This is a genomic window from Lutibacter agarilyticus (assembly GCF_900188235.1).
GTDB lineage: Bacteria > Bacteroidota > Bacteroidia > Flavobacteriales > Flavobacteriaceae > Lutibacter > Lutibacter agarilyticus.
Genome location: NZ_FZNT01000003.1, coordinates 57,672 through 115,342 on the forward strand (window position 1 = coordinate 57,672; position 57,671 = coordinate 115,342).

44 protein-coding genes (2 of these 44 cut by a window edge) are annotated in these 57,671 nt (G+C 31.7%); 12 read left to right on the plus strand and 32 right to left on the minus strand.

Annotation, left to right across the window (positions count from 1 at the left end; translation table 11 throughout):
- The 8 genes from CHB67_RS05320 to CHB67_RS05355 form a co-directional block, all read right to left on the minus strand.
- Window positions 1-420 carry the 5' portion of a 30S ribosomal protein S16 gene (locus CHB67_RS05320; RefSeq protein WP_089380730.1) on the minus strand. The gene continues 159 nt to the left of window position 1, outside the view, so only the first 420 of its 579 coding nucleotides appear in the window; the start codon lies at window positions 418-420; its stop codon lies off the left edge, out of view.
- A gap of 178 nt (window positions 421-598) precedes the next feature.
- A complete protein-coding gene (locus tag CHB67_RS05325; protein ID WP_089380731.1) occupies window positions 599-1,174 on the minus strand; it encodes an electron transport complex protein RnfA in 576 nt (191 codons plus the stop codon).
- A 2-nt stretch (window positions 1,175-1,176) separates the two neighbouring features.
- Window positions 1,177-1,782, minus strand: a complete 606-nt coding sequence (locus CHB67_RS05330) for an RnfABCDGE type electron transport complex subunit E (protein WP_089380732.1) — start codon at window positions 1,780-1,782, stop codon at window positions 1,177-1,179.
- 5 nt (window positions 1,783-1,787) lie between these two features.
- Entirely contained in the window at window positions 1,788-2,384 is a 597-nt protein-coding gene (locus CHB67_RS05335; RefSeq protein WP_089380733.1) for an RnfABCDGE type electron transport complex subunit G, read from the minus strand.
- Window positions 2,385-2,386: 2 nt separating this feature from the next.
- Complete coding sequence (locus CHB67_RS05340) at window positions 2,387-3,400, minus strand: RnfABCDGE type electron transport complex subunit D (protein ID WP_089380734.1); 1,014 nt, start codon at window positions 3,398-3,400, stop codon at window positions 2,387-2,389.
- 1 nt (window position 3,401) lies between these two features.
- Window positions 3,402-4,730 carry an electron transport complex subunit RsxC gene (gene rsxC, locus CHB67_RS05345; protein ID WP_089380735.1) on the minus strand — a complete coding sequence of 443 codons (1,329 nt, stop codon included), beginning with the start codon at window positions 4,728-4,730 and terminating at the stop codon, window positions 3,402-3,404.
- Entirely contained in the window at window positions 4,723-5,730 is a 1,008-nt protein-coding gene (locus CHB67_RS05350; protein ID WP_089380736.1) for a Fe-S cluster domain-containing protein, read from the minus strand. Before CHB67_RS05350 ends, rsxC begins: the two co-directional genes overlap by 8 nt.
- 2 nt (window positions 5,731-5,732) lie before the next feature.
- Window positions 5,733-6,179 (minus strand): SoxR reducing system RseC family protein, encoded by a 447-nt coding sequence (locus tag CHB67_RS05355; protein ID WP_089380737.1) that lies wholly within the window; start codon window positions 6,177-6,179, stop codon window positions 5,733-5,735.
- Window positions 6,180-6,441: 262 nt separating this feature from the next.
- Here CHB67_RS05355 and dnaE point away from each other — a divergent pair, with 262 nt between their 5' ends.
- From dnaE to CHB67_RS05370, 3 genes are read left to right on the plus strand one after another with little or no spacing between them, the layout of a single operon-like run.
- Window positions 6,442-10,800 carry a DNA polymerase III subunit alpha gene (dnaE, locus tag CHB67_RS05360; RefSeq protein WP_089380738.1) on the plus strand — a complete coding sequence of 1,453 codons (4,359 nt, stop codon included), beginning with the start codon at window positions 6,442-6,444 and terminating at the stop codon, window positions 10,798-10,800.
- 12 nt (window positions 10,801-10,812) lie between these two features.
- Entirely contained in the window at window positions 10,813-11,913 is a 1,101-nt protein-coding gene (locus CHB67_RS05365) for an acyloxyacyl hydrolase (RefSeq protein ID WP_089380739.1), read from the plus strand.
- Between the two features lie 9 nt (window positions 11,914-11,922).
- Window positions 11,923-12,669, plus strand: a complete 747-nt coding sequence (locus CHB67_RS05370) for a head GIN domain-containing protein (protein WP_089380740.1) — start codon at window positions 11,923-11,925, stop codon at window positions 12,667-12,669.
- Here the strand turns inward: CHB67_RS05370 and gldA are convergent.
- On the minus strand, window positions 12,662-13,555 hold the full coding sequence (gldA, locus tag CHB67_RS05375) for a gliding motility-associated ABC transporter ATP-binding subunit GldA (protein WP_089380741.1): 894 nt from the start codon (window positions 13,553-13,555) through the stop codon (window positions 12,662-12,664). The genes CHB67_RS05370 and gldA overlap by 8 nt on opposite strands.
- Window positions 13,556-13,643: 88 nt before the next feature.
- Here gldA and CHB67_RS05380 point away from each other — a divergent pair, with 88 nt between their 5' ends.
- Entirely contained in the window at window positions 13,644-13,802 is a 159-nt protein-coding gene (locus CHB67_RS05380) for a YqaE/Pmp3 family membrane protein (RefSeq protein WP_089380742.1), read from the plus strand.
- A complete protein-coding gene (gene lipB / locus CHB67_RS05385; protein WP_089380743.1) occupies window positions 13,802-14,500 on the plus strand; it encodes a lipoyl(octanoyl) transferase LipB in 699 nt (232 codons plus the stop codon). Before CHB67_RS05380 ends, lipB begins: the two co-directional genes overlap by 1 nt.
- A 138-nt stretch (window positions 14,501-14,638) precedes the next feature.
- Here lipB and CHB67_RS05390 read toward each other — a convergent pair whose 3' ends face one another.
- A complete protein-coding gene (locus CHB67_RS05390) occupies window positions 14,639-15,691 on the minus strand; it encodes a nucleoid-associated protein (protein WP_089380744.1) in 1,053 nt (350 codons plus the stop codon).
- Window positions 15,692-15,743: 52 nt separating this feature from the next.
- Window positions 15,744-16,346, minus strand: a complete 603-nt coding sequence (locus CHB67_RS05395) for a ribonuclease HII (RefSeq protein ID WP_089380745.1) — start codon at window positions 16,344-16,346, stop codon at window positions 15,744-15,746.
- Between the two features lie 154 nt (window positions 16,347-16,500).
- Between CHB67_RS05395 and CHB67_RS05400 the strand changes: the two genes are divergently transcribed.
- Entirely contained in the window at window positions 16,501-18,651 is a 2,151-nt protein-coding gene (locus CHB67_RS05400) for a putative porin (RefSeq protein ID WP_089380746.1), read from the plus strand.
- Here the strand turns inward: CHB67_RS05400 and nhaC are convergent.
- Window positions 18,648-20,120: a Na+/H+ antiporter NhaC gene (nhaC, locus tag CHB67_RS05405; RefSeq protein WP_089381104.1), complete on the minus strand. Its 1,473-nt coding sequence runs from the start codon at window positions 20,118-20,120 to the stop codon at window positions 18,648-18,650. The genes CHB67_RS05400 and nhaC overlap by 4 nt on opposite strands.
- Before the next feature lie 106 nt (window positions 20,121-20,226).
- Window positions 20,227-21,426, minus strand: a complete 1,200-nt coding sequence (locus CHB67_RS05410; RefSeq protein ID WP_089380747.1) for an aminotransferase class I/II-fold pyridoxal phosphate-dependent enzyme — start codon at window positions 21,424-21,426, stop codon at window positions 20,227-20,229.
- Window positions 21,427-21,581: 155 nt separating this feature from the next.
- On the opposite strand from CHB67_RS05410, the gene CHB67_RS05415 reads away from it, so the two are divergent.
- A complete protein-coding gene (locus CHB67_RS05415) occupies window positions 21,582-22,046 on the plus strand; it encodes an Lrp/AsnC family transcriptional regulator (RefSeq protein ID WP_089380748.1) in 465 nt (154 codons plus the stop codon).
- A gap of 48 nt (window positions 22,047-22,094) precedes the next feature.
- Here the strand turns inward: CHB67_RS05415 and CHB67_RS05420 are convergent, their stop codons facing one another.
- From CHB67_RS05420 to CHB67_RS05450, 7 genes are all read right to left on the minus strand, one after another.
- Complete coding sequence (locus CHB67_RS05420; RefSeq protein WP_089380749.1) at window positions 22,095-22,733, minus strand: YceI family protein; 639 nt, start codon at window positions 22,731-22,733, stop codon at window positions 22,095-22,097.
- A 99-nt stretch (window positions 22,734-22,832) separates the two neighbouring features.
- The gene (locus tag CHB67_RS05425) at window positions 22,833-24,851 is read right to left on the minus strand and encodes a DUF3857 domain-containing protein (protein WP_089380750.1); all 2,019 of its coding nucleotides are present in this window, start codon (window positions 24,849-24,851) and stop codon (window positions 22,833-22,835) included.
- Between the two features lie 2 nt (window positions 24,852-24,853).
- Entirely contained in the window at window positions 24,854-26,764 is a 1,911-nt protein-coding gene (locus CHB67_RS05430; RefSeq protein ID WP_089380751.1) for a transglutaminase-like domain-containing protein, read from the minus strand.
- Window positions 26,765-26,815: 51 nt separating this feature from the next.
- Window positions 26,816-27,268 (minus strand): D-aminoacyl-tRNA deacylase, encoded by a 453-nt coding sequence (gene dtd / locus CHB67_RS05435; protein ID WP_089380752.1) that lies wholly within the window; start codon window positions 27,266-27,268, stop codon window positions 26,816-26,818.
- 3 nt (window positions 27,269-27,271) lie between these two features.
- Window positions 27,272-28,210: a ribosome small subunit-dependent GTPase A gene (gene rsgA, locus CHB67_RS05440; RefSeq protein WP_089380753.1), complete on the minus strand. Its 939-nt coding sequence runs from the start codon at window positions 28,208-28,210 to the stop codon at window positions 27,272-27,274.
- A gap of 137 nt (window positions 28,211-28,347) precedes the next feature.
- Entirely contained in the window at window positions 28,348-29,166 is an 819-nt protein-coding gene (locus CHB67_RS05445) for a DUF4249 domain-containing protein (RefSeq protein WP_089381105.1), read from the minus strand.
- 4 nt (window positions 29,167-29,170) lie between these two features.
- Entirely contained in the window at window positions 29,171-31,543 is a 2,373-nt protein-coding gene (locus CHB67_RS05450; protein WP_089380754.1) for a TonB-dependent receptor, read from the minus strand.
- A 222-nt stretch (window positions 31,544-31,765) separates the two neighbouring features.
- Between CHB67_RS05450 and CHB67_RS05455 the strand changes: the two genes are divergently transcribed.
- Complete coding sequence (locus CHB67_RS05455; protein WP_089380755.1) at window positions 31,766-32,218, plus strand: hypothetical protein; 453 nt, start codon at window positions 31,766-31,768, stop codon at window positions 32,216-32,218.
- A gap of 73 nt (window positions 32,219-32,291) precedes the next feature.
- Here CHB67_RS05455 and fsa read toward each other — a convergent pair whose 3' ends face one another.
- The 12 genes from fsa to CHB67_RS05515 form a co-directional block, all read right to left on the minus strand.
- Entirely contained in the window at window positions 32,292-32,945 is a 654-nt protein-coding gene (fsa, locus tag CHB67_RS05460) for a fructose-6-phosphate aldolase (RefSeq protein WP_089380756.1), read from the minus strand.
- A gap of 16 nt (window positions 32,946-32,961) precedes the next feature.
- Window positions 32,962-34,986, minus strand: a complete 2,025-nt coding sequence (locus CHB67_RS05465) for a transketolase family protein (RefSeq protein ID WP_089380757.1) — start codon at window positions 34,984-34,986, stop codon at window positions 32,962-32,964.
- 83 nt (window positions 34,987-35,069) lie between these two features.
- Window positions 35,070-36,488, minus strand: a complete 1,419-nt coding sequence (xylE, locus tag CHB67_RS05470; protein ID WP_089380758.1) for a D-xylose transporter XylE — start codon at window positions 36,486-36,488, stop codon at window positions 35,070-35,072.
- A gap of 69 nt (window positions 36,489-36,557) precedes the next feature.
- Complete coding sequence (gene xylA, locus CHB67_RS05475) at window positions 36,558-37,883, minus strand: xylose isomerase (RefSeq protein WP_089380759.1); 1,326 nt, start codon at window positions 37,881-37,883, stop codon at window positions 36,558-36,560.
- 18 nt (window positions 37,884-37,901) lie between these two features.
- Window positions 37,902-39,389 carry a xylulokinase gene (locus CHB67_RS05480; RefSeq protein WP_089380760.1) on the minus strand — a complete coding sequence of 496 codons (1,488 nt, stop codon included), beginning with the start codon at window positions 39,387-39,389 and terminating at the stop codon, window positions 37,902-37,904.
- Between the two features lie 5 nt (window positions 39,390-39,394).
- A complete protein-coding gene (locus CHB67_RS05485; RefSeq protein ID WP_089380761.1) occupies window positions 39,395-40,396 on the minus strand; it encodes a GntR family transcriptional regulator in 1,002 nt (333 codons plus the stop codon).
- A 161-nt stretch (window positions 40,397-40,557) separates the two neighbouring features.
- On the minus strand, window positions 40,558-43,857 hold the full coding sequence (locus tag CHB67_RS05490) for a VCBS repeat-containing protein (RefSeq protein ID WP_245813432.1): 3,300 nt from the start codon (window positions 43,855-43,857) through the stop codon (window positions 40,558-40,560).
- Window positions 43,858-43,892: 35 nt separating this feature from the next.
- The gene (locus CHB67_RS05495; protein WP_089380762.1) at window positions 43,893-44,753 is read right to left on the minus strand and encodes an N-acetylglucosamine kinase; all 861 of its coding nucleotides are present in this window, start codon (window positions 44,751-44,753) and stop codon (window positions 43,893-43,895) included.
- Window positions 44,754-44,921: 168 nt separating this feature from the next.
- Entirely contained in the window at window positions 44,922-46,532 is a 1,611-nt protein-coding gene (locus tag CHB67_RS05500; RefSeq protein ID WP_089380763.1) for a family 20 glycosylhydrolase, read from the minus strand.
- Between the two features lie 11 nt (window positions 46,533-46,543).
- On the minus strand, window positions 46,544-48,457 hold the full coding sequence (gene nagB / locus CHB67_RS05505) for a glucosamine-6-phosphate deaminase (protein ID WP_089381107.1): 1,914 nt from the start codon (window positions 48,455-48,457) through the stop codon (window positions 46,544-46,546).
- A 169-nt stretch (window positions 48,458-48,626) separates the two neighbouring features.
- Window positions 48,627-50,204 carry a RagB/SusD family nutrient uptake outer membrane protein gene (locus CHB67_RS05510; protein WP_089380764.1) on the minus strand — a complete coding sequence of 526 codons (1,578 nt, stop codon included), beginning with the start codon at window positions 50,202-50,204 and terminating at the stop codon, window positions 48,627-48,629.
- Window positions 50,205-50,208: 4 nt separating this feature from the next.
- On the minus strand, window positions 50,209-53,301 hold the full coding sequence (locus CHB67_RS05515) for a SusC/RagA family TonB-linked outer membrane protein (protein ID WP_089380765.1): 3,093 nt from the start codon (window positions 53,299-53,301) through the stop codon (window positions 50,209-50,211).
- A 232-nt stretch (window positions 53,302-53,533) separates the two neighbouring features.
- Between CHB67_RS05515 and CHB67_RS05520 the strand changes: the two genes are divergently transcribed.
- The 4 genes from CHB67_RS05520 to CHB67_RS05535 all read left to right on the plus strand — a co-directional run.
- Entirely contained in the window at window positions 53,534-54,592 is a 1,059-nt protein-coding gene (locus CHB67_RS05520; protein WP_089380766.1) for a sensor histidine kinase, read from the plus strand.
- Complete coding sequence (locus CHB67_RS05525) at window positions 54,589-55,311, plus strand: LytR/AlgR family response regulator transcription factor (protein ID WP_089380767.1); 723 nt, start codon at window positions 54,589-54,591, stop codon at window positions 55,309-55,311. Before CHB67_RS05520 ends, CHB67_RS05525 begins: the two co-directional genes overlap by 4 nt.
- Before the next feature lie 161 nt (window positions 55,312-55,472).
- Entirely contained in the window at window positions 55,473-56,783 is a 1,311-nt protein-coding gene (locus tag CHB67_RS05530; protein ID WP_089380768.1) for a sugar MFS transporter, read from the plus strand.
- A 24-nt stretch (window positions 56,784-56,807) separates the two neighbouring features.
- Window positions 56,808-57,671, plus strand: partial view of an acyltransferase family protein gene (locus CHB67_RS05535; RefSeq protein WP_089380769.1) — the 5' portion only. It continues 240 nt past the right edge of the window; only the first 864 of its 1,104 coding nucleotides appear in the window; it begins with the start codon at window positions 56,808-56,810; its stop codon lies off the right edge, out of view.

The following is a 57,671-nucleotide window of genomic DNA, read 5'->3' on the forward strand; positions in this document are numbered from 1 at the left end:
GTTAACTTTTACTTCAGCTTCAAAAGCTTTCGCTTTAGCATCTGCTTTCGCTTTCTCTAATCCATCAACTTTAGCAGTAATTTTCCCTGCTTTTTCATCAACCCAAGCTTGGAATTTTTCTTCAGCTTGCTCTTCAGTTAAAGCTCCTTTTCTAACACCACCTACTAAGTGATTTTTTAGCATTGCTCCTTTATAAGATAAAATTGCTTTTGCAGTATCAGTTGGTTGTGCACCATTTTGTAACCACGTTACAGCTCCATCAATATCTAAATCAACTTGTGCTGGATTCGTATTAGGGTTATAAGTTCCTAATTTCTCTAAGTATTTACCATCTCTTTTTGAACGTGCATCAGCTGCAACGATCCAATAAAATGGTTTTCCTTTTTTTCCGTGTCTTTGTAATCTAATTTTTACTGGCATTCTTTTTTAATTTTTAAGGTTCTCGACCTTGGTTATAAATTTTAAGTTTGCAAATATACTGAGATATTTTAATATATACAGTTAAAAAGTATAAAAGTTTGAGAGTCAAAAGTTTTAGAAACAAACTTTAAACTTTCAAACTTTTAATTATTTAACTTCTTGTAAATACGTTTTTTAACTAAACTAGCCCTGTAAATCCTAAAAAGGCAAGTGATAATAAACCTGCAACCAATAAATTAATTGGCACTCCTTTCATTCCTTCAGGGATATTCGCTAATTCTAAATGCTCACGGATGCTTGCAAAAACAATTAATGCTAATCCAAAACCAATAGAGTTTGAAACTGCAAAAAATACCGCTTTTAATAAACTTCCTCCATCTAAACCTAAGGCTAAAATAGCTACACCTAATACGGCACAGTTGGTAGTAATTAATGGTAAGAAAACTCCTAATGCTTGATATAACGGCGGACTTACTTTTTTCAAAATAATTTCGACCATTTGCACCAAAGCGGCAATTACTAAAATAAAAGTAATGGTTCTTAAATAGTCTAAACCTGCTGGTACTAACACAAATTCGTGTAATAAATAAGTTACCATGGTAGCCAATGTCATTACAAATAACACAGCTCCAGACATACCAACCGAAGTAGATACTTTACTAGAAACACCTAAGAAAGGACAAATTCCTAAAAACTGAGATAATACAATGTTGTTTACAAAAACAGCAGCAATAAGTATAATTATATAATCCATTTTTAAGTTGTTTTAATTGAAATTTTGTTGAATAAAACGGTTAAATAAGCCAATGCAATAAATGCGCCTGGAGGTAAAATAAATAAGATAAATGTGTTTGCATCTTCAGCAACAAACTTAAATTCGAAAATACTTCCGCTTCCTAATATTTCACGTGTTGCACCTAAAACAGTTAAAGCCACAACAAATCCTAACCCCATTCCTAAAGCATCAACAATAGAAGATAAAATATTGTTTTTTGAAGCAAACGCTTCAGCTCTTCCTAAAATTAAACAGTTTACCACAATTAACGGAATAAAGATTCCTAATTGCTCGTATAAAAATGGTACAAATGCTTCTAATACCATTTCAACAATGGTTACAAACGATGCTATAATGATTATAAATGCAGGAATACGCACTTTACTTGGTATTTGAGATTTCACTAAAGAAACCACAATATTACTCATTAACAATACAAACATTGTTGCAACTCCCATTCCTAATCCGTTAAATGCAGATGATGTTACACCTAATGTTGGACACATACCCAACAGCATTACAAATACGGGATTATCTTTAACGATTCCTTTTAAGAAATTTTGGGTTTGATTAACTTTTTCAGCCATAATTCTTAATTTTTAAGTGCTATTAATGAATCATTATTTTTCATAAACTCGTTGTATGCCATTTGAACAGCTTCACCAAAAGCACGTGAAGTAATAGTTGCACCCGTTAAAGCATCAACTTCTCCTCCATCTTTGTTTACTTTTAAATTATATGTTGAAGGATTTTTAGTTCTAAACTGTGCTAAAAACTTTTCATCTTTCATTTTTGTACCTAAACCTGGTGTTTCTTTTTGCTCTAACACCACTATGTTTTCAATAGTTCCTTCAGGAGTAAAACCTACCATAATTTTTATCAATCCGCTAAAACCTTTTTCAGTTGAACCAATAATAGCAGCACCTACAAATTTATTGTTCTCAAATGCAGGAAAAACCTCAACACTATCTTTAACATTTTCAGCCTTAATTAATACCACATCTTCAACAGGGTTGTTATCAAACGTTGGTAAAACTAATTTTAAAGCGTTTACTTTTTTCTCTAATTTGGCTTTTGCCTTTGGTCCTACAGTTAGATCGTTTACATAACCTAAAGAGAAACCAGATATAATAGTAATCACAAATAGTGATACTAGCATATTTATAAATGTATCTTTCTTCTTACTCATAATTACACAATTTTAGCTTTGATTTTTGAACCAAATCTTCTTGGTTTAAAATAAGTATTGATTAGTGGTACAAATGCATTCATAATAATAATACCAAATGAAACCCCTTCTGGATATGCACCAAACAATCTAATAACTACAGTAATTACTGCAATACCAATAGCAAATATGATCATCCCTTTTTTGGTCATTGGACTGGTTACCATATCTGTTGCCATAAAAAAGGCTCCTAACAATGCTCCTCCTGATAAAATATGAATTAACGGACTTGCGTAACTTTCTGGATCAATTACCCAAAAAATTCCAGTCATAACCGCCATTGTAGCCAATATTGTAATAGGAATATGCCAAGTAATAACTTTTCTAACTAGTAAATAAATTCCACCTAATAATAATGCAAGTGCAGACATTTCACCAATAGAACCTCCTGACAAGCCTAAAAACATATTAGTATATGATGGGAAATCAACATTTGCACTAATACTAGTCATAGTATCACCAAACATTAACCCTTCTTTAATCATTCCTAAAGGAGTGGCGCCTGTTACGGCATCAGCTAATGTTGTATTGTTTTCAACAGCTGTTGGCCACATTGTCATTTGAACTGGAAATGAAACCAATAAAAATACACGTCCAACCAAAGCCGGATTAAATATGTTAAAACCTAGACCACCAAACGATAATTTTGCAATACCAATTGCTACTAAACTACCTACAATAATCATCCAAATTGGTAAGCCAGCTGGCAAGTTAAATGCTAATAAAATTCCTGTAAGTAATGCTGAACCATCTCCAATAGTAGTTGGAGTTTTCATTAAATACTTTTGAATTACATACTCAAATAACAAACAGGATACTACTGCTACAGCAGTAACAATAAATGCGCTAAATCCAAATACATATAGTGAAACTAGGAATGCTGGAATTAAAGCGATAACCACATCATACATCACTTTTTTTGATGTTCTATCTGAATGTACGTGCGGTGAGGCCGATATAATAATTGGTTGACTCATTTTAATTTTTAGTGGTTTCTAATTTTTTTACAATATTTTTTCCGAAGCGGATATAATCTAATAAAGGACGGTGTGAAGGACAAACATAACTGCATGAGCCACATTCAATACAAGTCATTATATCTTCTTGTGAAGCTTTTTCGTAAAATCCTTTTTCTGATAAATTCATTAATAAATGCGGCTCTAATCCCATTGGGCATACATACACACACTCACCACAACGAATACAATTTTCAGCCTTTCCTCTACTTGCTTCTTCTTCTGAAATTACCAAAATACCCGAAGTACCTTTGGTTACAGGAACATCTGTATTTTTAATAGCTTTCCCCATCATTGGGCCACCATTTACTAATTTTCGTGTTCCTTCAGGCAAGCCTCCAACTTCAGCAATTAAATCTTTTATTGGAGTTCCTATCTTCACCCAAAAGTTTGAAGGATTTTCTAGTTTTTTTCCAGTAACTGTAACTACACGTTCAATTAATGGTTTATTGTATTGAATGGCTTCGTAAATTGCGAAAATAGTACCTACATTATGAACAATTACACCTACATCAAGTGGCAACCCATTCTTAGGAACTTCGCGCCCTAAAATAGCTCTTACCAATTGTTTTTCACCACCTTGAGGATATTTCACTTGTAATGCCGCAACTTGAATACCGTCTTCCTTTTTGATAATACTTTTGAAAAGACTAATGGCATCTTTTTTATTGTTTTCAATTCCAATAACTGCTTTTTTCAAGTTTAAAGCTTTCATTAAAATTTTAATTCCAACAACAATTTCTTGCGCCTTTTCTAACATTAACCTGTGATCGGCTGTTAAGTAAGGTTCACATTCAACACCATTTATAATAAGGTAGTCTAACTTAGTTCCTTCGCGTACATTTAATTTTACTTGAGAAGGAAACGTTGCGCCCCCTAACCCTACAATTCCACAATCAGTAATTTGTTGTAAAATTGCTGCAGGCTCTAATTCAATGTCTGTTTTTAAAGGAAAATCTACTTCTTCAAAATTTGAAGGATCCTTCGCATCGGTTCTAATAACAATACATTGTTTTTTGTAGCCACTGGTATCAATAACCAAATCTAATTTAGTTACTGTACCGGCAACAGGAGCATGTATATTTGAGGATACAAACCCGCCAGATTTGGCAATTACTTGCCCTTTTTCAACCTTATCTTTTTTATCTACAACAATTTCCGCAGGAATACCTATATGCTGTGCAATAGGTACATTTACCACTTTTGGAACTGTCATTCTTTTAATTTCTTTGGTTGAAGTAATTTTATTTTCAGGAGGGTGAATTCCTCCTTTTGGAAATGTTTTAAGCATCCGTTTTTGTATTTTTTGATTCTACAGTTACATCTTCTTTTACAACTGCAACTTTTTCAACTTCCTTTTTAACTTCTGGTTTTGCTGCTTCGCCTTTTACAACTGCAACTTTCTCAACTTCTTTCTTTTCTACAACCTTTTTAGCTACTGGCTTTTTTTCAACCACTTTTTTTGGTTTTTTAGGCGGAAAGTTAGTTTCTATAATAGAGTGTGTAGGACAAACATCCACACATTTTCTACAAAGTGTGCACAATGCAGGGTCAATATATGCTAAATTATTGTTCATTGAAATGGCATCTTTTTGACACACATCTTCACATTTTGAACATCCTATACAAGCTACAGCACATGATTTTTTAGCAATACCACCTTTATCTTCATTTAAGCAACCTACAAATACTTTTAAATCGCGTTTGTTACGTGGACGCATTTCAATAATATCTCTTGGACACGCTTTTACACAAGCTTCACAAGAAGTACATTTATCAGTATCAATTACCGGTAAACCTGTAGCTTCGTCCATATACATGGCACCAAAATTACAAACGGCTACACAATCTCCATCACCTAAACAACCGTATTGGCAATCGGTTTCACCACTGTAAATCATTGCTGAAATAGCACAAGTTCTTGGCCCTTGATACTCGGTAGTTTTCGGACGAACATCACAACCACCTTGGCAACGTAAAACCGCTACTGTTGGGTCTTTTTCTGTAACTGCTTTGCCCAATTTTTCGGCTACCAATTTCATTACATCATTCCCTCCTACCGGACAAAATAATTCTGAAATATCTTCGGTATTCACCAATTTATCGGCGAAAGATTTACATCCCGGAGAACCACAACCAGCACAATTTGCACCTGGCAATAATTCGTCAACCTCAGCGATTAAAGGATTTTCATACACATAAAACTTCTTGGATACTACATATAATACTATTGCTGCAACTACACCTAATGAAGCTAATAACAATACACTATATAAAACTGAATCAGTCATTCTTAATTAAATTTTAATATTGAAAGTTGAAATGCTTTTTTAAACGTGTCTTTTAACACAAAAAGCATAAAATAATAAGGCACTAAAACAAATAACGAAACCAAGCCCGCTAACCATTCTTTTAAAAATAATGAAGTTAAAATAAGCACCAAAAACATTAATATAAAAGGAAAAACATAAGCCCAAAAAACTGCTTTTAAACCTAATTCTCTATTTAATACCAAATCAACAGTCTCGTTAAGCTGAAACGATTGGGTTGGGTTTTCAATTTCTATTTCTTTATCGTTTGAATCTGACACACCACAAGCAGATTGCGCTTTACAGCCCTCACAATTCACATTCCCTTTTAACGAAATCGTTATCGTATTTTTAGAAATCTTAGAAATTATTCCTTCGTGTTTAATCGTATCTTTTTTTGTCTTGTAACTGTCTAAATCCAGTTGGGTCATAATCAACGCTGCATTATCATTATGCTGTAAAATTAAATCAACTTTATAGTTTAAAATATGATTATTGTTAGGGTTTATTTAAAATAAATCATTCTGTAACCTTAATCACATAGAGAAATCAAACTGAAATACCAGTTTGGTCAACCAGCTAACAACCTTTAACATAGCGCAATTGTTAATAAAAAAAAGAGGTAATTGATTTCTGAAAATATTAAAATGCATACTTTTAAAATCTCATTTTTTTTCAAAAAAAATTTCGCACATGTTTTTAATATTTGATACTGAAACTACTGGTTTACCAAAAAAATGGAATGCCCCAATTACCGATACTGATAATTGGCCGCGTTGTATTCAAATAGCATGGCAATTGCATGATGCATATGGTGTTTTAGTTGAACATAAAGACTATTTAATTAAACCTGAGGGATATAACATTCCTTATGACGCAGAGCAAATTCACGGAATTTCAACTCAATTAGCTCAAGAAAAGGGGGAAGACCTTGAAGATGTATTAGTCCTATTTAATGAAGCGCTTTCTAAATCTAAATTTGTTGTTGGTCAGAATGTAAAGTTCGACCTTAATATTATGGGATGTGAATATGTTAGAAAAGACATCAATACTCCTTTAAATGAATTGCCTGTTTTAGATACCTGTACTGAAAAAACTGCAATTCTTTGTCAAATACCTGGAGGAAGAGGTGGAAAATTTAAATTACCAACATTAACAGAATTACACCAACACTTATTTAATGCTCCATTTGGAGAGGCGCATAATGCTACTGCCGATGTTGAAGCAACAACTCGTTGTTTTTTAGAATTAATCAGAAAAAGACTTTATACAAAGGAAGAATTAGATGTTGCGCCTGATTATTTTAAAAATTTTGATGCTAAAAATCCTTCAACAATAAATGTAATTGGTTTAAAGCATTTAAATTTAAAAAAAGAAAGTAATAAACTTAAAACTTCCCCTAAAAAAAAGGCAACTATTTCTACTTCTGAAGTCAATGCAATTAAAGACTTAAAGGATAGTACTTTTTCACATTTACACTGTCATTCACAATTTTCAATATTACAGTCAACTTCCAGTTTTAGCAATTTAATTCAATCTGCTATTAAAGATAAAATGCCTGCAGTTGCTATGACTGATTCTGGGAATATGATGGGAGCTTTTTACTTTGTAAGAGAGGCTATCAATCATAATAATTCCGTAGAAAAACACAACGAAAACTTACCTGAAGGAGCGGTACCTAAACAACCTATAATTCCTATTTTAGGCTGTGAGTTTAACGTTTGTGAAAACCACTTTGACCGAACACATAAAGACAATGGGTACCAAATTGTAATTTTAGCTAAAAACAAAAACGGGTATCACAACTTGGCTAAAATGTCGTCACTTTCTCATACCCAAGGTTTTTATTATGTTCCTAGAATTGATAAAAAAATAATAGAAGAGTATAAAGAAGATTTAATTGTACTATCAGGTAACTTATACGGTGAAATTCCTAGTAAAATTTTAAATGTAGGTGAAAAACAAGCTGAGGAAGCATTACTTTGGTGGAAAGAACAGTTTGGTGATGATTTTTATTTAGAAGTGATGCGTCACAACCAAGAAAATGAAAATCACGTTAATGATATCCTTATTAAATTTTCAAAAAAACACAACGTTAAGTTAATTGCATCAAATAATACCTTTTATACAACCAAAGAAGAAGCTGAAGCGCATGATATATTATTATGTGTAAAAGATGGAGAAAAAATGGCAACTCCAAAAGGAAGAGGCCGAGGTTTTAGATACGGACTACCCAATAATGAATATTATTTTAAGTCCCAAGAACAAATGAAAAATTTGTTCAAAGACCTTCCTGAAGCTATTACAAACACACAGGAAATTGTAGATAAAATTGAAGTTTACACATTGGCTCGCGATGTACTTCTTCCTAAGTTTGATATTCCTGAGCAATTTGTAGACCCTGAAGATGAAATTGACGGTGGTGTGCGTGGTGAAAATGCATATTTAAAACATTTAACTTTTGAAGGTGCTAAAAAACGATATGGCGACAAATTAGATGCTGAAAAAATAGAACGTTTAGATTTTGAACTCTCAATTATTGAAAAAACTGGTTATCCTGGTTATTTTTTAATTGTGTGGGATTTTATTTTAGAAGCTCGTAAAATGGGTGTATCGGTAGGTCCTGGTCGTGGATCTGCTGCAGGTTCTGCAGTAGCCTACTGTTTATGGATTACTAATATTGATCCTATTAAGTACGATTTACTTTTTGAGCGTTTCTTAAATCCTGACCGTGTATCACTACCCGATATTGATATTGATTTTGATGACGAAGGTAGACAACGTGTAATTGAGTTTGTAATTGAAAAATATGGTGCTAGCCAAGTTGCCCAAATTATTACTTATGGTACTATGGCTGCTAAATCTTCCATTCGAGATACGGCAAGGGCACTAGACTTGCCATTGCACGAAGCCGATAGAATTGCCAAATTAATTCCCGGATTAAAACTGCAGAATATTTTTGGCGATGATGAAAAAAGTAAAGGAAAAGTAAAAGGCCTAAGAGCTGAAGAATTTGAAAATGTTGAAGAGCTTAGAAAAATTGCTGATGGAAATAATTTAGAGGCACAAACTATCAAGCAAGCAAGAGCTCTTGAAGGTTCGGTTAGAAATACAGGAATTCACGCTTGCGGGGTTATTATTACTCCAGAACCTATTACCAATTTAGTACCTGTTTCTACTGCAAAAGATTCAGACATGTATGTTACGCAGTTTGACAATAATGTGGTTGAAACTGCGGGTTTACTAAAAATGGATTTCTTGGGGTTAAAAACATTGACCTTAATTAAAGATACCGTAAAAATTGTAAAGGCTAAACACGGAATTGACTTAGTACCCGACGATTTTCCGTTAGATGATCAAAAAACATATGAACTTTTTCAAAAAGGAGAAACTATTGGCGTATTTCAATATGAATCTCCCGGTATGCAAAAACATATGAAATCGCTAAAGCCAACAGAATTTGCTGATTTAATTGCTATGAATGCATTGTACCGTCCAGGTCCAATGGAATATATTCCTTCATTTATTGATCGTAAACACGGGCGTGAAGACATTACTTATGATTTAGATGATATGGAAGAATACCTAAAGGAAACTTATGGTATTACCGTATATCAAGAGCAAGTAATGTTACTTTCTCAAAAACTCGCAGGTTTTACTAAAGGTGAAGCCGATATGTTGCGTAAAGCAATGGGTAAAAAAATATTTGCCTTACTGGAGAAACTAAAGCCTAAGTTTATTGAAGGTGGAAAGGCGAAAAATCACGACGAAGAAAAATTAGAGAAAATTTGGAAAGATTGGGAAGCATTTGCTGCTTATGCTTTCAACAAATCACACTCTACTTGTTATGCATATATTGCTTATCAAACCGCTTATTTAAAAGCACATTATCCTGCGGAATATATGGCATCTGTATTGTCTAATAATATGAACGACATTAAACAGGTTACTTTTTTTATGGAAGAATGCAAACGTGCTGAAATTCCTGTTCTAGGTCCTGATGTTAACGAATCGTACTACAAGTTTGCTGTAAACAAAGAAGGTGCTATTCGTTTTGGAATGGGTGCTATAAAAGGGGTTGGTGCTGCAGCTGTGGATGCTATTGTAAATGAGCGAAAAGAAAACGGCTACTTCTCGTCTGTTTTTGATGTTACCAAACGAGTTGATTTACGTGCAGCTAATAAAAAAGCATTTGATGGTTTAGTAATGGCCGGTGGATTTGATTCTTTTGGAAATATACACCGAGCACAATACTACCAATTAGATGAGAAAGGAATTACTTTTATTGAAAGAGCCATTCGCTATGGAAATAAATTTCAGGAGAATAAAAATTCGGCTCAAGTTTCCTTATTTGGCGAAGCTTCTGAAGTTCAATTTCCAGAGCCTGAAATACCCGAAGCTGAAAAATGGGGTATGATGGAAGAACTTTCAAAAGAAAAAGAATTGGTTGGAATTTATATTTCTGGACATCCTTTAGATGATTTTAAAACCGAAATAAAATATTACTGCAACACGCCACTAATGGCGTTTCAAAATCAAGCTGCATTGATAAATAAAGATGTTTCCATTGGTGGAATTATCACCAATATTGAGCACCGTGTTTCTAAAAATGGAAAAGGTTGGGCTACTTTTGCTTTAGAAGATTTTAGTGGCTCTAGTGAATTTAGAATATTTGGTGAAGAGTACTTACGATTCCGACATTTTTTAGTTCCAAACTCATTTCTTTATGTTAAAATTTTCGTTAAAAAAGGATGGAATGATGGTGATGTACGCTTATCTTTTGGAAACATTCAAATGTTACAAGATGTGTTGGAAGAGTTTTCAAAAAAAATAACATTGAATATTTCTTTAAAAGATATTAATGAAAAATCTATTCAAAAAATAAATGCTATTTTAACCCAACACAAGGGCACAAAATCATTGAATTTTCTAGTGTATGATTTAGAAGAAAAAATTAAATTAAATTTACCAAGTAGAAGTTATAAAGTAGATATTTCTAATGAATTTATTGACGTTCTAAGACAAGAACAAATCAACTTTAAGCTTAATTAGAGTAACCTATTTATGAGAAAAAAAATTCTTGTTTTTTTTATATTGAGTAGCTTTTTAGGGTTTAGTCAAAAAAAACACACCTATTTTCAAGCAGATTATTTTTATGGGAACATTCTTGGATCAAGTCCAGATGCAACTGTTTTTTTACAAGGACATCCTACAGGAATTTTTGCAAGTTATAACATAAAAACAACAGGTGATAAAAATTGGCAAGGACTTTATAATTTCCCTGATGTTGGTGTGTCTTTTGGTTATCAAAATTACAATTCAAAAGTGTTGGGAGAACTTTACGCGCTCTACTTTCATTATAATTTTTATATCCTAAAAAGAACTTCAAAAAACCAATTGATATTTAGACCCGGAATTGGAATTGCATACAGTACTAAGCCTTACAACAAAGTAACCAACAATAAAAACACCGCCTTTGGTTCTGCAATAAACTCTAGCACCTATTTTAAATTATACTATCAAAGAGAATCTTTAATTGGTAATTTGGGCGTAACTGCCGGAGTAAAATTTGTACATGCATCAAATGCTAATGTTAAATCACCCAACTCTGGAGTTAATATTTGGGCTATTTCAGCAGGATTAAACTACAATTTATCACCAAAAACAACACAAATAACGTTTATACCTTCAACTGATACACTGAAAGTAACGGAGCCTATTAAACTAAATTTAGCTGTAAGAGGTGGTGTAAATGAGTCCCCAATTATTGGAACTGGCTTGAAACCCTTTTTTGTTGCTTCGGCTTATTTAGATAAAAGAATTAGCAGGAAATCTGCCTTTCAATTGGGTACCGATTTGTATATTTCGCCAATATTAAAAGATTATTACGAAGTAAATTTAAGTATTCCTCATACAAACCTAAAAGAAACTAATTCATTTTCAAGGATAGGTGTTTTTCTAGGGTATGAATTGTTTATTAACAAATTCTCTATTGAAGGAGCATTAGGTTATTATGTGAAATATCCTTTTGAATTTGATGGAAGAGTTTATGAAACCTTGGGTTTAAAGAGGTATTTCAAACAAAAATGGTTTGCCTCTGTACGCTTAAAAGTTCACGCCGCCAATGCTGAAACTGTAGAGTTTGGTGTAGGGATTCGATTCTAATTTTTTATTATGAAAAAAATATTTTATAGTATATTACCATTTCTTTTACTTAGTTGTAATTCTGAAAACTCAAACAATTGCTTCCAAAAAGCTGGTGCAATTATTCGAACAGAAGTTGAAGTTGCTACATTTGATAAAGTAACAGTTCATGAAAGAATTGAATTGATAATTACACAAGGTAACCAACAAAAGGTTATTGTTGAAACTGGTGAGAATTTATTCAATGATATTTCTATAGAAGTAATTAATAACGAACTTATTTTAACAAATTATAATACTTGCAACTTTATAAGAGAGTATGATTTAACAAAAGTTTATATTACTTCACCTAATTTAACTGCAATAAGAAATGCTTCAGAATATAATGTTTCTTCAAATGGCGTTTTAACATATCCTTCTCTTTATTTACGATCTTCGGGTGAAAAAAGCGACTATTTATCAATTGGAGACTGGTATTTAACTATCAAAAACGATAATTTACGTATTTGGTCAAACGGGATTGCTAATTTTTATTTAGAAGGCACTACTAACAATTTAGATCTAAGTTTTTCAGATGGAGATACACGCTTTGAAGGTAAAGAGCTTATAGCTCAACACGTAAAAGTAAGACAAGTGAGTTCTAATGATATGTTGATTTTCCCTGTTCAAAGTTTAATAGGAAGTATTCATTCAATGGGAAATGTAATTTCATTTAACAAGCCTAAATCTATTGAAGTTGAAGAACTAAGTGATTACGGAAAACTTATTTTTAAGTAGTTAATTCTCTAAACAAACTTTCTAAATTTTTGTTTTTGGTATTTAGTTGCAATATTTTTAAGCCATTGTCATGCGCAAAATCAAAAACTTCAGCACGCATATCATTGCTTGTTAAAAATGTAAGTTGCCAAATTGTATCGTGAATATTGGTAGCCGATTTTAAATAAGGAATGGTGTCTATAAATTGCTTTTCAATTTTATAATCAAACTCAACTTCAATTATTTGCTCTTGGTTTTCCTTCAATTCTTTTAAACTCTTATCGGTAATAATTTGCCCTTTATTTATTACAATTACCCGATCACAAATAGCTTCAACTTCTTGCATAATATGTGTTGAAAAAAGTACAATTTTATCTTTTCCAACTTCCTTAATTAGCGTTCTAATTTCTAATAATTGGTTAGGATCTAACCCTGTAGTTGGTTCATCTAAAATCAATACATCGGGCTCGTGTAATAACGCCGCAGCTAAACCTATTCGTTGCCTATACCCTTTCGAAAGCTGATTGATTTTCTTATGTACTTCAGGTGTTAAACCTACTTTTTTTATAATAGCTTCTACTTTCTCTTTTGAAATATTATGTATGGTTGCATTGAACATTAGATATTCTCTCACATACATTTCTAAATACAACGGATTGTGTTCTGGTAAATAACCAATTTTTTGTTGTGCGCTTATTTTTTCAGTAGCAATATTAAAACCGCTTACTAAAACTGCTCCTTCTGAAGCAGTTAAATAGCCAGTAATAATTTTCATCATGGTACTTTTACCAGCCCCATTAGGACCTAAAAAACCAACAATCGCCCCTTTTTCAATCGTAAAACTTACAGCGTCTAACGCTTTTTGGGAACCGTAAAATTTTGTAATATTTTTCACTTCAACACACATACAACAAAAATACATTTTAATTTAAATAATTGTAACATTTTAACGTTGCATGCTACATATAATTATTAGACCTTTGAAAAATTATTATATGGGCTGTTTTAGAGTTATACTTTGTATTATTTTTCCACCATTAGCTGTTATAGATAAAGGGTGTGGATCAATTGTAATTGTATTTATTTTAACTTGTTTGGGTTGGATACCTGGAGTAATAGCCGCACTAATTATTAATAACAATCCAGAGAACTAATGCGAAACGTGCAATTAATTGATTTAGGTTTAAAAGATTATAAAGAAACCTGGAATTATCAAGAAGAACTTTTTCAAAACATTGTTGATATAAAAATTGACAACCGTAAAAATAACACCACAAATAAAACACCTAACTATTTTATTTATGTTGAACACCCTCATGTGTATACACTTGGAAAAAGTGGAGATCTAAGTAATTTATTACTAAATGAGGAGCAGTTAGCTGAAAAAGGTGCAACATTTTATAAAATCAATCGCGGTGGAGATATTACCTATCACGGACCTGGACAATTAGTAGGATATCCTATTATAGATTTAGATAACTTTTTTACAGACATTCATAAATACTTGCGTTTTTTAGAAGAAGTTATTATTAAAACTTTGGCTGAATACGGTATCGCATCAGAGAGAAGCGAAGGCGAAACTGGTGTTTGGCTAGGTGTTGGAACTCCTTTTGCGCGTAAAATTTGTGCTTTGGGCGTTCGTACCAGTCGTTGGGTTACTATGCACGGATTTGCACTAAACGTAAATGCAAATTTAGGTTATTTTGATAATATTATTCCCTGCGGAATAAAAGGTAAAGCAGTAACTTCTATGGAAGCTGAATTAGGCGAAAAAATTCCTATGGAAGAAGTAAAAGAGAAAATTTTAAAACACTTTACCGACCTTTTTGAAGCTACTTTCGTGAAAGCATAAATTTTCACACAAAGATTTATATATTTTGAAACCCTCTTTAAATTCTTATGTTAAAAAGAATTTAAAGAGGGTTTTTATTTTTTTATCCTGAATATGCGCTATAGGTTCCTGCTTTCACAGGAATGATAAGCATAAAAATTAATTTTCTTCGTTAAAAAATACTTTGTAATATTTCATTTTCTTTTCTTCGTCGTAGCCTTTTTCAAGGTATTCGCTTGAAGCATCAGGAGCGTCAATATCTAATTTTATTTCAATATTGGTATCTAACTTTATCTCCGTTTTCATCTTTTGTTTTTGCTTTTTAAGTACAATATCAGAAATAGCAAACTGATTGCGCACCAACACATCATTTAATTCTTCAAACTGTTTTTTATAATCATCAAACAACGGTTTAAAATCTTCATTTTCTTCAAAAACCTCTTCTTTAAAATCTTCAATATTTACATCTTCATTTTCTTTAAAAAAGTCGACTGTTTTTGCTAAAAACTTAGATTTTTCTTGAACACCAAAATCTTCTTTTATAATCTCTTCTGAAAAATCTTTACACATTTCAATGTAATTCTGTGTATGTTGATTATTATCATCAGCATATTTTACATTTAAAAAGTTTTTTCCCCAATATTGTGCATCATAATTGTTATTATCAACACTTAAAACAACACGCCCTTCAGCATCTGATGAGTTTATAATTAAACAACCTTTATCTAATCTCTTTGTGCTAATTCCTTGCTGAACAAAAACATCTAAACTGTCTTTTTCCATAAAGGTTTGAAAGAAATTTATCTTATTTTCAATTTTAAAAATACCGATGGCTTGCGTAACAACATCTTTGTATTCAATATCTTCAAACAGCGCAATAATTACATCACCTGTTTTAATTTGAGCAGAATTAGACTGCTCGTATAAATGATTTACAATGTGTTTTGAAACATCAACAAACGTACTATTATCAGTAAAAATTTCTGAAGTATAATTATTCAGTTCGTTCAATTCAATGTTAGCATGGTGATTAAAACGGAAACTTTCAGCAACATTTCCAAACGACTTCAACAAAAAAGGTTTCATTAGCTCGTAACTTTCTTCATCAAAAGTGATTACATCTTCTGAAAAAACATTTGTAGCACTGTTGAATTTGTTTCCAACTTTATGAATGATAAATTTTGAAATTGCAGCTCTAGTTCTTTTAATCATAATTACATTTTTAACGTTGGCAAATGTATCATTTTAAAGCTACATTTTGCAACTACAATTTTAATTTTAATTGCTCGGGCAATAATTTAAACGATTTTCTATGATACTTTGTACTTCCAAATTCTCTTATGGCATCTCTGTGTTGTTTGGTTGGGTAACCTTTATTTTTTCTCCAAGAATAATTAGGGAATTCTGCATCAATTTTTTGCATAAATTCATCTCTATACGTTTTCGCCAAAACGGAAGCCGCTGCAATACTCCTAAATTTAGCATCGCCTTTAATAATTGTGGTGTGTGGAATGTTTTGGTACTTATTGAATTTGTTACCATCAACAATAATATGCTGTGGTATTACGGCTAATTTTTCAATAGATTTATGCATCCCTAAAATTGAAGCTTGCAAAATATTTATCTCATCAATGGTTTCTTCAGAAATAAAAGCAACTCCGTAGGCCAACGCTTTTTCTTCAATAATTGGTCTAAGAATTTCTCGTTGCTTCTCTGTTAATTGTTTTGAATCGTTTAATAATGGGTGTTCAAAATCATTGGGTAAAATTACCGCAGCCGCCACAACAGGACCAGCCAAACAACCTCTTCCTGCCTCATCTGTTCCAGCTTCAATAGTGTTTTCTAAATAATATTTCTGAAGTCCCATTTAATTCTTTTAACAACAAAAATAACATTAATTATGAAATGAGATGGTCTTCAACAATGCGTCTAAAACAATAATTATTTTTTTAACAGATGTGTCAAAATTTATTCTCGTTCAATTCGTTCAAATATTTTACCTTTGCCAATTAATTTAGTGTATGAAAAACGTATTGTTTATATTATTTTTTGGGCTGTTGTTTACAAATATAAATGCTCAAATAACCACAAAACCTGATAGATCATCTGATATTTATCAAACTGACAGTACACGAAGCTACAGAAGTGTTAATGTTGAAATAGAAGGTGAAACGAAATATACCGACTATAAAATTATTTCAATAAAAAATGATACCACTTTAATTGACACTACACAAAGTATAAAAAAAGAGTACAAACATAATTTTGTTAGAAAAGACAATTATGACTATTTGGCTTTTCATAATCAAGGACAAACATTTAACCGCTTGATTTATGACTTTGACGATAACTCTATTTTTCCTTCAATTGGTTTTAATGCAAAACAACGTAGTTATTATACGCTAAATGATGTTTATTATTACCACGTACCTACACCTACAACAGAGTTAATGTATAAAAGTGGCTTGGAGCAAGGTCAGGTTGTAGATGCGCTTTTAACGGCAAATACTTCAAGGCAATTTAATATTGCCATTGCCTACAAAGGAGTAAGATCTTTAGGTAAATATCGCTACGCCCTGTCTAGTCAACGTAATTTTAGAACTTCTTTTAATTATAATACCAAAAATAAACGCTATTATATTCGAGGGCATATTTATAATTTTCATTTATCCAATCAAGAAAATGGAGGTTTAACAGACGAGTCTATTCAATACTTTGAAAACAACGATTCTAATTATACCGATAGAGCTAGGCTTGAAACCAATTTTACAGATGCTACAAGCGTACTTGAAGGAAAACGATATTACTTAGAACAATCTGTTGCAGTATTTTCAAATAGAATTCCTGCAAAAAAGAAAAGTACCTTGCCAAAGGTATCCGATATCAAAATAGACTCTATTACACAAGACAGCATTAGAATTGCTCAAATTGAGGCAAAAAAAGGTGCTATGAAAGGTGCTATAAAAAAACCCGATTCAACCGCATTAGCAGCTATCACTAAACCTGTTATTGATTCTGTAGCTGTTAAAACCACAAACAAAGATTCTGTAGCAATTGCGAAAGAAGAAAAACCTTTTTTAGATTTTAAATTAGGAAATACGCTAATGTATGAAACAAAACATTATCGCTATACGCAAGATGCTGCAAATACTTTTTTTGGAGATGCTTTTACTAGTGACATTAGTGATCATACTTCGTTTCAACAATTTGATGGGCAAGTGTATATGCAATTAAATTCAGCTTATATAGGTAGCCTAAAAGCAAAAGCAAACTATTTTAATTACAACTACCATTACAACGGTGTTTTATTTTATGATGATTATACTATAGGCCATAGAATTAAAGGAAATGCATTTTCATTAGGCGCCGATTGGTTTAAACAATTTGGTCATATTCATTTAAATGGTGAAGTTTCAGCCATCTTATTTGGAAATATTACAGGAAGCACAATTAAGGGAGCCGTAATGCTACAAGAAAAAGATTTCAATTTTAAAGGCTTTATTGAATTTACTTCTAAAACACCTGATTTTAGCAAGCAATTATACCAAAGTAATTACGTAGCATATAATTGGCAAAACAACTTTAAAAATGAAGATATTACAACTATAGGAGCTGCTTTTAATTCAGAAAAATGGGTTACTTTACAAGGAGATTATAACATCATAGATAATTACACCTATTTTAATGACAGCTCTAAACCTGAGCAATCTAATGAAACTTTAACCTATTTTAAACTTAAGTTGATAAAAGCTTTAACTTACCGAAAATTTACGTTAGACAATACCGTAACCTATCAAGAAGTAACCAGTGGAGATTCGTTTTTTAGAGTTCCAAATTGGGTAACCAGAAATTCATTGTATTTTTCAACCTTTATGTTTAAAGGAAAACCATTGTATTTACAAACGGGTGTAACATTTAAATACTTTAGCAAATACAAAATGAATGCTTTTAATCCTTTAATTAATGAATTTACACTTCAAAACACCGATGAAATAGGTGATTTTCCAATGTTCGACTTTTTTGTAAACATACAAGTAAGCAGATTGCGTGCATTTTTTAAAGTTGAAAACTTTACCTCTAGCTTTACAGGAAGAAATTATTATTCAGCTCCAAGCTATCCTTACAGAGATTTAACGGTACGGTTTGGTTTAACTTGGAATTTCTTTATTTAAGCTTTTGAAGTAACTAGTTGCTTTATTTTAATATTAAATGCTGCAAAAAGTAATGTCATAATTGGACTTAGCCAGTTAAAAATAGCGAAAATAAAATATTCACCAACACCAACACCTAATACACCAGACTGATAAGCTCCACAAGTATTCCAAGGAATTAATACTGAAGTTACCGTACCTGAATCTTCTAAAGATCTACTTAAATTTTCAGGTGCTAAATTTCGATCTTCATAGGCTTTTTTAAACATTTTCCCTGGAATTACAATAGCCAAATACTGATCAGATGCAACTACATTTAATCCTAAACAACTTACTACTGTACTTGCAAATAAACCAAATACAGAAGTTGCAATTTTTAGTAAAGCATTTGTAATTCTAGACAAAGCTCCTATTCCATCCATAATACCACCAAAAAACATCGCACAAATTATTAAGAAAATAGTCCAAAGCATTCCCTGCATTCCACCTGCGCTAAACAAATCGTTTAACTGTTCATTATCTGTTACAATTGAAGTATCAGTAAAAACGGCATTTATAATTGCACTTATTTTTGTATCGGCCAAGCCTGTTAAAATTTCACTTTGAAAAATAAACGCAAATATTGCTGCTAAAACTACACCTGCACCTAATGCTATTAATGGTTTTGTTTTTGCTAAAATTAATCCGATAACAGCTACCGGTACTAAAAATAAATAAGGAGAAATATAAAAAGCAGTATCAATCGAAGTCAGCAAATCGCTAATATCAGTATTTCCTGATGTGTCAATATTTGCACTTATAATAGAAAAAACAATCAACGTAATAATAATTGTAGGCACGGTTGTTAATGTCATATAACGTATGTGCGTAAACAAATCGGTTCCGGCCATTGCTGGTGCTAAGTTTGTGGTATCGCTTAAAGGCGACATTTTATCTCCAAAATAAGCACCTGAAATTACGGCTCCAGCAATCATTCCTGGTGAAATTCCTAATGCTGTACCAATACCAACCAACGCAATACCAACCGTTGCTGAAGTAGTCCAAGAGCTTCCTGTGGCAATAGATATAATTGCTGAAATAATTACTGAAGCTGGTAAAAATATTGCCGGACTTAACACTTGCAATCCGTAATAAACCATTGCAGGAATTACACCACTTACCAACCAAGTTCCAGCCAAAGCTCCAACTAAAAATAAAATCATAATGGGTACAAAAACACTTTTTAAATTTTCCCAAATTTCTAAAAGCATCGTTTTGGCATTCACTTTATTAAAAAAACCAACAACTGAAGCAACTAACCCGCCCATTAATAAAATATATTGGTTTGAATATGCTCCAAACCACTCACCATCAGCAAAAAATATGTTGTATGCTAACAAGCACATTAAAATAACTACAGGAATTAAAGCTTCCCAAATACTAAGGTCACTGTTTTTAATAATTTGTTGTTCTTCAATCTTAATTTCTGAAAGGTTTTTGTTTTCCGGCATTCTCATTTTTTTATGAAATGTAATTATACGGAAAATTCAATATTATTGCAAAAAAACACCCCATTCCTAACAGAAATGGGGCGTACTTTAAAAAAAGTAATCGTATTTATAAAACTTTAACCTGAACCATGCATTTTCTCATAGCTCGGTAGGTGCGTTCAATATCATTATCTAAACCTATTGAAAAACGGATGATTCCGTCTGAAAGTCCCATTTCAAGCTGTTCTTCCGCAGGAATTTCAGAAGAAGTGCTAGAACCAGATGCACTAAAAAGTGTTTTATAAAAACCTAAGCTTACTGCTAAATAACCCAAATTTTCATTTTGCATTAACTCCATTAATTCGTTTGCCTTCGCTAAACTACCAACATCAATGGTCATAATTCCACCAAAACCATATTCTTTATTGTACAACGCTTTAAAAAGTTTATGACCCGGATGACTTTCTAGGCCAGGGTATACCACTTTCAATCCGTCGTCTTCAAAACTCTCAGCTAAATACAATGCATTTTCACTGTGTTTTTTCATACGAATATGTAAAGTTCTTAGGTTTTTTAATACGCTTGCTGCTCGTAAACTATCCATTACAGGACCTAACAACATAGCTGCTCCATCATTTACATTTCGTAAACTATCAATAAATGCTTGTGAGCCACAAACTACACCTCCAACCGTATCGTTTGTACCGTTAATAAACTTGGTTAAACTGTGGATAGTAATATCAGCTCCTAATTTTTGAGGAGAAATTAATAACGGAGAAAAGGTGTTGTCAACCACTAAAAGTATATTGTGTTTTTTAGCTATTTTAGACAATTCAGCAATGTTTGCTATTTCTAAAAGCGGATTGCTAATTGCTTCACAATAAATCATTTTTGTTGAAGGCTTTATCGATTTTTCAACAGACTCTAAAGATGTAATGTCTACAAATGAAGTTGTAATATTTAATTTTGGCGCAAAGTTTTTTAGGAATGCGTAAGAACCTCCGTAAATTGTTCTACTAGAAACTATGTGATCACCTGCTCCACAAACCTGTAAAAAAACTGATGTAATTGCTCCCATTCCTGATGCTGCCACATTTGCTGTCTCTGTAAATTCCATAGCGGCCAATGCTTCGCTTAAATATAAATTACTTGGACTTGTATGGCGCGAATATAAATAACACCCTTCGGCGTGCCCTTCAAAAGTGTCGAGCATTGTTTTTGCGTGTAAAAAAGTATAGGTTGCTGAATCTGAAATTGAAGGATTTACTCCTCCAAATTCTCCAAAATATTGTAAATCTTGAATATTGTTTGCTGGTTTATTACTCATAATTGTAAAATCTTTATTTTAAAGTTACGTATTTACAATTATATTTTCTTTACTATATGATTAATTTAGTATTTATTTCTACTAAAAATACTTTTTAAAGTTTTAAAACCTATTATACTTCTGTTTTTTTATTATTTTTAGAAAAAAATACTTTTATGCACAACTTAGATAAAATTGACCAACAAATTTTAATGCTTTTACAACAAAATTCTAAAATGAATATTAAGGAAATTGCATTAAAAGTTGGCTTAACAACTACACCGACCTACGATAGAATTAAACGTTTAGAAAAATCGGGAATAATTACGAGGTATGTTGCTGAACTAAATAAAGAGAAAGTTGGGTTAGATCTTGTTGTTTTTTGTCAAGTGACCTTGCAAGTACATTCTAAAAAATTAATTACTCAGTTTGAAAATGCAGTTGAAAAAATGCCTGAAGTAATTGAATGTTTTCACATTGCTGGAAATTTTGATTATTTATTAAAAATTGTAACTCCTAATATAAAATCGTATCAGTTTTTTTTAAAAAATAAATTGTCGGTTTTAGAATCTGTTGCTAATGTGCAAAGCAATTTTGTAATGAGTACTGTTAAAGAAAATTCTATGCTTCATATTGCATAAAAAAAGCAGCCAATGGCTGCTTTTTATTAATGTGAATTTTATTTATAACTATTTAGAAGCCTCAACTTTAAATGAAATTTCAAACTCATCATTTATAAATTTATCTTTTAAGTTTTCAAAAATAGATTTTGATTTGTATTCAATTCCAAACTGTGTTCTGTCAATTTTAAATGTTTCACCAGTTAACTCAATTCCTGATTCAGTTTTTGCTAATATAGCCTCAAATTCAATTGGTTTTGTAATTCCTTTTACCGTTAAATTACCTTTAACATTTACCCCATCAACACTAGTAATTTCAAATGTAGCAGTCTTATGATTTGCTACATCGAAAAAATCCTCATTTTTTAAATGCCCTACTAATTTAGCATTGTATTCATCTTCCGCAGGAATATCTAAAACGGTGATTGCTGTCATATCAAAGGTAAAACTACCACCTGATAAATTTCCTTCTGAAATAACCAAACTACCATCTTTAATAGCTACTGTTCCGTTATGTTCACCTGTAGGTTTAAACCCTTTCCAATTTAATGTTGAAGTTTCAGTATTGGCAACATAAGTGCCCTTTTCAATTTGCTGAACTTTTGCTTTAGCCTCAGTTAAATTTTCATTAGCAGGTGTAGCTTTTTTATCATTTTTACATGCAATTAACCCTACTCCTATAACTAGTATGAGTACAAATTTTTTCATTTTTTTTATTTTTTAGATTCGTAATTAAATACAATAGTACAGTTTTAAGCCAAAAAATTACATTGTAATTGCTGTTTTTAATAGTTTTTTAACTAAAACTTATAGTGTAGTTGTTTTTTCTAATACAATTTTCTCTAAGTTTTTGTTTACAATAAGACTATAAAACTCTTTAATCTCTTGATAATTTTGTGCTGGAAAAATGGCTGTATTAATTTTTAAATTAGATTGTACCATGATTTTATTTCCTTTGTTTATTACTTTGTATGTATAAATTCCGAAATTATTAGATAGTCCAATCTTTAGCACTTCAGGAATGGAAACAACCGAATATCCTTCAGGGATTGTAATAACAATATTATTTTTTTCTGAAATTGGCGTTCCAAAATCAATTGGATATTCTCTATTTTCTAATTTAAAAGGATTTACTGTTGTTGCATTAAATAACAGCGGATTTAAATATATTTTATTTCCAATTTTATCTACCATACTTTCAGAATTAAACTTATACATTTCAACCAATGGTTTGTAACTGTTTTCTTTATTCTGAATTTTAAAATCACCTATTTCAATTCCACTATTTTGGGCTTCAATTTTAGCTATAATATCTTCATCTTTTAATTTTCCTTTTTTGTTTCTATAGTTTTGCGCATTTAAATTATAATAAGATTTTCTATACATACCTGTAGCTTCTCCTTCTTCATCAAAGGATACCATCATATATACAGACTCTGTTGAAGGTTCAGTAGGAATTAAATTAACTGACTCGGAGCTTCCGTCTTTTCTAATCAATCGTCCATTCCAATTTAAATCTCTTAAAGGCAAGTTATTTGGCGTACTATAAGTATCGGTTGCATCTAGTAAAACCAAACCGCCTTCTAATTCAACAGCTGCAATTACAAAATTAAAACCGTTTAATGTTGGATATAAAGGGATTCCGTGAGATCTAGTACTTATAATTACGGGGTTTGCATTAAAACCGGCCGAATTTAACATAGACACTAAGTTTAAATTAATATCTGCTGCATTCCCTACTCCTTCTTTATATGCTTTTTTGGTACCATTAAATGTTGTAATTCCAGTATAATCATTCCATTTGATTTTGTGTTTTATCAATTCAAAAATAGCTGTGATTTTTTCAGCTTCTGTTTTTGCTGAGGCTAAAACCAACGCTAAATCAACTTCAAAATGGTTAGATTTATAAATTTGATCGCTAAAATCTGAATCTCTATAAATAGTTTTGGTAACATCTTCCCAAGTATTTGAAAAATATTCAATAGGTTCATTAGGCCAATGTAATTCTGAAAATTCATATTCCATCATAGATCTATAATTATCAATATTATTTACATAAGGTTCTTCCAATAAAGCAGGAACATCAGTAATATCATATGTTTCAACAGTTGACACATAATCTATACTAGAAGATGAATATGTAGTTCTTACAATATCTCCACTACTTCTGTTTTTGGTATTAATTGTTATTTTTTCGTGCTTTTTTTCAACTTTTGGATAGGCTCGAAAATATCCTTTAGACCTTTTTTTATAAACAAAATATTCGGGAGTTTCAATCTTTATGTTCATTTTTTTAACTGGAATAGCATATTGAAATTGAACATCCTCAATAGATCTAAAAGGAGAATTTATTTTGTATTTCCATTCTACTATACAGCCTTCTTTTAAGTTTGGCATCGTAAATTTTTCTTCTATCCAATACTTGTTTTTTTCATCTTTAAAAATTTCATTTTTCTCTAAATTACTCTTCAATACTTTCCCACCTTCTAAATTATAGGTAACAGCTTTTAATCCTGCCACTTCTTCTCTACCACTACCTGAACTTGATTGATATAAATCTATTTCTTTAGTAGCCCAATCATAGCCTTCACTATTATAAATTTTTATACGCTCATGCACTTCTGTAATTACCTGAAAACCTTCACCCTGCATATATCTAAAATCTGTTTTTCTGTTTTTGTATAAAATAACTGCATTAGCTGATGAATCTTTAGCGTAAAACTGTTCTTCTAATTCCTCTTTAGAAACTTTACCAAACTTATAATCTTGAGCCATTAAACTATTAGCAACTAGTGCCAATATAAGTGTGAATAAAACCTTTTTCATATTTATTTACTTTTTAAAACTATTTTTGAATTATCGTATTTCCGTATGTTTTTTCTGAATGTTCTATACAAATCATAGTCTTCTTTGGGATGCTTCCCTTCTTCAATTCTAATGGTTCTTTTGTATAGGTAATTGTATTCATCTATTTTTGAAACTTCAACAATATACTCCCCATAATCAGATTCAATTAATTTATTTTCAGGAACATATACTACTTGTAAAGTTGAAGGTAGCGTAATTTCAATTTCGTCTACATCAACATAACCATGAGAAATTTCAAAGGGTAATTTTCTGTTTCTAACTCTGTTTGGAATGGCTGAATTTCTATTAAACGCATTTATAGGAATCAACATTTCGCTTCCACTTGTTGTGGCATAATTTGTGGCTGAAAATTCAATTTCTTCTTCAAAAGCCATTGCTTCTCTATTGTTAAAAACTTCAATTTTAGAGAATTTAATATTGTTGATGTATGAAAGATACTCTTTAAATAGATTTTCTAATTCTTGTTGACTCTCACCATCATTTCTAAGTAAATTATCCATGTATTGCGTTCCTTTTGAATTAATTTTTACTTGAGCCTTAATAGTTCCGTTAGCATCAATTTCAAAGCTACCTTTTGTATGTTGATAATTATCTTCAGGTGCATACCTTTGAGTATGTTTAATAATACCACCATTTGGTGTTATTACCAAAGCATCTCTATCATCAGTAAAATCGCCTAAGTAACCAAAAGGCACTTTTTGATTGGTACATTCTAACCAAATATCCTCTTTTTCTGTAGGCAAATTTAGAATGATGTGATTCCCTTGCATTGAGAAAAAATCCTTGTCAATATCTTTACTATTATCTCCTGCCCAAATAACTGTGTAATAAGATTCAATACCTACGGCATCTAATAACGTTTTTGTATAATTTGTTAATCCTTTGCAGTCGCCATATCCCAGCCTATGCACCACATCTGCAGGAATTGGCATCCAACCACCTATTCCAACCTGAACACTTATATACCGTGTTCTATCTTGTACATATTTATAAATAATTTTTGCTTTTTCAATAGGGTCATTTATACCTTCAACTAATTTAGAAACTTCCATTTTAGTTGATGCTAAAAGATGATCATTACCTGCCTTTAAATAATCGTATTGCCATTTGCCAAATTCACTCCAATTAGCAGCTTCACCTTTAATTCCTTCTAAATTAAATTTATACAAACCTGTAATTAAAACGGGAGTAATTTCTGCTAACCTAGGACTGTAAGGCTCTCTTTTTATGGCTGGTATATTTTCTATTTTAAAAGATAAACTAGTTTCTGAAGTTTCCTTTTCAATGGTATAGTCCTCAAAATTCTTCTCTTTAAATCGTACTTTTAATCCTTCAGCAGAAACCAAATTATAAGTACTACTTTCAACAGCTGTTAAATAGCTACTTATAGGCCTCCAATCAGGTACAAAACCTGTATTTATGGTTTCTATTTCATATTCTGAATAAATAGTATAAGGATATACAGTTGGTACATATCTATAGTACAAAACTTTACTATCTCCGTACAAAGTACTTCCATCAACAGCGCTAACTTCTTCGTACTCTTTAGATTTTACTTTTTCAATTTCATTACCAAAAGCATCGTAAACCAAGGTTTTAATTTCCTTAATTTTTTGATTTTTATCAAAATCTACAGAAATATACTTATGCTGGTCGCCTAATTTATTTAAAACAGTTACTGCTGTTTTAACTTTAAAAATCATTTTATCCTGCGCTTGAATTTCAATAGAAATATCCTGGAAACGGATTACTGAATTGGCATTACTTGTGAGGTTTTCTGGTATTTTCGAAACACTAAAGCTATAATCTTGTGAATATAAAAGTGTTGAAAAAAGTAGAAAAATAATTGGGGTTTTTATTATTCTTATCATTTCATTTTTTTACACTTATAAATGTATAAAAAAAAGATTAAATAACCTTATTTACATTCTATTTTTTGAATCAATAATAATGGTTACTGGACCGTCATTTAGTAATTCTACCTTCATATCAGCTCCAAATTTACCAGTTCCTACCTTTTTATGAATTTGATTCTCAAAATCACCAATAAATTGTTCATATAAAGGAATGGCAATTGCTGGTTTTGCAGCATTTATATAAGAAGGTCGATTCCCTTTTTTAGTACTGGCGTGTAAGGTAAACTGACTTACAATAATAGCATCTCCATCAACATCAATTAATGATTTATTCATGACTTGATTTTCGTCATTAAAAATGCGAAGATTTGCAATTTTTTTTGAAAGCCATTCAATATCAGTTGTATCATCGGCAGGTTCAATTCCCAATAAAATAAGTAATCCACCTTTAATCTCGCTCACTTTTTTACCTTCAATTGTAACTGAAGCTTTTGACACTCTTTGAATAACTGCTTTCATTTTTTAACTATAAATATCTACTCTATAATGTTCTTCGTCACCTTCAACCATTTGCACATAACTGTTGTAACGAGACGCAGCAATTTCGCCAGTTTCCAAGGCATCTTTAATAGCGCATTTAGGCTCATTAATATGCATACAATTGTTGAATTTACATTTTGATTTCAGTTTAAAAAATTCAGGAAAATAATCGGTGATTTGTTCAGGTTCAAAATCAACCACACCAAAACCTTTAATTCCAGGTGTATCAATTATAAAGCCACCAAAATTCAATTCAAACATTTCAGCAAAAGTAGTGGTATGCATTCCTTGTTTGTGCTGTTTTGAAACTTCTTTGGTTTTTAAATCTAACGTTGGTTCAATCGCATTTATAAGTGTTGTTTTCCCAACACCTGAATGACCTGAAAACATCGTTGTTTTTCCTTTCATTAATTCAACAACTTCATCAATTCCAATATTTTTAGTTGCTGAAATTGCAATACATTTGTAACCAATATCGGTATAAATAGCATCTAGTTCTGCTAATTTACCCAATTGCTCATCGGTATAAATATCTAATTTATTGAACAAAATTACGGTGGTTATATTATAAGCTTCAGCAGTTGCTAAAAAACGATCTATAAAACCAGTAAATGTTGGAGGATTATCAATAGTTACCACTAAAAAGGCAACATCAATATTAGCAGCTATAATATGTGTTTGTTTTGAAAGGTTTACAGATTTTCGGATGATGTAATTTTTACGGTCAAAAATTTTATTGATGACTCCTGTTTCTTTTCCATCTTCAAATTCAAAATTAACAGCATCACCAACCGCAACCGGATTGGTACTTTTAATTCCTTTAATTCTAAATTTCCCCTTTAACCTACAATCTAAACGGCTACCATTATCGTAATAAACGGTATACCAACTTCCGGTAGATTTTGTAACTATTCCTCTCAAATTTATATTTATTTTGAACTACTGTTCACAAAGATAACAAGTTCGTTTGAATTACTAATTTATAATATTGATTTAAACTTTATTTAAGTGAAAAACGAACCAATTCAATTTAAAAAATTTAAGTATTATTATATTTATTACTTAAAAGTATATATTTCTTTAGACACTTCTGTAAGTCTGAAATAACCAAAAGCATAATTTTCAGGAGTTGTTTGATTGATACAATTTCCTTTTAATTGTGCCGGAATTGTAGCAAAAGGACCACCATCTGAAGATTGCTCTATTAACAAACGAATAAAATTGTAATACTGTTTAGAAATACCATTTAAATTAATTTCAACTACATCGCCTGCCTTAAACTCTTCCTTTTCATAAAACACATGCATTTCATTTCCGTCAGTAAATTCATCCGATATATCAAATAATTCTGGTAAGAAATTCCCTTGTTGTTGAAATTTTATCAAGTAAAAATTTTCAATATCTGCTGGATCATCAAATGTTACATTCACCTCTAAAAAATCTTTATTAAACCCCTGATCTTTGGATTGATACACACTATTAATACCTGTAACCGGCATCAAGGTTTCAACTGCTGAATATGTTTCGCCATTGTAGGTAATTTCTAACGAATATTCATTATCAACAATTGGCATAAAATTAGTTGTGGTGTAAGCCCCGTTATTGTTATCTAAAAAATTAAAAACTTCTGAAGTGTTATTATTTGTAACCTTCACTTCTGCTCCTGTTACATAATTTATAGTTTCACTATCAAAATAAGGTGTAGATAAACTTAAAAGAATCGTTTGTACATTTCCTTCAGTTCCTTGCTCCCAATCTAATGAAGCCTCTACTACTAGTCTTGGTTCAGCTTCAGGTACATTTACATCAATCACATCGGTACAAGATGCTAATAATATAGTTATAAGTAGGATGCTAAATTTTATATGTATTCTCATTCTCTTAAAATTTAAAATTATAGCTAGCAGAAGGTACAATTCCAAAAATTGCAGTTCTGGTTGCTTCATTTACACCTGTTTCCGTATTTTGACCAAAAGAAATTGCCGCCGCATTTTTACGATCATAAGCATTATAAATTCCAAAAACCCATTCTCCTTTCCACCTTTTATTAGGCCTTTTATTTGGTGTATAAGTTGCCGAAACATCTAACCTATTGTAAGCGGGTAAACGCTCTGAATTTCTGTCGGTATAACTTGCAATTGATAAACCTTCATAACTATATTGTCCGTTTGGATACGTAACTGGTCTTCCTGTTTGAAAAACAAAATTAGCACCAAAAGACCATTTTGGGTTTAAACGATAAGCTGCAGTTATAGAGAAATCGTGTGTTCTATCGTACGCAGAATTGTACCAATTTCCATCGTTTATTCCTGGTCCTCCAGCATTCCCACCCAAAGTTCGTTGCTCTGCTTTGGCCAACGTATAGGCAAACCAACCTGTAAATTTACCTGCTGTTTTTCGCAATAAAAATTCCAAACCATAAGCTCTTGCCTCTCCATTTAAAATTTCACCTTCAATATAATTATTACCAATTAAATCGGCTCCATCAATATAATCAATTCTGTTGTCTATAGTTTTGTAGTAGGTTTCTATTTCTAATGAAAACATTTTATCATTAAAATTCTTGAAATATCCGAATGAATATTGGTTGGATAATTGTGGTTTTATAAACTCGCCACTTGGTGTCCAAACATCTAAAGGTGTAACGTTAGTTGTGTTTGATAATAAATGAATGTACTGCGCTGTTCTTGAAAACCCTGCTTTAACCGATGATGATTCGTTTAATTGCAATGCCATTGCCAACCGAGGCTCTAAATTATTGAAAGTGGCTATTTTTTCACTTTTAGAGTAAATGGTTTCGCCAATGATGTTTCCTGTTTCATAAACACCTAACTGACTATTATAAACAACCGGTAAATCATTTTCATAAGTTGCAATTGCCTGACCTCCTAAACGGTTAAATAAACTAAAACGCAATCCATATTCTAAAGAAAACTGTTCACTCAATTTTTGTTCAGCACTTATATAAAATGCAGCTTCAAAAGCTCTTTTTTGATCGAGTTCAAAATAATTTACTGAAGAATTAGACGAAGTTGGAGAAATGATCCCTGGATTAAAATCGTATGAAATAATATTTGCTCCAAAGTTCAATTTTATAGCTTCATTCGCATAATACATTAAATCGTATTTTACATTGTAATTTTTAATGGATGAGTTCCATACAAATTCAAATAAGTTCAGTTCAAATTCATAATCGTATTCACTATAAATTAACGATAAATTTGAAAATAGTTTTTCATTAAAAATATGATTCCAACGTAAATTTCCGGAAAGGTTTCCATAAGAATTTTGAAAACTATCTGAAAATCGCATATCATCTCTTCCAAAATAACCCGACAAATACAATTTATTATTTTCGTTTAAACTATAATTACCTTTCAAATTAAGATCGTAAAAATTTACACCGAAATCTTCTTCCATAAATTCTAAGAATATATTGGCATAAGAAGTTCTACCTGCAACAATAAACGACCCTTTATCTTTTACAATTGGTGCTTCAATTGCCAATCTGCTTGAAATTAACCCAACACCACCTGTTAATTTAAACTCCTTATTATTTCCATCTTTTTGGCGCACATCTAACACCGAAGAAACTCTTCCACCAAACTTAGCAGGGATACCGCCTTTGTATAATTTTAAATCTTTAATAGCATCCGCATTAAAAACCGAGAAAAAACCAAAAACGTGTGATGTATTGTAAATAATTGCTTCATCTAATAACACTAAATTTTGATCAACGGCACCGCCTCGCACATTAAATCCACTAGAACCTTCACCATTATTTGTAACTCCAGGAAGCATTACTATTGTTTTTAAAATATCAACCTCCCCTAAAACTACAGGTACTTGTTTTATAGTTGAAGCGTTTAGTTTTAGCACACTCATTTGCGGCTTTTTTATATTTACCTCTTCGGAATCTGATGAAGTAATAACCACTTCTTCTAACTGTGTTGAATTTATTTTTAACTCAACATCAAACTTTTGATCTTCAGTTAAATTTATTTCTTGTTCAACATCTGTATAACCTAAATAAGAGATTACTAAGGTGTAATTTCCTTTAGGTGCTGTTAATGAATAAAATCCGTATTCATTACTTAAAACACCTATAGAAGTATCTTTTAGATAAATGGATGCTCCAAACAGTGTTTCACCATTACTAGCGTCCTTAATAATTCCACTTATAGATGATTTATCTTGAGCAAAAATAATTGAAGTTACTAGTAAAAATAGTATAAGCGTATGTTTAAATTTCATGGTTTGATTTAAAAAAATTAGCAGCTACTTTTTTAACTAAATCAAAAGTAGTTAAGTGGTTTAAATATTAATTCATATAAACTGTTAAAACATTCATAATAGAAAAACACACAACTAATTTTCGCATACAAACTGGTATAAAACTAATAATTAAAAGCGCTTATAAATTGTTAAATATTTAATACTATATTTGAATTCTATAAACATTTTAAAACAACCATTATGAAAAAAATTTTACTTATTGCCTTGTTATTTATGGTTTCATTTACAGAAATGAATGCTCAAACGTATGAATACAAAATTGTAACAAGTATTGAATCTATTGTACCAATGGGATTAGGTAGGTCTCGAATTGTTTCTGAAAACGAAGAAAAAAATTACAAAGATTTTACTTCAGAAAGAACTGAAGACAGCAAAAAACAGAATAAATCAAAACGTGGAGACGCAAAAGTTGATAATTTTGAAGAAACTAAATTAGTTAACTTTTATAGTGCTGCTGGTATTAATTTTCAAAATATAGCTTCTAACGATGCTTTATTATCTTCAAAAATAAATACGATGATTAGCGAAGGATGGGATATAGCTTTTGTTACTAGTGCTGTAGAAAGTGATGCTGGAAAAGGAGATGGAAAAGGTATTTTTATTACGCGTTTTATTTTTAAACGTTTAAAATAAACTCAAAATATTTTACAAAAAAAAGGGAAGCAATTGCTTCCCTTTTTTTTTGTAAAAATTAACTAAATCCTCCTTAATTTCCTTTAGCGTAATCAGCTAAAAACTGTGCTAAACCACTGTCTGTTAATGGGTGTTTTAACAATCCTGTAATTGAGCTTAAAGGACCTGTCATAACATCTGAACCAATTTTTGCACAATCAATTACGTGCATTGTGTGGCGAATTGAAGCTGCCAATATTTGCGTTTCAAACCCGTAGTTATCATAAATCTGTCTGATTTCTGAAATTAAGTGCAATCCATCTGTTGAAATATCATCCAATCTTCCTAAAAATGGAGACACATAGGTTGCTCCTGCTTTTGCAGCTAATAATGCTTGTCCTGCTGAAAACACTAAAGTAACGTTTGTTCTAATTCCTTTATCTGAAAAGTATTTACATGCTTTTACTCCATCAGCAATCATTGGTAATTTTACCACAATTTGTGGATGTAACGCCGCTAATTCTTCACCTTGTTTTACCATTCCATCAAAATCTGTTGCAATTACTTCTGCTGAAACATCTCCATCTACAGCATTACATATATCTAAGTAATGCTTTAAAATATTTTCTGCGCCTGTAATTCCTTCTTTTGCCATTAATGATGGGTTTGTTGTAACTCCATCTAAAACACCTAATGCTTGCGCTTCTTTAATTTGCTCTAAATTTGCTGTATCTATAAAAAATTTCATCTTTCTATCTATTTTATTATTTTAATAATTCTGTAACTTGGTTAAACACATTTTCTCCTGTAAATCCGAATTTCTCATCCAATACTGTTGCTGGTGCAGAGTATCCAAAATGATCCAATCCAAATACTTTTCCGTTGTTTCCTACTAACCCTTCTAAGTTTACTGGTAAACCGGCTGTTAATCCAAATGCAGGTTTGCTTGATGGAATAACACTTTCTTGATATGCTTTTGATTGCAATCTGAAAATTCCTTCTGAAGGAACAGAAACTATTTTTGCTTTTATGTTTGCTCTTTCTGCTAATAATTTAGCACCTTCAATTAAAGTTGCTACTTCTGAACCATTTGCAATTAAAACAACATCTGGGTTTTCAACATCCTGTACAGTATAACCACCTTTTTCAGCTGCTAATGCCTCTTGGTATCTTGAAGTTGCTGCTGGAAGGTCTTTAATCCCTTGACGAGATAAAATCAATCCTGTTGGTGTTTTATCATTTTCCATCGCCATTTTCCAAGCTACATTGGTTTCTGCTGAATCTGCAGGACGTAATGCTGTAAAACAAGGATCTCCACTATGGTTTTTTAATTTTTCTAACAAACGAATTTGTGCTTCTTGCTCAATTGGCTGATGTGTTGGTCCATCTTCACCTACTCTAAAAGCATCATGTGTCCAAACATATTTTACAGGTAATTCTTGTATCGCACTCATTCTAATTGCTGGTTTCATATAATCTGAAAACACAAAGAATGTTGCCACTACTGGAATTACACCACCGTGTAATGCAATACCATTTGCTATTGCTGCCATTGTTAATTCAGCAACACCTGCTTGTAAAAAGGCTCCTGAAAAATCGTTCTTTTTTATCGCATGTGTTTGCTTTAAAAATCCATCCGTTTTATCACTATTAGATAAATCGGCTGAAGAAACAATCATATTCTCAACATTTTGAGCTAAATACCCCAATACATTTGCTGAAGCTGCTCTGGTTGCTAAACCTGGTTTATTCACTACCGATTCAAAATCTAAAGCTGGTAATTTTCCTGCTAAAAAGCCATCTAACTTTTCTGCTAATTCAGGATTTGCAGTTTTCCAAGCTGCTATTTCAGCTTTTTTAGTTTCTGCAGCTGCTTTTTTAGTTTCTAAAAGGGTTGCGTAAAACGCTTCAACATCCCCATATTTTGCAAATGGATCGTTTACATCAGCACCTAAGTTTTTTAGGGTAGCATTAAAATCGGCTCCTGTATGTCCAATTGGTTGTCCGTGTAACTCACAATGTCCTTCCCAGTTAGCTCCTGTTTCAGTAACACAACCTTTACCCATAATTGTTTTACCAATTATTAAGGTTGGTTTTTCTTGCTCGTTATTGGCGTCTTTTAAGGCTTTTCTAATTGCATCATGATTATGACCATCAATAGTTACAACTTTCCAACCCCAAGCTTCATATTTTTTTGCAGTGTCTTCTGAAGTTACTTCATCAGTCATTGTAGATAATTGCACATCATTTGCATCATAAAACATTATAAAATTATTCAACCCTAAATGTCCTGCAATTCTTCCTGCTCCTTGTGAAATTTCTTCTTGAACTCCTCCATCTGAAATAAATCCATACACTTTATGATTCATCCAATAGCCAAAACGTTCTGCTAAAAATTTAGCTGCAATAGATGCTCCAACACCCATAGTATGTCCCTGACCTAAAGGTCCTGAAGTATTTTCAATACCTCTTTCAACATCAACTTCTGGATGACCTGGAGTTACTGATCCCCATTGTCTGAAGTTTTTTAAATCTTCTTTTTTATAATTACCCAATAAATAATATTGCGCATATAATAAGGTTGATAAATGCCCTGCATCCATAAAGAAACGGTCTCTAAATGGCCAAGACATATCACTTGGATCAAAGTTTAAAAATTCTGAATATAAAATATGCATAAAGTCAGCTCCTCCCATTGGTCCACCTGGATGCCCTGAATTTGCTTGCTCAACCATTGAAATGGCCAAAGCTCTTATATTATCTGCTGCTCTTAAATTAATGTTACTCATATTTCTGTTGTTTATTAAAACTAATTAAATGGATTAGAATAATATTCTAATCCATTTAATTAGTTATGATTGTAATTTTATTATTATTTTTTCCAAAGTCCTTCCATTTCTTCCAATGTTTTTCCTTTTGTTTCAGGAACAAATTTCAATATGAAGAACATCGCTAATAGACTCATTATTCCGTAAACCCAGTATGCGAAACCGTGATTAAATTGCTCCGTTAAAGCTGAATTATCATTCATCATTGGGAATGTAACAGATACTAAATAATTAGAAATCCATTGTGCTGCAACTGCAATTGCCAGCGCTCTTCCTCTAATTTTATTAGGGAAAATTTCAGCCAACAACACCCAAGTAACAGGTCCCCAACTCATAGCGAAACTTGCAACATACAACATCATACAAAACAATGCTAAATATCCTGTAGCTCCTGTAAAGAATACAAAACCTAAAGAAAGCATTGCGATTGCCATACCTAAAGCACCAATAATCATTAATGGTTTTCTACCGTATTTATCTACTGTTCTTACCGCTATAATTGTAAATAAGAAATTCACAATCCCTACAATAATAGTCATTAACAAAGCACTATCTGTACCTGAAGAAATTGTTTTAAAAATCTCTGGAGCATAATATAACACTACATTGATACCTACAAATTGTTGAAAAATAGAAAGTAAAACTCCTATAATAATTACCATCCATCCAAAAGATAATAATTTTCCAGAAGTTGTTTCGTTCATAGATACTTTTATTTCTTCTAAAACACGTTCGCCTTCTTCTTTTCCATTTACCTTAATTAATACACTTAAAGCTTCTTCTGGCTTATTTTGTAACATTAATGAACGTGGTGTGTCTGGCACAAAGAATAACAACCCTAAAAATAATCCTGCAGGAATAACTTCAGAAGCAAACATCCATCTCCATCCTATTGCATTTAACCATTCATCTGAACCCCCACTTCTTGATATAAAGTAGTTCACAAAATATACCACCATAAAACCACCAACAATTGCTAATTGATTGAAAGAAACTAATTTCCCTCTACTATCAGCAGGGGCAATTTCAGCAATATATAATGGAGATAGCATAGACGCTAAACCAACACCAATACCACCAATAATTCTATATACAATAAAAATTGTTGAAAAAGTATGGTCACCTTCTCCTATTGGTTTCAATAACATTTCTGGCATTGCAGAACCTAGCGCCGAGATTAAAAACAAAACAGCCGCTATGATTAATCCATTTTTTCTACCAAATTTTTTACTGATAACCCCACCAAAAACACCTCCAATGACACAACCTATTAAGGCACTTGAAACTAAAAATCCTTTAAAAGCACTTGCTGCAGTTTCACTTAAGCCTTTGGGCATTACAAAAAAGCTATCTAAGGAACCTACTGTTCCTGAAATTACTCCTGTATCATATCCAAATAGTAGACCTCCTAAAGTCGCTACAAGTGTTAGTTTTAATAAATAGGATGAATTTGATGTTTTCATATGTTTTGTTGGTTTAAAGTTTACATAAAAAAAGCGTGTTAATTATGTATTAACACGCTTTTTTAGGTTTTAAATGTATTGGTTAATGATATTTTCGAATAACTCTTGTTTACCACTTTGTAACGATAACTCACCGTTTTCTTGAGCAATTTTGTACAAGTCTTCCATAGATAATTTTCCTTCTTCAAAAGCTTTTCCATTACCTCCATCAAATGAAGCATAACGCTCTTTTCTTAATTTATCATAAGGAGAAGAAGTAATGATTTTATCAGCAATTAGTAATGCTCTTGCAAAAGTATCAGCACCACCAATATGTGCGTGGAATACATCTTCCATATCTGTTGAATTTCTTCTAATTTTAGCATCAAAGTTTACACCTCCACCTTGAAGACCTCCAGCTTTTAAGAATACCAACATTGCTTCTGTAGTTTCTTGAATGCTATTTGGGAATTGATCAGTATCCCATCCGTTTTGGTAATCTCCACGGTTGGCATCTAAACTTCCTAACATCCCTGCTTTTGCTGCAGTTTCAATTTCGTGTTGGAATGTGTGTTGTGCTAATGTTGCGTGGTTTACTTCAATATTCATTTTGAAATCTTTGTCTAAACCTTGCTCACGTAAAAATCCAATGGCTGTTGCACAATCAAAATCATATTGATGTTTCATTGGCTCCATTGGCTTAGGCTCAATAAAGAAATTCCCTTTAAATCCTTGTGCACGTGCATAATCACGAGCCATTCTTAAAAACTGTCCCATATGGTCTAATTCTCTTCCCATATCAGTATTTAATAACGACATATAACCTTCACGTCCTCCCCAGAACACATAATTTTCTCCTTCTAGTGCAATCGTTGCATCTAAGGCTAATTTAATTTGTCCTCCTGCTCTTGCTACAACATCAAAATCTGGATTTGTTGAAGCGCCATTCATATAACGAGGATTTGAAAAACAGTTTGCTGTTCCCCATAATAATTTAATATTATTCCCTTTTTTCTTCTCTTGTAAGTACTCAGTAATAGCAGCTACTCTTTTTTCTTGCTCTCCAAAAGTTGCTCCTTCTTGAATTAAATCTGTATCGTGAAAACAGAAATAATCAAAGCCCATTTTACTAATAAACTCAAATGCTGCATCGGCTTTATCTTTTGCTGCTTGAATTGGATCTGCTGCTTGATCCCAACCAAAACTTTGTGTTCCTGGTCCAAAAGGATCTCCTCCTTGTCCGCAGAATGTATGCCAGTAAGCGATTGCAAATTTAAAATGCTCACGCATTGTTTTTCCTGCTACAACTTGCTCTGGGTTGTAATATTTGAATGCGAAAGGATTATCTGATTCCTTTCCTTCAAACTGAATGTCTCCAATACCTTTAAAGTATTCTTTGTTTCCTAAAATTGCCATTTTTAATATATATTTATGTTATTTATTGTATTGATTTTCTAAATCTTGTTTCCATAATTGGTAAGCATCCTCATACATTTTCTTATCTTTTAAAGGATGATACGTCATTACGTGTTCATTGTCTGAAAATGCATCGTTCAATGTTTTAAAATCTCCTGTGCTTACCCCTGCTGCTCTTGCTGCGCCAACTGCGCCTGTGGTATCTATAATATTGATATCACTGCCTACCAATGTTGCAATGGTATTTGAAAATATTTCTGAACGGAATAAATTATCGTTACCAGCTCTTATGGCTGATAAATCAACACCGTCATTTTTCAAAATATCAATTCCATATACAAATGAAAAAGCGATTCCTTCTAATGATGCTCTTAATAAATGTGCTTTATTGTGCTTGTTGAAGTTTAAGTTAAACATACTTGCGCCTGTGTTTTTACTATTCAACATACGTTCTGCGCCATTACCAAAAGGTAAAATTCTTAAACCATCTGAACCTACAGAAATAGCCTCTGCTAAATTGTTCATATCGTTATATGATTCTGTTGAAGCAACTACGTTATGCTTCATCCAACTGTATTGAATTCCTGCGCCATTGATACACAATAATTTCCCAATTCTTGGCTGTTCAACTGTGTAATTTACGTGAGCAAAATTGTTAATTCTTGAGCTTTCTTGTGTTTTTGTACTATCTGTAATTGCATATACAACACCCGATGTTCCTCCTGTAGCTGCTATTTCCCCCGGATGAAATGCATTTAATGACAAAGCGTTGTTTGGTTGATCTCCTGCTCTGTACAATACTGGAATTCCTTCAGGCAAACCAATTTCTTCGGAAGCCTTTTTAGTTACAATTCCTTGATTTGAAAATGTTGGAACTATGGTTGGAATTACATCGGTACTTATACCCATATAATCAAACAACCAATCGGCCAATTTATTTTGTTTAAAATCCCACATAATTCCTTCTGACAATCCAGAAATTGTAGTGGTAGCTTCGCCCGTTAATTTCATAGCAATAAAATCTCCAGGCAACATTAATTTATCAACTTTTTCAAAAATCGCTGGTTCGTTTTCCTTCACCCATTTTAATTTTGAAAGTGTAAAATTCCCTGGTGAATTTAATAAGTTAGATACACATTTGTCTTCTCCAACGCCTTGAAAAGTTGCATCTCCAATTTCAACAGCTCTACTATCGCACCAAATAATGGAAGGTCTTAAAACTTCTTGGTTTTTATCAACCACAACCATTCCGTGCATTTGATAAGCAATACCCACTCCCTTAATTTGCTTAGAAAGAACACCCGTTTGTTTTAGTAACTTTTTAGTTACTTCACCTATGTTTTTCCACCAAAAATTAGGATCTTGTTCTGCCCAACCTGCTTGTAAGGCTAAAATTGACATTTCTGTTTCTGGATATTGAGTAATACCTACTGACTTTCCTGTACTTGCTTCAATCAAAGCTGCTTTGACTGATGAACTTCCTAAATCATATCCTATGTAATACATAAATCTTATAATGAATCTCTTACTATTAATTTTGTTGGTATATATTGTTGCATCACTATATCATTTTTAATAAATTCTGCAGCTTTTGTTCCTAATTCTTTAAAATCAGTTGAAACAACTGAAATTCCTTTATAAATAAATTTCTTCATGGGCGTTTCGTTATAAGATAAAAAACCTACATCGGTTCCTGGCTCCAAGTTTCTATCTCTACATTGCTCCAAGAAAACACCTAAAATTCGATCACTAACACTTATGTAAGCTGTATTTTCTTCAACTTCAAAAAGTTTTGAATTGGTGATAACTTTATAATTAAAATGATGTTCTTTACAAAACTTTTTAAAATATGTAACCGTTTCAATTGGATGGTTTGTGTATTCAGGATATATAAAACTTACTTTTTTGTACTTCCTAAACAAATCAATAGCACTTGTTAAAGATTCATAAAAAGCTTTCCCAAAATCTTGGAATAAATAATTATTTTTAGGAGTTGAATGTATATCCCAATCAATTAACAATAACTTTTCATTGCTTATTTTTGCCACTGTTGAAGCAACATCTTTATCATCAAAATTCATAACAATGTATTTATAATACTTTCCAATACTATTGTTTATTATTGTTTTAAAATTATCGATATTATAATGGTGAAATTGTACATCGGGTATAATATTACTAGGTAAATTATTAATAAACGAATGATACATCACTTCTTTATACGCTTTAAAAGTATCTAAAACCAATAAGATTTTACGAGTATCACTTGCTACATAATAGCCTTTATTAGGTACAGATTCTATAACACCGTTTTCTTTTAATATAGAATAAGCTTTAAAAACAGTATCACGAGATAAATTATGCGTTTTACAAATAGCATTAACTGAAGGTAATAAATCACCAATAGAAATTACATCCTTTGCTATTGCATTATTAACTGAATTTACAAATTGTTGATACTTTGGAATATCGCTTTCGTGATTGATTTTAAAAATAACATTCTTGTCACTCATTTTTTGTTCTGTTCTGTTGCGTTCTGCAAAGTTAGTACTTTATTTATTAAGACAAAACAATATTAAATAAAATTTAAACCTCACCCATCCTGTACTGTTATGGCATCAGACAACAACAAGTTTAATGCATAAAAAAAGAGGCTAAATGCCTCTTTTTTTTATTAATTCAATTTTAACAACGTTATTTTGCTGTTTTTATTTAACACCAGCAAGTGAGGGCTTTCCTGAATTTCAATTTTTTTAATACAGCGCGCTTCTTTTTCACTAAAATAACTTAGATCATTCAAAAAATGTAAATCACTCGGTTTATTTAAAACTATAACTCCCTTTGAAGCATCATATCTTATCGTTTCAACTTCTGCCTCATAAAGATTCCCAACTGAAAAAATATCTAAAAAACCATCATTATTAATATCTAAAACCTCTGAACTTAACAATGGTCCGAATTGAGATTGCACAGGTAATTTTTGAATTTCAAATTGACCATTTCCAAGATTTTTCAAAATAAACGATTCAAATGTATGCGCCATATAGTGTGTTGCATTTTTTAATTTATCTTCACCATAAATGGCAGGCAATGTTAATGAAGCAAATTCTTTAAACGATTTAACTTTATTATTTAAACTTGGGACTTGCTGGGAAGAACATTCTTTTCCTCTTACCGGCAATAAATCTCCTGTTTTTGACACTTTACTTAATACAACATCAAATGTTTTATTTTCATCTAAATAATCGGCATAAACATGTAAAGGTTTTTCTTTACTGGGGTGAAATTTATTATTTAGACCCCAATTTCCAATCACGTAATCTTTAAAACCATCATTATTAATATCTGTCTCTGTAATACTTTGATACCATCCATTTTTATGCTTTAAAGCTGAAATTTCTTTGCTAACAAATTCACCATTTATATTTTCATAAAAAACAACAGACATCCATTCCCCAACGATAATCAAATCTGCATCACCATCATTATCAAAATCCGAAAAAATAGCATCATTCACCATTTTAACATCTTCTAAATTTTTTATTTTTTCAGCAGTGACTTCATTAAAAACACCTTTATTATTTTGAAGTAAATAAGGCTTTTCAGACAAAGGATACTTTCCATGAGTAACTCTTGAACCTATAAATAAATCTATATCTCCATCATTGTCAAAATCGGCTTTTGCAATACCTTTAGAGTTGATTTTTATTTCGGGTAGTATATTTGTCGATTTTGAAAACTTACCATACCCATCATTTAAATACAACCTGTCTTGCAATAAGGTATTTCCTGCTTTAATTTCATAACCACCTGAAGCAACATACAAATCTAAATCACCATCATTATCAACATCTAAAAACTCCGCATCTACATCTTCATAAACTTTTTCTTTTTCAAACAATAAGATATTCGAATTTGTAAACGAGCCATCATTCTTCTGAATGTATAAAGCGGCTCTTTCTCCTTTTGCATTTCCTACAAAAAAATCATCTAAACCATCGTTGTTTACATCGGCTACTTTTAAAGCTGCGCCCATTTCAGATTGTTTCTGTGGCAACAACAATTGCAAATCAAAATCATTAAATATATTTTCTTTTTGACGGTAATTGATTCCCAAGGTTTCGGGATTCACATTTTCAAAAAATGGTTTTTCAATATTCTTAATTTTTAACGATTTATAAGCGTTTTTATAATTAATGGTTATTGAATTATTTACTGTAACATTTGTAATTACTTCCTTTGAGTCGTTTGGCCAAACAACTAACAAACTATCAATTTCAGTTTCTTTACCAAGACCAAAAATAATTTTATTCGTTACAGATGATTGATATCCTCTACTTACAAATACTTCTTTTACTTGCTTTAAGTTTTTTGAAAATAACTCAACTCTTGCTCCAACACCTTTTAAATTGTTTTTAGGACCATTTAAATTTATAGCAACATAATTATGAATGGTATTGTTTTTATAGACCTGAGCTTTTTCGGACTGATTATTCAACACTAAATCTAAATCACCATCATTATCTAAATCGGCATAAACTGCACCATTAGAATTTACAGCAGCATCTAATCCCCATTTTTTTGTAGCATTCGTAAAAGTTAAATCATGAGAGTTTTTGAAAGCATAATTACTTAGCTTACTTGAAGGCATCATACCAATAGCCTCATTTAAAGTTACCTTCTTACGATTTTGAATATTAGATTTCATTTGATTTCTAAAATCTTGATTGGATAAATCGTGTTCTATTCCATTTGTAACAAACAAATCATTAAAACCATCATTATCAAAATCAGCAATTAAAGGAGCCCAACTCCAATCAGTTTTAGCAATACCTGCTAACTGGCCAATTTCACTAAAACTTCCATCACCGTTATTTAACTGCAACATATTTGACATGTATTGATAATGATAATCAGCATTTACCATTGCCCAAAAATTATCAGTACTCATTGTTGCCATATTCTCTTTCCCTCTAATATGGTCTTCAGCCATCATATCTAACACAATTAAATCTGGCTTCAAATCATTATTAATATCGGCAAAATCAGACCCCATACTATTGTAGGAAATATGTTTAAAATAAGTTGTTATTTCATTCTTAAAAGTACCATCTCCATTATTTATGTATAAAAAATCTGGTTCTAAAAAATCATTGGCAACATAAATATCTGGCAAATTATCATTATTAAAATCTCCTATTGAAGCACTTAAACCCCAAGCTTTATTTGCTATTCCTGCTTCATTTGTAATATTTGCAAACTTTCCTTCATCATTTCTAAACAATTGATCAGAACTATACGGCTGTATATTATTTTGAATTTGAGTATCAATAATTGTATTGTTTTGAAAATCTCCCCTATGATTCACCAAATACATATCTAAATCATTGTCTTTATCAAAATCAAAAAAATAGGCCTGTACAGAAAATCCAAAGTGATCTAAACCATAAGTGGCGGCACTTTCTTTAAAAGTATTGTTTTGCTGATTTATAAACAATTTGTTTTTGCGTAATTCATGGTTTTGTAAAGAACCTGATTTACACACATAAATATCTAAATAACCATCATTATTAATGTCAACCATAGTAACTCCGGTTGACCATCCTTTAGCGTCACTAGTTGCAGATTTTTCGGTAATATCTTGAAATTCAAAATTACCTTTATTTAAATATAACTTATTAGATTCTTGGTTAGACGTAAAATACAAATCGTCTAAACCATCATTATTAATATCTCCAACAGCAACACCTCCGCCATTGTATATATATGAGTAATTAATAAAATTGAAACGTAAATTCTCTTCAACCTTATTTACAAAATGAATATTTGATTTTGAATCATCAACTAAAGAAAAAAGTGTGTTTATTTCAGTTGAAATGGGTTTTTTAGAAGTTTGGTTACAAGTAATTAAGCCGTGCATTAACAACAAAACACCAACTATTTTAATCGTTTTTTTTGCCAATGTAGTTTTCATAAGAAAATGCTATTAATTATTGATAAAATTTAAGACTAACTATCTAAAAAATTTGCTTCTTTAATTTTATTAATTACATTATCAATTGGTCGTTTTACAAATCTTGAAGCTTTTATTCCTCGTTCTTTTAGTGCTGAAATTAAAAAATCTTGTCCGTAAAAAGCTACAGAACCCACAAAATATAATGGTACCGATTTTAATTCTTCTTTAAACTGTAAAATATTATTATCAATAAATTTTGCAAAACCTTCACCAATTATTCTTTTAATTAGAGGATGCGCTTTATGCTGAAATAGAAAAACTGCATATTCAGCTAAATATTGATTTGGGGTTGAATTTTGGTATAACTTTTCAATCACTTCATTTTCATCTAGCGAGAATTCCTGTTCAAAAGCAACTTTTAAATCTTCAGGCATTTGATTGTAATAATAGCTTTTTAGTAATTCTTTACCAAAATAGTTTCCGCTACCTTCATCCATTAATAAATAGCCCATTGCAGGTACTTTTAATTGAATATTTTCACCATCGTAAAAACAACAATTTGAACCTGTTCCTAAAATACATACAACTGCTGGATCATTTGTAGTTGCCCATACTGCCGCCATAGTATCTTCCTTTACTATAGATTTTGATTGAGGAAAAACGGTATGAAATAAATTTTCAAGTAGTGTAATGCTTTGTAAATTATTACAACCTGCTCCAAAAAAATAAATTGTTTTTATGTCGTTTTTGAATTGCAATAATTCAGCACTATTTAAAATAATTCCTGCTAAATCTTCCTTTTTTAATATGGCTGGATTTAATCCTTTTGTTCTAATTTTAATTGGCTCCTGATCTTTGTTTTTAAACAATACCCAGTCGCATTTTGTAGAACCACTGTCTGCAATTAATAACATATAGTTGAGATATTTTTATTAAAAATTATAGTTTTAAGTTGTTCTTTTTTGAAGAAATTTTGAAGTTGAAAAGGTTATTTAAATTTAATGAAGACACCTCAACTTTATTGCTGTATTTTTTAAAATGGAAGCTTTTGCTTCCATTTTATTTTCTATTAATTCAATTATTTACTGTACCCAATCAATTAATTTTGAAGGATAATATTTAATGTTCATTTTATTAAAATAGGGTGTTTGATTGGCCAACCTAATTTTATAATTGTCCCAATTTCTATTTTGCTGTACACTCCAACCTAACTCTGAAACACCAACCAATCTTGGAAATGCTAAATACTCAATATCTTCAATTGTACTAATGGTTTCAGACCATAACGGAGCTTCAATACCTAAAATATGATCTTTTGAAAGACCTTTAACATACGTTTCAGGAGTCCAATTATAAGCACTATCAACGGGAACAAACGCTGCCCAATTCAATCCCAGTTTTGAAATACTATCATATTTCATATCCAAATAAATTTTCTTTGCTGGCGACAAAATAACTTTCATTCCCTTTTCACTAGCCTTTTGAGCGTTCTCTTCACTCGCCCAAAATTGTGCCACTGAACTTGATTCAATATTTGTGGTGGCAACTTCATCCCAACCAATCAAAATTTTATTGTGCTTATGAATAATTTTTTCAACGCGCTCAACAAAATATTCATAATCCTTATGCTCCGTTGATAAACTTTCATCACCACCCATATGAATATAAGGACCAGGTGTAAGTTGTACAATTTCACCAATCACATCATCAATAAAGCTATAAACTTCCTCGTTTCTAGTATCAAAAGTGCTAAAACCAACTTCTGTTCCTGTATATAAATTTGCAATCCGCTCTTCAGTTGTACTTTCTGAAGAAAGTTTTTTATTTTTTGTTCCGTTTAATTGTGGATATGCTGTGTAAGCCGCATGTGTGTGGCCTGGCATATCAATTTCAGGAACTATTGTTATGTAATTTTTAGCTGCATAATCAACAATTTCAGTATATTCATTTTGAGTATAAAAACCACCTTTACCACCTCCTACTTGAGTATTTCCTCCTATCTCAGTTAATTTTGGCCAAGACTTAATTTCTATTCTCCAACCTTGATCATCTGATAAATGAAGGTGTAAATAATTCATTTTATAATACGCTATAGCATCAATGTATTTTTTAATAACTTTAATATCAAAAAAATGTCTTGAAACATCTAACATAGCTCCTCTGTACTCAAAATTTGGTTCGTCTAGTATAGTACCTGTAGCAACAATCCATTCATTTTCTTCTGAATTAAATGTTGTATAAGGAATTAACTGACGTATGGTTTGAACAGCTCTAAAAGCTCCTTCAGCAGTTAAGGCGTTCACAATAATTAAATCTTCTGAAATAATTAATTCATACCCTTCTTGATTTGAAAATGAAGCATCTAGAACTTTATTTATAGAAATCACCCCTTTTTTAGTACTTTCTGAAGTATTTACAGCTAAATTCAACCCTGTTTTATCCTTAATTTTTTCAGCTAATATAAAACCAACATTTTTAAATTCTTCAATATTGGAAGTTTGAATGCTAGAATTTTCAGTTAAAACAAAACTTGAATTAGTTGCATTAATTGTTAATGGCTTCGGAATTAAATGTGATGCTGTTAAATCTGTTTTCGGATAATTCTTAACAGCATCTTGACAAGAACACAATACAATTCCTATCAAAAAAACGCTTAAACTTTTTATAATTCTATTTTTTCTATTTTTATTCATGATACTGAAATTTAATAGTAATATCTTTTAAAAGCCTCTAAGGCAGCATAATCTGCTAAACCTAATTTATGGTATTTAACCGCTGTTTCATTATTTCTTTCTTCTGCTCGTACCCAAAATTCTCGTGTATCGTTTCCTTGAAACATTACGCCATCTTTTTGTGATTGATGGAAGAAAATTGCTTTTCGTTTTTTCAATACTTGATCTGGACTCATAGGAACCGCCATATCAATTTGATGCATGTCCCACTCGTGCCAAGCTCCACGGTACAACCAAACCCAACAGTCATTCATATAATCGTTGTGTTTTAATTGCTTTAAGGCTGCAAAAATAGCATCTAAACAAACTTTATGCGTTCCGTGCGGATCGGCTAAATCACCTGCAGCATACACTTGATGTGGTTTTATTTCAGCAATTAAATTCGCTACAATTTCAACATCTACAATTCCTAACGGATTTTTCTTTACTCTTCCGGTTTCATAAAAAGGAAGGTTTAAAAAATGTACATTTTCATCAGGCACACCTACAAAACGAGTTGCCGCTAAGGATTCTCTTTTTCTGATAATTCCTTTTAGTTTTCGTACCTCAATCTCATCTTCAATATCCCCTACTTTGTTGTCAATTTTTCGGATAATATCATCTACTTTTGGAAACGTTGGGTTGATATCTTTAATTACTTCAGCATATTTTAAAGCCTCAGCATCTGATACTGCAATATTTCCTGAAGTTTGATAAGCAACGTGTACTTCGTGCCCTTGTTCAACCAAGCGATCAAAAGTTCCTCCCATTGAAATTACGTCATCATCAGGGTGTGGACTAAAAATAATGATACGCTTTTTAGCAGGATTTGCACGTTCTGGTCTTGAAGAATCATCAGCATTTGGCTTACCTCCTGGCCAACCTGTAATTGTGTGCTGAATTTTATTGAAAATTTTAATATTAATATCGTAAGCAGATCCTTCTTGTACTAATAAGCTAGACATTCCGTGATCGTTATAATCTTTATCTGTTAACTTCAAAATTGATTTCCCTGTAACTTTACATAACCAAACAATGGCTTTACATGCCAATTCTTCACTCCAAATACATGGCCCAACTAACCAAGGTGTATTTAAACGTGTTAAATCTTGTGAAGCCTCTTCATTTAAAATAAAAGTGGTATTTGCGTGTTCTTGTAAATAAGTTGCTGGCACTTCTGAAGTAATTTCACCTTCAATAGTTTCTTTTACAATAGATGCTTTATTGTGTCCCCAAGCCAATAATACAATCCTTTTAGCTTTTTTAACGGTACCAATTCCCATGGTAATGGCTTTTTTAGGCACATTATTTATTCCTAAAAATGAAGGTGCTGCATCTTCTCTTGTAATATGATCTAACGTAATGCTTCTGGTTCCTGAGTTGTAGTGTGAACCCGGTTCATTAAAACCAATATGACCTGTTCTTCCAATTCCCAATAATTGAAAATCTAAACCTCCATATTCTTTAATTTTTAAGTCGTAATCAATGCAATATTGGTGTAATTCTTCTGCGGAAACAGTTCCTGAAGGAATATGAATATTTTCTGGATTGATATCAATATGATCAAATAAATGCTGATGCATAAAGTAATGGTAACTGTGTACACTACTTTTATCCATAGGGTAATATTCATCCAAATTAAAGGTAATTACATTTGAAAAAGTTAAACCTTCTTGTTGGTGCATTCGAACTAATTCTTCATATACTTTTATTGGAGAAGAACCAGTTGCCAACCCTAAAACACAATGCTTATTTTCAGTTTGTTTTGTTCTAATTAATGAAGCTATTTCTTGGGCAACGCAAATGGAACCTTCTTCTGAAGTAGGAAATACAACATTGTGTATTTTTTCGAATCGTGTATCTTCAAATTGTCCGGCTGGTTTGTGTGCTATGTTTGTTGTTGTCATAGTTGGATTATTCATAATGAGCATAATAAGTACTACTGTAAATTTATTAATGTTTTGACTAAAAAACTTATTTTTTCGACAAAAAGCATTTAATCGCCTATATAAAACAAGTGGGAATGGTTAATTCCCACTTGAAAACATTTAATTAAAATTCAAATTACTATATAATTTAAAAGTTGCTTCCCTCTATGTCCCACCAAAGTCTTGTACCTCCGGTATCTGGGCCATTTAAATATCCTTTTGCAATTTCAACATTGTCTCCATTGGTATTTAATTCATTTTGAACAAAATTTATTCTTCTAATTTGAACATCGGTATCAATTGTACCTCCACTGTTATTTACAACTACTGGAAAAATTCTTGGATATCCTGTTCTTCTAAACTCAGACCAAGCTTCTTGACCATCAGGGAACATTGCAATCCACTTTTGAGTAATAATTTGTTCTAACTGCTCTTCATTTGTTCCTGCTGCATCATATGCAATTTTCACATCTCCTTGGTAAGCAATATCGTTTACTGCATTTAATGCATCAACAAAATCGTTTGGCGTACTTGTATTATCAGCTAAATAAACATCAACACCTCCTACTCCATGTTGTGCAAAAGAAGCTTTCACCCCTTCTTCATAGTTTGCTTGTGCTGTTCCTGAACCGCTCCAACCACGTAAGGCCGCTTCGGCTCTTAAGAAATAAACTTCAGCAGCAGACATCCATTGTATTGTTTCACCTTCAATTACACTACCAAGTGCAGAATGTGCTCCGTATTGACCTTTTGCTTCAATTTCAACACCCATTCTTATTCCTTTGTAAGCACCATTTAAAGTAGGATCTTCGGCTGGTTGAAAATAAACTTCTTTTCTTCCATCATCAAAACCTTCTAAAATAGATTCCATTTCAGCTCCCATTCTAATATCTCCCCAAGCACCACTTATTACGGTTAAAGGATGTGCAAAACCAGTATTGATATACATATCTGTAGCTTCCAATAAACCAGCATCACTTGCCAATGCTTTTTCTCCTTCAGTTTTGGCTAAAGTTGCATCAACATTTACAACACGCATTGCCAATCGTAATCTTAACGAATTTGCATATGTACGCCACATTGCAATATCACCACCAAGTGAGGACATATCAAAAGGAATAAATTGTGAATCTCCCTCAAATGCTTTTAATGCATCAATTGCAGCTCCTAACTCAACAAAAAATGCGTTGTATGCATCACGTTGAGAATCATACTCGCCCGTAGTTGCAAAATCATCAAATTTAGCATAACGAATTGGCCCATAAATATCAGAAACTCTGTGCATAGCACTTACCCTAACAATATTAGACAAATGCACAAACTTTTCACCTGCAGGGTCACCACCTAGTTCAACTGCATTCTTAATATCTAATGCAAAAGGCATTACACTTCCGTAAGCATCAGCCCAAGGAAAACCGTTCCAACCATCAACTAATGAATAAGTCATGTTGTTTACATTACCTGCAAACGGAGTTGGAGGTGTCATATATCCTGAATATACATCACCAATTAAGTTTTGTTGTAATTGGAAATTCCACGCAGGAGTTACATTAAAAACATTTAAAAACATTGGGGTAAAAGATCCTCCAATATGATTGTTCATTTGTGTTAAACTTTCATTAGATATTCCGTTTGGATCTGTATTAATATCTTCAAAGTTACTTGTACAATTTGCTAAACTTATAGCAATAAAAGATGCTAGTGTATATTTTATTATTTTATTCATCTTCTTAGAAATTTACGTTAATATTTAGTCCAATACTTCTTGTTGATGGTTGACCATAAATATCAACTCCTTGTAATCCCATTCCCGTACTTGAAGCTACATTTGGATCAAATGGTGCTTTTTTGTAGAAAAAGAAAAGGTTATTACCAATTACAGAAAATCGGATATTATTTACACGACTATCAGGGAATATTAAGTTATATCCTACTGATAATTCTCTTAAACTTACATTGGTAGCATCGTATACATATTCTCCAATAAGACCTGCTCTACCTGCTGTTTTTGTATAATAATCTTGAGCTGTCATTTGTTGTGCATTACCACTTCCATCAACAACATCAATCATTCCACCATTTCTATTTCTGGCATCAGCAGTTGCTTGAGACACACCGTAAAAATCGTTTACAGCTTCAGTAATACTAACTACATCTCCACCAAATTTAGCATCAACTAAAAAGCTAACTTGGAAATTATCAAAATTGAATGAGTTACTCCATCCTAGTGTAAAATCTGGTTGTGCATGTGCAATAGTTTCCCATTCTGTAGCTTCAATACTAAATCCGCCAGCACCATCATCACTTACAACAGGTAAACCATTTTCATTTCTTACTACTGAACGACCTCTAATACTTCCAAAATCTTCACCTTCAATTAATGAATATCCGTAACCGTTTACACCAGGCGCTGTAATAATTGCTTCACCATTTTGTAACGAAGGATGCACTGATACTACTTCATTTTTATTTAGAGCAAAATTTAAAGCCGTATCCCAAGTAACGTTTTCTTTTACTATAGGTTTTGCATCAACAGTTAATTCTATACCACTATTTTTAATTTCACCTGCATTTACAATATTTTGAACATACCCTTGTACATTAGGTTCTGCAGCAATAAAGAAAATTTGATTGGTAGTTTTAGTATTGTAATACGTAAAATCAAACCCTAACCTGTTATCTACAAATCTCCATTGTGTTCCTATTTCAAAAGAATTTTGTTTTTCTGGCTCTAAAGTTTCACCTTCAATTACACCAAATGTTGGCTTCGCAAAATTACCTTGACCATTTGGAATTGAGTTTAAAGGAATAGTTGCATACGCTGGAATATCTTTACCTACAATAGCATATGAAGCTCTTAGTTTTGCAAAAGTTACAGATTGTGGCAGCTCAAATAATTCACTTAACACACCTGTTAAACCAAATGAAGGATAAAAGAACGCGTTAGAGTCTGTATTTACCAAAGTAGACGACCAGTCATTTCTTCCTGTAATATCTAAATACAACATGCTTCTATATCCAAAATTTACAGATGCAAAAATTGATTGTACTTCCCTGTTATATACTGATTGTGAAATATCTTTAGTTTCAGCAAAGTTTCCAATTGTAAATACATTTGGATATGTTAACCCTTTTCCAATACCTGAATCTAAATGTAATTGATCTCCTGTTGAATATTTAGTTAAACTAGTTCCTAAAATTGCTGTGAAATTTAAATCGTCAGTAATATCAGTAGTATAATTTGCAATTAAATCTATATACTGTTGTGTGTTTTCTGTTTTTTCTAAAACATATCTACCTGTTGCAGGCACAAATGTAGGATCACTTCCGGCATACATTCTTTTATCAAAAGTAAAGAACGATTTATCGTAACTTGCTCTAGATTGCACTGAAAAATTTTCTAAAATTTGATATTTAGCCGAAACATTTGCTACAACTCTTTGTGCAACATCTTTACTTTTGTTTCGGTTAATTAACCAATATGGATTTTGTTGAATATTTTCATCAAAAGAAGTCGCATATTGATCCATCATATTTAAATCTGCATTAAAATACTCAAAGTTTTTATACTCATTTAAATCAATTCCAACAGGATTTAAATACAAACCTGTTAAAGTATTTGAATACAATCCGTTTGTTGGCCTGTTCCAAATTCGTTGATCTGATAAATTTACACCTGCAGAAACCGTAATTTTATCATCTAAAAAACTAGCTGTTTCTTTCACGTTAAAATTATTTCTCACCATTCTGTTATTTGGCATTACACCGTTTACAGAAGTATTTGCATAAGAAACATACGTTTGTGCAACTTTGTTTCCGGCTAATAATGATAACGATTGTATGGCAGTAATTCCTGTCTCAAAAAAGTCATCAACTGTGTTTGACAAACCACTTGTTTTTGCTCCCCAAGATTTTGGATCTGTAACATTTCCGTTTTCAGCAATTGGCTGTCCTACAGAATTTGATTGGTATTCTGTTTGCAGCTCAGGTAATGAAGTTACATTATCAACGGTTAAGCTTGAATTGAAATTCACACTTAGTTTCCCATCTTTACCAGATTTTGTTGTAATTAAAATTACACCATTTGCTCCTTGACTTCCATATAACGCGGAAGCTGAAGCTCCTTTTAATACAGTTAAGCTTTCAATATCATCTGGATTTATTAGTGATAATGCATCACCACCATCTCTATTTCCTGTTTGATCACCAAAAATACTAGTTCCTGGAGCTTCTCCATTACTACCATTACCACTGTTTAACATTGGCACACCATCAACTACATATAACGGATCATTATTTGTTGTTGAAGAACTACCTCTTAACACCACCTTTGAAGAACCTCCTGCTCCTGAAGAACTTTTTGTAATAGTAATACCTGCCGATTTTCCAGATAAACTATTAATTGGATTTGTTTGTTTAACCGTAGTTAACTCATCACCTTTTACTTCTTGTGCAGAATAGGTTAAGGCTTTTTTCTCTTTTTTGATACCCAATGCGGTTACAATAACCTCATCTAAACTTAAAGCATCATCTTCTAAAGCTGCATTTACAATTACAGCATCTGGTACTGTAATTAATTGTGTTTTCATTCCTAAAAACGTAAACTCTAACACGTCACCTGTTGAAGCTTCAATTGAGTAATTACCATCGTAATCAGTTTGTGTTCCTTGTGTTGTTCCTTTAATAACAACATTTACTCCTGGTAACGGCATTCCATCAGATTGCGCTGTTACTGTACCAGAAATTGTTTTCACCTGTGCCGCTACTTCTTGAGTAAAAGCCAGTGAAAAAACCATAATTAATAGTAGTATCGATTTTTTCATAAATAAATAAATTAGTTAAGTTTTGATTTGATAAACTTAGAGATAGCATTCACTTTCACAAAAAAAAATCTACAAACAACACAAAAAAAAGAATGAAAAGCAGTAATTTTGATATTAAGCGAAAACGTTTTCTGGCTCTTAAAAATTTAATCTGTTAAATATTTTGCTGTGATAAAAAAAACTGCTACTTTTTCCAAAATTTAACAATCTAACACCCCCAAAACAGCTAATTTTGAAGTCAAAATGGTTTAAAAACACAAGTTATTCTATTCCAACAAAAAACCATGTGTGGTTTTGGCTAGGCTATTTTGCTTTTAATGTAATACGTTGGGGAAGCTATTTTGATGACTATTGGTATTCTTTAAAATCAAATCTTGTTGAATTTCCACTACATATTATATTGGTTTATTTTAACATCTATTTTTTACTTCCAAAGTATATTTTAAGAAAAAAATACAAAACCTATATTGTCATATTTATTCTATCGCTTTTTGTAATTTATATTTTGCGAACTGAATTGAATTATTTCTTAGTGACAAAAAATATTTGGCCAGAAGCTGAAACTGTACAAGAAGCTTTTACATTTAACCATATTGTTGCTGTTATTTTAGGAGAAGTTTATGTGGTTGCTTTGGCTACTGCAATTAAACTAATTTTCGATTGGACATATGAACGAAGGCGGGTTGAAAATTTAGAACAAATACAATTACGTACCGAATTAAATTTTTTAAAATCACAAATTCAGCCACATTTCTTTTTTAATACACTCAATAATTTATATGCATTAACCCTTGTAAAGTCTGATGCTGCACCAAGTGTTGTTTTAAAATTATCAGATATTATGCAATATGTACTGTATGATGTTAAAGAACCTAAGATTAGATTGTTTACAGCAATCAACTACATTCAGAACTATCTTGACTTAGAGCGTCTAAGATATGGAGACAATATACAATCAACCACAGATATTATAGGTAATATTGAGGATATAGAAGTTCCGCCACTGTTATTTTTACCTTTTATTGAAAATTGTTTTAAACACGGCACAAAAGACAACAGTACTATTGAGGTTTTTATAAGTTTTGAAAATATTGAAGATAAATGGCTTATATTTAAAGTTGAAAATACTTTTAATGAATTAGCATTGTTAAAAGAAACAAATAAAAAACATGGTATTGGAATTAAAAATGTAAAAAGAAGATTGGAATTGTTGTTCAAAAACAATTTCGAATTTCACAACACTATAAAAGAACAAAAATATTGTATTCAATTAAAAATACCCATTGAATGAAAATTAAGTGTATAATTATTGATGACGAACCTTTAGCTATTAAAGTAATTGAAAATCATTTATCCGATTTTCAAAATATGGAGTTGGTAGCTACTTTTAATACTGCAATTGCGGCATTACCAACAATTGAAGAAAGTGAAATTGATGTTATTTTTTTAGATATTAATATGCCTAAAATGAGCGGCCTTGATTTTTTACGCTCTCTACCTGTAAAACCCCATATTGTAATTACAACTGCTTATAGAGAATATGCTGTAGAAAGTTTTGATTTAGATGTGTTAGATTATTTAGTAAAACCTATTCCTTTTGGGCGATTTTTAAAAGCAATAAATAAAGTTACTAACAGAATTGGCCTTGAAAAAGAAAAAATTAATGAGGTTTCATTTCAAGAAGAACCTTATATTTTTTTAAAAGTCGATAAAAAATTAATGAAAATTAAACTGAATGATATTTTATATATTGAAAGTTTAAAAGATTATATAAAAGTAATAACTATTACAGGCGATTATTTAGTTCATAAATCTATGACTAGTATTTCTGAAGAATTACCTCAAGAAAATTTCTTAAGAATTCACCGTTCATTTGCCATCGCCATAAATAAAATAACTTCAATTGAAGGAAACTCTGTTGAAATTGCCAATAGAAGAATTCCTATTGGAAGAAACTACCTTCAGTTTGCAAAACAAAAAATATTAAACATTAATAATCCTGAAGAATAGATCTTATTTATTAATGTTCGTCTATTAATTATACTCTTTCAGCTATTGTTTTATGTTGAATAGAGAAAAAAATTAGAAATTATTTTTTAATATCCTACTTTAGAGGTCAATTCCAAAACCGGAAAAAACAGTTCAATAAATTTTCAATACAAACCAACCATATGTCAACTTCAACCCAAAAAAACACCCTAATTCCAATTATAATTATTGCTGGTCTATTTTTTATCTTTGGCTTTGTAACCTGGATAAACGGAGCGTTAATTCCATTTATGAAAACCATTAATGAACTAACGGATGCGCAATCTTATTTAGTAGCATCAGCTTCTTATATTTCATTTGTAGTTATGGCCATACCTGCATCTTCTATTATTAATAAAATAGGTTATCGCAAAGGAATGTCGCTTGGCTTGATAGTTATGGCTGTTGGCGCCTTGGTATTTATACCTGCTGCAGAAGCAAGAACTTATTGGATATTTTTAATCGGAATTTTTATTCAAGGTATGGGAATGACGTTGTTGCAAACTGCTTCAAACCCTTACATAACTATTTTAGGACCAATTGATAGTGCTGCTAAGAGAATTGCCATTATGGGAATTGCAAACAAGGTGGCAGGTGCTTTGGGTTCGTTAATTTTTGGAGCTATTTTACTTTCAGGAATTGATGAGATAAAAGAAAAACTAAGTACAGTTTCTTTAGAAGAAAAAGAGACTTTATTAAACACAATGGCCGATAGTGTTGTTACTCCTTATATTGTAATGGCGGCTGTACTTTTTGTATTAGGACTTTTAATTAGAAAAGCACCATTACCACACGTAGAAGCTGACCCAATTGAGGAAGATAAAGATGGTGAAACATCAAAAACAAGTATTTTCCAATTCCCACATTTATGGTTAGGTGTATTAACCTTATTTGTATATGTTGGTGCTGAAGTTATTGCCGGAGACACCATTATTGCCTACGGAATATCTTTAGGAATGCCAGGAGCTGAAGCTAAATTTTTCACCACTTTTACACTTATGGCTATGGTTGCTACCTATGCTTTAGGCGTATTTTTAATTCCAAAGTATATAAGTCAAGCTTTTGCTTTAAAAGCAAGTGCTGTTATTGGAATTATTTTCACATTTTGCATTGTATTTACATCAGGATTTACGTCTGTATTATTTGTTGCTGGGTTAGGTGTTGCAAACGCCTTGGTTTGGCCTGCGGTTTGGCCTTTAACTTTAAAAGGCCTAGGGAAATTTACCAAAACAGCTTCCGCCTTATTAATTATGGCAATTTCTGGAGGTGCTATTATACCGCCTTTATACGGAAAATTAGTAGATGGTTTTAAAATAGACTTAATTTCTCAAGGAATGAGCGAGGCTGTAGCTACTGCTGAAGCTGCAACTTCTGGCTACTGGATTTTATTGCCTTGCTATGCTATCATTTTATACTATGCAATTTCAGGACATAAACTAGGTTTAAAAAAATAATTTTCACACTAAAATAGATTCTTTATGGCTACTCAAAGATTAATGGCATTAGATGTTATGAGAGGTTTAACCATTGCTTTAATGATAATGGTGAACACCCCTGGCAGTTGGAGTTATGTATATCCGCCACTGTTACACGCAAAATGGAATGGTTGTACGCCAACCGATTTAGTTTTCCCTTTTTTCTTGTTTATTGTTGGAGTTTCTATGTGGTTTTCATTTAAAAAATTCGATAAAGGAATTACAAAAAATTCCCTTTATAAAGTATTGAAACGATTTTCAATTATGTTTTTGTTAGGTGTCTTCTTGAACGGTTTTCCTTATTTTGAGTTTGAAAACTTACGCTATTTAGGTGTTTTACAACGTATTGCAATTGCGTATTTAATTGGTGCATTGTTATGTATGCAATTCAATCACAAAACAATATTCATTATTTTTATTGGAATATTAATCAGCTATTGGGGCTTACTTTATTTGGGTGTTTCGGAAGGACCTTATGAACTTTCAACAAATTTAGTTCGTAAAATTGATGTGCTTTTATTTGGTGAAAATCATTTATATAACGGATTTGGAATTCCGTTTGATCCTGAAGGTTTACTCTCTGCTTTACCATCCGTTGGGACCTTATTAATGGGTTATTTTACAGGAAGAATTATTGACACTTCGTTAAATACCATAAATGCTATTAAAAAACTACTTTCTATTGGAGCGCTTGTAACTTTTATGGGGTGGATTTGGAATTTCACATTCCCAATTAACAAAGCACTTTGGAGCAGCTCGTATGTATTATATACCGCCGGATTGGCAATGGTATTTTTAGCAGTCCTACTTTGGTTTATAGATGTTAAAGGTTTTAAAAAATGGGCTACACCTTTTATTCACTTTGGT

Coding starts and splice junctions, on each gene's coding strand:
- CHB67_RS05325 (WP_089380731.1), bottom strand. CDS start 1,174: ATGGATTATATAATTATACTTATTGCTGCTGTTTTTGTAAACAACATT.
- CHB67_RS05330 (WP_089380732.1), bottom strand. CDS start 1,782: ATGGCTGAAAAAGTTAATCAAACCCAAAATTTCTTAAAAGGAATCGTT.
- CHB67_RS05335 (WP_089380733.1), bottom strand. CDS start 2,384: ATGAGTAAGAAGAAAGATACATTTATAAATATGCTAGTATCACTATTT.
- CHB67_RS05340 (WP_089380734.1), bottom strand. CDS start 3,400: ATGAGTCAACCAATTATTATATCGGCCTCACCGCACGTACATTCAGAT.
- rsxC (WP_089380735.1), bottom strand. CDS start 4,730: ATGCTTAAAACATTTCCAAAAGGAGGAATTCACCCTCCTGAAAATAAA.
- CHB67_RS05350 (WP_089380736.1), bottom strand. CDS start 5,730: ATGACTGATTCAGTTTTATATAGTGTATTGTTATTAGCTTCATTAGGT.
- CHB67_RS05355 (WP_089380737.1), bottom strand. CDS start 6,179: ATGACCCAACTGGATTTAGACAGTTACAAGACAAAAAAAGATACGATT.
- dnaE (WP_089380738.1), top strand. CDS start 6,442: ATGTTTTTAATATTTGATACTGAAACTACTGGTTTACCAAAAAAATGG.
- CHB67_RS05365 (WP_089380739.1), top strand. CDS start 10,813: ATGAGAAAAAAAATTCTTGTTTTTTTTATATTGAGTAGCTTTTTAGGG.
- CHB67_RS05370 (WP_089380740.1), top strand. CDS start 11,923: ATGAAAAAAATATTTTATAGTATATTACCATTTCTTTTACTTAGTTGT.
- gldA (WP_089380741.1), bottom strand. CDS start 13,555: ATGTGTGTTGAAGTGAAAAATATTACAAAATTTTACGGTTCCCAAAAA.
- CHB67_RS05380 (WP_089380742.1), top strand. CDS start 13,644: ATGGGCTGTTTTAGAGTTATACTTTGTATTATTTTTCCACCATTAGCT.
- lipB (WP_089380743.1), top strand. CDS start 13,802: ATGCGAAACGTGCAATTAATTGATTTAGGTTTAAAAGATTATAAAGAA.
- CHB67_RS05390 (WP_089380744.1), bottom strand. CDS start 15,691: ATGATTAAAAGAACTAGAGCTGCAATTTCAAAATTTATCATTCATAAA.
- CHB67_RS05395 (WP_089380745.1), bottom strand. CDS start 16,346: ATGGGACTTCAGAAATATTATTTAGAAAACACTATTGAAGCTGGAACA.
- CHB67_RS05400 (WP_089380746.1), top strand. CDS start 16,501: ATGAAAAACGTATTGTTTATATTATTTTTTGGGCTGTTGTTTACAAAT.
- nhaC (WP_089381104.1), bottom strand. CDS start 20,120: ATGCCGGAAAACAAAAACCTTTCAGAAATTAAGATTGAAGAACAACAA.
- CHB67_RS05410 (WP_089380747.1), bottom strand. CDS start 21,426: ATGAGTAATAAACCAGCAAACAATATTCAAGATTTACAATATTTTGGA.
- CHB67_RS05415 (WP_089380748.1), top strand. CDS start 21,582: ATGCACAACTTAGATAAAATTGACCAACAAATTTTAATGCTTTTACAA.
- CHB67_RS05420 (WP_089380749.1), bottom strand. CDS start 22,733: ATGAAAAAATTTGTACTCATACTAGTTATAGGAGTAGGGTTAATTGCA.
- CHB67_RS05425 (WP_089380750.1), bottom strand. CDS start 24,851: ATGAAAAAGGTTTTATTCACACTTATATTGGCACTAGTTGCTAATAGT.
- CHB67_RS05430 (WP_089380751.1), bottom strand. CDS start 26,764: ATGATAAGAATAATAAAAACCCCAATTATTTTTCTACTTTTTTCAACA.
- dtd (WP_089380752.1), bottom strand. CDS start 27,268: ATGAAAGCAGTTATTCAAAGAGTGTCAAAAGCTTCAGTTACAATTGAA.
- CHB67_RS05445 (WP_089381105.1), bottom strand. CDS start 29,166: ATGAGAATACATATAAAATTTAGCATCCTACTTATAACTATATTATTA.
- CHB67_RS05450 (WP_089380754.1), bottom strand. CDS start 31,543: ATGAAATTTAAACATACGCTTATACTATTTTTACTAGTAACTTCAATT.
- CHB67_RS05455 (WP_089380755.1), top strand. CDS start 31,766: ATGAAAAAAATTTTACTTATTGCCTTGTTATTTATGGTTTCATTTACA.
- fsa (WP_089380756.1), bottom strand. CDS start 32,945: ATGAAATTTTTTATAGATACAGCAAATTTAGAGCAAATTAAAGAAGCG.
- CHB67_RS05465 (WP_089380757.1), bottom strand. CDS start 34,986: ATGAGTAACATTAATTTAAGAGCAGCAGATAATATAAGAGCTTTGGCC.
- xylE (WP_089380758.1), bottom strand. CDS start 36,488: ATGAAAACATCAAATTCATCCTATTTATTAAAACTAACACTTGTAGCG.
- xylA (WP_089380759.1), bottom strand. CDS start 37,883: ATGGCAATTTTAGGAAACAAAGAATACTTTAAAGGTATTGGAGACATT.
- CHB67_RS05480 (WP_089380760.1), bottom strand. CDS start 39,389: ATGTATTACATAGGATATGATTTAGGAAGTTCATCAGTCAAAGCAGCT.
- CHB67_RS05485 (WP_089380761.1), bottom strand. CDS start 40,396: ATGAGTGACAAGAATGTTATTTTTAAAATCAATCACGAAAGCGATATT.
- CHB67_RS05490 (WP_245813432.1), bottom strand. CDS start 43,857: ATGAAAACTACATTGGCAAAAAAAACGATTAAAATAGTTGGTGTTTTG.
- CHB67_RS05495 (WP_089380762.1), bottom strand. CDS start 44,753: ATGTTATTAATTGCAGACAGTGGTTCTACAAAATGCGACTGGGTATTG.
- CHB67_RS05500 (WP_089380763.1), bottom strand. CDS start 46,532: ATGAATAAAAATAGAAAAAATAGAATTATAAAAAGTTTAAGCGTTTTT.
- nagB (WP_089381107.1), bottom strand. CDS start 48,457: ATGACAACAACAAACATAGCACACAAACCAGCCGGACAATTTGAAGAT.
- CHB67_RS05510 (WP_089380764.1), bottom strand. CDS start 50,204: ATGAATAAAATAATAAAATATACACTAGCATCTTTTATTGCTATAAGT.
- CHB67_RS05515 (WP_089380765.1), bottom strand. CDS start 53,301: ATGAAAAAATCGATACTACTATTAATTATGGTTTTTTCACTGGCTTTT.
- CHB67_RS05525 (WP_089380767.1), top strand. CDS start 54,589: ATGAAAATTAAGTGTATAATTATTGATGACGAACCTTTAGCTATTAAA.
- CHB67_RS05530 (WP_089380768.1), top strand. CDS start 55,473: ATGTCAACTTCAACCCAAAAAAACACCCTAATTCCAATTATAATTATT.